The sequence below is a fragment of the Marinobacter sp. genome, assembly GCF_048259445.1.
Taxonomy (GTDB): domain Bacteria; phylum Pseudomonadota; class Gammaproteobacteria; order Pseudomonadales; family Oleiphilaceae; genus Marinobacter.
Map to the genome: position 1 here is coordinate 57,672 of NZ_JBLXHQ010000016.1, position 45,837 is coordinate 103,508.

The 45,837-nt window shown below is 53.6% G+C and carries 46 protein-coding genes and 1 pseudogene (1 of these 47 cut by a window edge); 22 read left to right on the forward strand and 25 right to left on the reverse strand.

What is annotated here, in order from left to right; all coding sequences use genetic code 11:
• Both ACN0RL_RS12575 and ACN0RL_RS12580 read left to right on the forward strand, forming a co-directional pair.
• Nucleotides 1-352 carry the 3' end of a response regulator gene (locus ACN0RL_RS12575; RefSeq protein ID WP_417517272.1) on the forward strand. Its footprint begins 2,084 nt before the window's first position, so only the last 352 of its 2,436 coding nucleotides appear in the window; the start codon falls outside the window, past its left edge; its stop codon occupies nucleotides 350-352.
• 35 nt (nucleotides 353-387) lie between these two features.
• Nucleotides 388-999 carry a YqaA family protein gene (locus ACN0RL_RS12580; RefSeq protein WP_417517274.1) on the forward strand — a complete coding sequence of 204 codons (612 nt, stop codon included), beginning with the start codon at nucleotides 388-390 and terminating at the stop codon, nucleotides 997-999.
• 63 nt (nucleotides 1,000-1,062) lie between these two features.
• On the opposite strand, the gene ACN0RL_RS12585 is transcribed toward ACN0RL_RS12580, so the two are convergent.
• Both ACN0RL_RS12585 and ACN0RL_RS12590 read right to left on the reverse strand, forming a co-directional pair.
• Nucleotides 1,063-2,316, reverse strand: coding sequence for a TsoY family (seleno)protein (locus ACN0RL_RS12585; RefSeq protein ID WP_417517276.1), 1,254 nt, complete (start codon nucleotides 2,314-2,316; stop codon nucleotides 1,063-1,065).
• 231 nt (nucleotides 2,317-2,547) lie between these two features.
• On the reverse strand, nucleotides 2,548-4,350 hold the full coding sequence (locus ACN0RL_RS12590) for a flavin-containing monooxygenase (RefSeq protein WP_417517361.1): 1,803 nt from the start codon (nucleotides 4,348-4,350) through the stop codon (nucleotides 2,548-2,550).
• Nucleotides 4,351-4,727: 377 nt separating this feature from the next.
• On the opposite strand from ACN0RL_RS12590, the gene ACN0RL_RS12595 reads away from it, so the two are divergent.
• Complete coding sequence (locus ACN0RL_RS12595) at nucleotides 4,728-6,701, forward strand: sigma-54-dependent Fis family transcriptional regulator (protein ID WP_417517363.1); 1,974 nt, start codon at nucleotides 4,728-4,730, stop codon at nucleotides 6,699-6,701.
• A 28-nt stretch (nucleotides 6,702-6,729) separates the two neighbouring features.
• On the opposite strand, the gene ACN0RL_RS12600 is transcribed toward ACN0RL_RS12595, so the two are convergent.
• Complete coding sequence (locus ACN0RL_RS12600) at nucleotides 6,730-7,737, reverse strand: zinc-dependent alcohol dehydrogenase family protein (protein WP_417517278.1); 1,008 nt, start codon at nucleotides 7,735-7,737, stop codon at nucleotides 6,730-6,732.
• A gap of 316 nt (nucleotides 7,738-8,053) precedes the next feature.
• On the opposite strand from ACN0RL_RS12600, the gene ACN0RL_RS12605 reads away from it, so the two are divergent.
• Nucleotides 8,054-8,377, forward strand: a complete 324-nt coding sequence (locus tag ACN0RL_RS12605) for a hypothetical protein (protein ID WP_417517280.1) — start codon at nucleotides 8,054-8,056, stop codon at nucleotides 8,375-8,377.
• Here the strand turns inward: ACN0RL_RS12605 and ACN0RL_RS12610 are convergent.
• Nucleotides 8,365-9,012: a DsbA family oxidoreductase gene (locus ACN0RL_RS12610; RefSeq protein WP_417517282.1), complete on the reverse strand. Its 648-nt coding sequence runs from the start codon at nucleotides 9,010-9,012 to the stop codon at nucleotides 8,365-8,367. The two genes, ACN0RL_RS12605 and ACN0RL_RS12610, sit on opposite strands and share 13 nt — an antisense overlap.
• The gene (locus ACN0RL_RS12615; RefSeq protein ID WP_417517284.1) at nucleotides 9,009-10,022 is read right to left on the reverse strand and encodes a CobW family GTP-binding protein; all 1,014 of its coding nucleotides are present in this window, start codon (nucleotides 10,020-10,022) and stop codon (nucleotides 9,009-9,011) included. The genes ACN0RL_RS12610 and ACN0RL_RS12615 overlap by 4 nt, the downstream gene beginning before the upstream one ends.
• Nucleotides 10,023-10,173: 151 nt before the next feature.
• Between ACN0RL_RS12615 and ACN0RL_RS12620 the strand changes: the two genes are divergently transcribed.
• On the forward strand, nucleotides 10,174-10,671 hold the full coding sequence (locus ACN0RL_RS12620) for a DUF2780 domain-containing protein (RefSeq protein ID WP_417517286.1): 498 nt from the start codon (nucleotides 10,174-10,176) through the stop codon (nucleotides 10,669-10,671).
• 20 nt (nucleotides 10,672-10,691) lie between these two features.
• Here the strand turns inward: ACN0RL_RS12620 and ACN0RL_RS12625 are convergent, their stop codons facing one another.
• From ACN0RL_RS12625 to ACN0RL_RS12645, 5 genes are all read right to left on the reverse strand, one after another.
• The gene (locus ACN0RL_RS12625) at nucleotides 10,692-13,526 is read right to left on the reverse strand and encodes an EAL domain-containing protein (protein ID WP_417517288.1); all 2,835 of its coding nucleotides are present in this window, start codon (nucleotides 13,524-13,526) and stop codon (nucleotides 10,692-10,694) included.
• Between the two features lie 18 nt (nucleotides 13,527-13,544).
• Nucleotides 13,545-14,801, reverse strand: coding sequence for a hypothetical protein (locus tag ACN0RL_RS12630; RefSeq protein WP_417517290.1), 1,257 nt, complete (start codon nucleotides 14,799-14,801; stop codon nucleotides 13,545-13,547).
• Nucleotides 14,798-15,247: a substrate-binding domain-containing protein gene (locus ACN0RL_RS12635; RefSeq protein ID WP_417517292.1), complete on the reverse strand. Its 450-nt coding sequence runs from the start codon at nucleotides 15,245-15,247 to the stop codon at nucleotides 14,798-14,800. Before ACN0RL_RS12635 ends, ACN0RL_RS12630 begins: the two co-directional genes overlap by 4 nt.
• Nucleotides 15,248-15,410: 163 nt before the next feature.
• Complete coding sequence (locus tag ACN0RL_RS12640; protein WP_417517294.1) at nucleotides 15,411-15,866, reverse strand: CopD family protein; 456 nt, start codon at nucleotides 15,864-15,866, stop codon at nucleotides 15,411-15,413.
• A gap of 47 nt (nucleotides 15,867-15,913) precedes the next feature.
• Nucleotides 15,914-16,348 (reverse strand): SRPBCC family protein, encoded by a 435-nt coding sequence (locus tag ACN0RL_RS12645; RefSeq protein WP_417517296.1) that lies wholly within the window; start codon nucleotides 16,346-16,348, stop codon nucleotides 15,914-15,916.
• 219 nt (nucleotides 16,349-16,567) lie between these two features.
• On the opposite strand from ACN0RL_RS12645, the gene ACN0RL_RS12650 reads away from it, so the two are divergent.
• From ACN0RL_RS12650 to ACN0RL_RS12660, 3 genes are all read left to right on the forward strand, one after another.
• Nucleotides 16,568-19,756 (forward strand): EAL domain-containing protein, encoded by a 3,189-nt coding sequence (locus tag ACN0RL_RS12650; RefSeq protein ID WP_417517298.1) that lies wholly within the window; start codon nucleotides 16,568-16,570, stop codon nucleotides 19,754-19,756.
• Between the two features lie 2 nt (nucleotides 19,757-19,758).
• Entirely contained in the window at nucleotides 19,759-20,652 is an 894-nt protein-coding gene (locus tag ACN0RL_RS12655; RefSeq protein WP_417517300.1) for a patatin-like phospholipase family protein, read from the forward strand.
• A gap of 91 nt (nucleotides 20,653-20,743) precedes the next feature.
• Nucleotides 20,744-21,412 carry a glutathione S-transferase family protein gene (locus ACN0RL_RS12660; protein ID WP_417517302.1) on the forward strand — a complete coding sequence of 223 codons (669 nt, stop codon included), beginning with the start codon at nucleotides 20,744-20,746 and terminating at the stop codon, nucleotides 21,410-21,412.
• 24 nt (nucleotides 21,413-21,436) lie between these two features.
• Here the strand turns inward: ACN0RL_RS12660 and ACN0RL_RS12665 are convergent, their stop codons facing one another.
• Both ACN0RL_RS12665 and ACN0RL_RS12670 read right to left on the reverse strand, forming a co-directional pair.
• Nucleotides 21,437-22,042 carry a M15 family metallopeptidase gene (locus ACN0RL_RS12665; protein WP_417517304.1) on the reverse strand — a complete coding sequence of 202 codons (606 nt, stop codon included), beginning with the start codon at nucleotides 22,040-22,042 and terminating at the stop codon, nucleotides 21,437-21,439.
• Between the two features lie 102 nt (nucleotides 22,043-22,144).
• Entirely contained in the window at nucleotides 22,145-22,600 is a 456-nt protein-coding gene (locus ACN0RL_RS12670) for a GatB/YqeY domain-containing protein (RefSeq protein WP_417517306.1), read from the reverse strand.
• Between the two features lie 88 nt (nucleotides 22,601-22,688).
• Here ACN0RL_RS12670 and ACN0RL_RS12675 point away from each other — a divergent pair, with 88 nt between their 5' ends.
• A complete protein-coding gene (locus ACN0RL_RS12675) occupies nucleotides 22,689-23,306 on the forward strand; it encodes an NUDIX hydrolase (protein WP_417517308.1) in 618 nt (205 codons plus the stop codon).
• A gap of 10 nt (nucleotides 23,307-23,316) precedes the next feature.
• On the opposite strand, the gene ACN0RL_RS12680 is transcribed toward ACN0RL_RS12675, so the two are convergent.
• From ACN0RL_RS12680 to ACN0RL_RS12695, 4 genes are all read right to left on the reverse strand, one after another.
• A complete protein-coding gene (locus ACN0RL_RS12680; protein ID WP_417517310.1) occupies nucleotides 23,317-25,098 on the reverse strand; it encodes a DEAD/DEAH box helicase family protein in 1,782 nt (593 codons plus the stop codon).
• A 21-nt stretch (nucleotides 25,099-25,119) separates the two neighbouring features.
• Nucleotides 25,120-25,617, reverse strand: a complete 498-nt coding sequence (locus ACN0RL_RS12685; RefSeq protein WP_417517312.1) for a PaaI family thioesterase — start codon at nucleotides 25,615-25,617, stop codon at nucleotides 25,120-25,122.
• 216 nt (nucleotides 25,618-25,833) lie between these two features.
• Nucleotides 25,834-27,144, reverse strand: a complete 1,311-nt coding sequence (locus tag ACN0RL_RS12690; RefSeq protein ID WP_417517314.1) for a ferric reductase-like transmembrane domain-containing protein — start codon at nucleotides 27,142-27,144, stop codon at nucleotides 25,834-25,836.
• Between the two features lie 76 nt (nucleotides 27,145-27,220).
• Complete coding sequence (locus ACN0RL_RS12695) at nucleotides 27,221-28,168, reverse strand: DUF4124 domain-containing protein (protein ID WP_417517316.1); 948 nt, start codon at nucleotides 28,166-28,168, stop codon at nucleotides 27,221-27,223.
• Between the two features lie 227 nt (nucleotides 28,169-28,395).
• Between ACN0RL_RS12695 and ACN0RL_RS12700 the strand changes: the two genes are divergently transcribed.
• Together ACN0RL_RS12700 and ACN0RL_RS12705 are read left to right on the forward strand one after the other, a co-directional pair.
• Entirely contained in the window at nucleotides 28,396-30,111 is a 1,716-nt protein-coding gene (locus ACN0RL_RS12700) for a carboxylesterase/lipase family protein (protein WP_417517318.1), read from the forward strand.
• A gap of 106 nt (nucleotides 30,112-30,217) precedes the next feature.
• Nucleotides 30,218-30,751, forward strand: a complete 534-nt coding sequence (locus ACN0RL_RS12705; RefSeq protein ID WP_417517320.1) for a CIA30 family protein — start codon at nucleotides 30,218-30,220, stop codon at nucleotides 30,749-30,751.
• A 41-nt stretch (nucleotides 30,752-30,792) separates the two neighbouring features.
• On the opposite strand, the gene ACN0RL_RS12710 is transcribed toward ACN0RL_RS12705, so the two are convergent.
• The gene (locus ACN0RL_RS12710) at nucleotides 30,793-31,272 is read right to left on the reverse strand and encodes an FKBP-type peptidyl-prolyl cis-trans isomerase (protein ID WP_417517322.1); all 480 of its coding nucleotides are present in this window, start codon (nucleotides 31,270-31,272) and stop codon (nucleotides 30,793-30,795) included.
• A gap of 232 nt (nucleotides 31,273-31,504) precedes the next feature.
• Between ACN0RL_RS12710 and ACN0RL_RS12715 the strand changes: the two genes are divergently transcribed.
• Nucleotides 31,505-31,795 (forward strand): hypothetical protein, encoded by a 291-nt coding sequence (locus ACN0RL_RS12715; protein WP_417517324.1) that lies wholly within the window; start codon nucleotides 31,505-31,507, stop codon nucleotides 31,793-31,795.
• A gap of 187 nt (nucleotides 31,796-31,982) precedes the next feature.
• Here the strand turns inward: ACN0RL_RS12715 and ACN0RL_RS12720 are convergent, their stop codons facing one another.
• Nucleotides 31,983-32,315: a rhodanese-like domain-containing protein gene (locus tag ACN0RL_RS12720; RefSeq protein ID WP_417517326.1), complete on the reverse strand. Its 333-nt coding sequence runs from the start codon at nucleotides 32,313-32,315 to the stop codon at nucleotides 31,983-31,985.
• A gap of 262 nt (nucleotides 32,316-32,577) precedes the next feature.
• Between ACN0RL_RS12720 and ACN0RL_RS12725 the strand changes: the two genes are divergently transcribed.
• A complete protein-coding gene (locus ACN0RL_RS12725) occupies nucleotides 32,578-32,745 on the forward strand; it encodes a hypothetical protein (protein WP_417517328.1) in 168 nt (55 codons plus the stop codon).
• A 21-nt stretch (nucleotides 32,746-32,766) separates the two neighbouring features.
• Here ACN0RL_RS12725 and ACN0RL_RS12730 read toward each other — a convergent pair whose 3' ends face one another.
• Nucleotides 32,767-33,057 (reverse strand): hypothetical protein, encoded by a 291-nt coding sequence (locus ACN0RL_RS12730; protein ID WP_417517329.1) that lies wholly within the window; start codon nucleotides 33,055-33,057, stop codon nucleotides 32,767-32,769.
• 94 nt (nucleotides 33,058-33,151) lie between these two features.
• Here ACN0RL_RS12730 and ACN0RL_RS12735 point away from each other — a divergent pair, with 94 nt between their 5' ends.
• Nucleotides 33,152-33,955 (forward strand): DUF3750 domain-containing protein, encoded by an 804-nt coding sequence (locus ACN0RL_RS12735; protein WP_417517331.1) that lies wholly within the window; start codon nucleotides 33,152-33,154, stop codon nucleotides 33,953-33,955.
• Here ACN0RL_RS12735 and thpR read toward each other — a convergent pair.
• Nucleotides 33,941-34,480 carry an RNA 2',3'-cyclic phosphodiesterase gene (thpR, locus tag ACN0RL_RS12740; protein ID WP_417517333.1) on the reverse strand — a complete coding sequence of 180 codons (540 nt, stop codon included), beginning with the start codon at nucleotides 34,478-34,480 and terminating at the stop codon, nucleotides 33,941-33,943. The two genes, ACN0RL_RS12735 and thpR, sit on opposite strands and share 15 nt — an antisense overlap.
• A gap of 33 nt (nucleotides 34,481-34,513) precedes the next feature.
• On the opposite strand from thpR, the gene ACN0RL_RS12745 reads away from it, so the two are divergent.
• Together ACN0RL_RS12745 and ACN0RL_RS12750 are read left to right on the forward strand one after the other, a co-directional pair.
• Complete coding sequence (locus ACN0RL_RS12745; protein ID WP_417517335.1) at nucleotides 34,514-34,849, forward strand: thioredoxin family protein; 336 nt, start codon at nucleotides 34,514-34,516, stop codon at nucleotides 34,847-34,849.
• Nucleotides 34,850-34,925: 76 nt separating this feature from the next.
• On the forward strand, nucleotides 34,926-36,035 hold the full coding sequence (locus ACN0RL_RS12750; RefSeq protein WP_417517337.1) for an ADP-ribosylglycohydrolase family protein: 1,110 nt from the start codon (nucleotides 34,926-34,928) through the stop codon (nucleotides 36,033-36,035).
• An 83-nt stretch (nucleotides 36,036-36,118) separates the two neighbouring features.
• Here ACN0RL_RS12750 and ACN0RL_RS12755 read toward each other — a convergent pair whose 3' ends face one another.
• On the reverse strand, nucleotides 36,119-37,633 hold the full coding sequence (locus ACN0RL_RS12755; RefSeq protein ID WP_417517339.1) for a catalase: 1,515 nt from the start codon (nucleotides 37,631-37,633) through the stop codon (nucleotides 36,119-36,121).
• A 12-nt stretch (nucleotides 37,634-37,645) separates the two neighbouring features.
• Entirely contained in the window at nucleotides 37,646-38,536 is an 891-nt protein-coding gene (locus ACN0RL_RS12760; protein WP_417517341.1) for a dienelactone hydrolase family protein, read from the reverse strand.
• 292 nt (nucleotides 38,537-38,828) lie between these two features.
• Here ACN0RL_RS12760 and ACN0RL_RS12765 point away from each other — a divergent pair, with 292 nt between their 5' ends.
• The 4 genes from ACN0RL_RS12765 (at nucleotide 38,829) to ACN0RL_RS12780 (ending at nucleotide 41,847) form a co-directional block, all read left to right on the forward strand.
• Nucleotides 38,829-39,281: an META domain-containing protein gene (locus ACN0RL_RS12765; protein WP_417517343.1), complete on the forward strand. Its 453-nt coding sequence runs from the start codon at nucleotides 38,829-38,831 to the stop codon at nucleotides 39,279-39,281.
• A gap of 13 nt (nucleotides 39,282-39,294) precedes the next feature.
• A complete protein-coding gene (gene ltaE, locus ACN0RL_RS12770) occupies nucleotides 39,295-40,305 on the forward strand; it encodes a low-specificity L-threonine aldolase (RefSeq protein ID WP_417517345.1) in 1,011 nt (336 codons plus the stop codon).
• A gap of 66 nt (nucleotides 40,306-40,371) precedes the next feature.
• Entirely contained in the window at nucleotides 40,372-41,139 is a 768-nt protein-coding gene (locus ACN0RL_RS12775) for an SDR family oxidoreductase (protein WP_417517347.1), read from the forward strand.
• 108 nt (nucleotides 41,140-41,247) lie between these two features.
• Nucleotides 41,248-41,847, forward strand: coding sequence for an ADP-ribosylglycohydrolase family protein (locus ACN0RL_RS12780; protein ID WP_417517349.1), 600 nt, complete (start codon nucleotides 41,248-41,250; stop codon nucleotides 41,845-41,847).
• A 36-nt stretch (nucleotides 41,848-41,883) separates the two neighbouring features.
• Here ACN0RL_RS12780 and ACN0RL_RS12785 read toward each other — a convergent pair whose 3' ends face one another.
• Both ACN0RL_RS12785 and ACN0RL_RS12790 read right to left on the reverse strand, forming a co-directional pair.
• Nucleotides 41,884-42,444, reverse strand: coding sequence for a hypothetical protein (locus tag ACN0RL_RS12785; RefSeq protein WP_417517351.1), 561 nt, complete (start codon nucleotides 42,442-42,444; stop codon nucleotides 41,884-41,886).
• Nucleotides 42,445-42,523: 79 nt separating this feature from the next.
• Nucleotides 42,524-43,786: a dicarboxylate/amino acid:cation symporter gene (locus ACN0RL_RS12790; protein ID WP_417517353.1), complete on the reverse strand. Its 1,263-nt coding sequence runs from the start codon at nucleotides 43,784-43,786 to the stop codon at nucleotides 42,524-42,526.
• A 395-nt stretch (nucleotides 43,787-44,181) separates the two neighbouring features.
• Here ACN0RL_RS12790 and ACN0RL_RS12795 point away from each other — a divergent pair, with 395 nt between their 5' ends.
• Nucleotides 44,182-44,673 (forward strand): MOSC domain-containing protein, encoded by a 492-nt coding sequence (locus ACN0RL_RS12795; protein ID WP_417517355.1) that lies wholly within the window; start codon nucleotides 44,182-44,184, stop codon nucleotides 44,671-44,673.
• 89 nt (nucleotides 44,674-44,762) lie between these two features.
• Here ACN0RL_RS12795 and ACN0RL_RS12800 read toward each other — a convergent pair whose 3' ends face one another.
• The gene (locus ACN0RL_RS12800; RefSeq protein WP_417517357.1) at nucleotides 44,763-44,996 is read right to left on the reverse strand and encodes a hypothetical protein; all 234 of its coding nucleotides are present in this window, start codon (nucleotides 44,994-44,996) and stop codon (nucleotides 44,763-44,765) included.
• 498 nt (nucleotides 44,997-45,494) lie between these two features.
• On the opposite strand from ACN0RL_RS12800, the pseudogene ACN0RL_RS12805 reads away from it, so the two are divergent.
• A pseudogene (locus ACN0RL_RS12805) lies at nucleotides 45,495-45,837 on the forward strand (arginine N-succinyltransferase); the annotation flags it as partial.

The following is a 45,837-nucleotide window of genomic DNA, read 5'->3' on the forward strand; positions in this document are numbered from 1 at the left end:
AATGAAAGATGTAGCCGGCGCTAAAAAGATAGCGCGAATGGTTCAGAACATGGACTGCGGGCTGATCATTGAACACATAGATACGTCGGTCGCCTCTGTCGACCTGATAAAAGAACTGGATTCGGTGGATGTTGTGAAACTGGCGCCGGCACTCGGCGCGGTTGCTCAACAAACCCCAGCTCTGGAGCAGCTTTTGAATCAACTGAAAGCCACGCGTAATCTCAACCGGAGGATCGTGATCACCGGCGTAGAAGACGCTAAAGCACTGTCCTGGTTCTGGGAGCGCGGCATTCGCAACTTTCAGGGGTACTTTATCCAGGAACCCAAGGGGGCCATGAGTTACGAGCTATAGTCTTCAGCCAGCAAGATAATATTTCAGGAGAAACGATGACAGATGGACCTTCACGCCCTCAAAGGGGACTGGCTCGCATAAAACAACTGACGATCCGGCTCATATACTCCCGTCACGCTTTCTGGGGTTTGGGGGTTGCGTCTTTTCTTGAGTCCATCCTCATACCGATTCCTTTAGAGGCACTGCTCATCCCTTTGATGCAGGCCCGTCGCAGCCAGATTTTCCTTCTCAGCACTATTGCCCTGCTCGGTTGCCTGGTGGGTGCCAGTGTCGGCTACTTTGTCGGCTATTTCGTGTTTGATGCGATCGGCCAGCAGCTCGTGGAGATGGTTTCTACGCCCGAACAGTTTGAACAGGTGCGCAGGCGCATGGAGGAAGACGGCTTCTGGTTTATTCTGAGCGTGGGCGTTATTCCGGTTCCTTTCCAGATTGCCATGCTGGCCGCAGGTGCCACCAGCTATTCGTTCTTCCTGTTCATGCTCGCATCGGCCTTATCCCGGGCGCTTCGATACTATGGTCTGGGGCTGCTGGTTCTGATTACAGGCAATCGGGCCCAGGCTATTTTCGAACGTCACAAAGTATCTGCTGCAATCGTGATTACAGTCGTTGTACTCATAATCTGGGGCTGGTCTGTACTGAGCGGGTGACGCCCCATCACATATGGCCGCCACAAACGGGAGCGGCGGCCTGACGCTTGATCCGAATTTGCACTATCGGGGCAAAAGGTGGCTGATTTCGTCGGCTTGCCAGCTTTGGATGTTCCCCCGAATGATCATGCGATAAACCAGTGCCGCCACAACAAACAGATTGACGAGCAGCAAAAGCGCTTCAACGCCAACGATACCGTAAAGAAGCGGGCTCTGAGAGCTCAAAAGGCCTGTTTTCAGGGCTGTCGTGGTAAACAGGGCTGTGATCACGTAACTGGATACCAGCATGCACACCAGCCCGAGAGAGAAAATCAGGGGGCGCTGTTCCTGGAACAGATGCCTGAAAAATCCATTCCGCCATAGTGCGAGCAGAACCAGCAACGCCATGGTGACTGTTCCCGCAGCACCCCAGGTAATCAGGTTCTTGGTCGCCAGATCGAATTCGGCGAAGTGATGGCCATAATTCAGGTAATTTCGAACCATCGCTATCATCAAAACATTGAACGTGGTTATCGCGGTACCAAAATTCATCACCTGCGCCCAGATTTTCTCTTGAGAGGTTCGGTCATTCAGGCTTGCGCGTGAGGACAGTAAGGCCATAAAGTCGCCCCGAAAGACTCTGAAGTAACTCAGGAATACCCCGGCGGAGAGAACCACAAACACCAGAGAAACCACCAGGGAAGTCGCAGTCAGTGCGGTGTGCTCGCCCAGAGCGCCCGGGCCAGCAATGTTCAGCGCCATGAACCCGAGCGAGAAAGGCACAACCATCGACGCCTGATTCGCGCTACTGCCAGAGGCCTCTTTCAGCCGTGCCCTGGCCTTCAGGTACCAGACGAAAAGCGTCAGGGCCAATGCCGCAACAGCCAGGTCGTACGCAAGCCAGAACGGCCAGATTATGTCGTCCGCCTGATTGTTCAGCCCGAAGAAAATAACGGCTGCAAAGGACGATACGTTGCCATACATTCCGAGAGAAAGAGGTATACCAAACCATCCTGCGGTTTCCATCGGGTCCTGGTCAGAGAGGTTATGGCCACCCGCTCTGAGAAATTGCACCGAACGCAGAATAAAATAGGGAATCAGTAAGCTGCCAAAGATAAAAAGAAACCAGAAACTGTACCAGGTCAGCAACAGCCCTAAATGAACCAATCCCTCTGAGGCCAGAAGGTGAGCGTTATACTGATCCACTGATGGAAGGAAGTGCCCTTTATGTGGGACAAAAATGTTCAGAACAAAAACCAGCATGATACTGGTACCCATCAATCCCAACGGCAGGAGCCAATGGCGGGGATGCCATTTTCGTTGTGCCAGGCCATTCATATCACTACCTCTTGAATCCAGATAAAGAACAAATCTGGATACTATGATTCGCCCATAAGAGGAAAATGAGAAGCGCTGAAGGTGCGGCTTTCTGCCGCACAGATTCCCGGAGCCATGACCTTACGTTGCTCGTAACGAGGCTGAAAGCCGATCAGCCCAAAGACCAGACTATGCAAAAGGCGGGTTTGTAGCTCAAATAGAGAAGGCTGGCGTTAGCCAGCCTTCTCCAATTCAGGACAGGTGGTGCACGCTTTCCATGCCATACACCGGCGTATCGAGCCCCTCTTTCCGGGCTTTCAGCTGAAGTGCCAGATACAGGGAATAATGGCGTGACTGGTGCAAGTTGCCACCGTGGAACCAGAGCGCTTCCTGTTGAGTAGGCTTCCACATGTTCCGCAACTCCCCTTCCCAGGGGCCCGGATCTTTCGTGGTGTCGGACCCCATGCCCCAACATTTACCAACCTTGTCAGCGACCTCCTGAGAGATAATCCGGGCCGCCCAACCATTCATCGAGCCGAAGCCGGTGGCATAGACGATCAGATCTGCCGGTAGCTCCGTGCCATCCGTCAGCGTCACAGAGCGAGGGTTAATACGCTCAATACTGACGCCGCTCTTGAGCTTGATTTCCCCTTGAGCGACCAACTCTGATGCACCCACATCAATGTAATAGCCAGACCCGCGGCGCAGGTATTTCATGAATAGCCCAGAGCCGTCGTCACCGAAATCAAGCAGGAAACCAGCACGTTCGAGGCGATTGTAAAAGTCTGCATCCTGCTCCGCGACCTGCTCGTAAACCGGAATGTGCATGTCCGGCATCACCTTGAAGGGCACAGACGCGAAGGTAAGGTCGGCCTTTTCTGTGGTCACGCCATTTTGTATAGCCTCCTCGGAATACAGAGGGCCCAGCACCAGATCCATCAGGGTGTCGGATTTGATGATGTGGGTCGAAGAACGCTGAACCATGGTGACATCGGCGTCGTTCTCCCAAAGTGCGGCGCAGATGTCGTGAGAAGAATTGTTGCCGCCCAACACCACACATTTCTTGCCTTTGTAAGCCTCACCACCCGGGTGTTTACTGGAATGATGCTGTTCGCCTTCAAAGCTGTCCATGCCCGGAATGTCAGGAATATTGGGAATGCCAGACATGCCAGTGGCAAGAACAAGTTGCTGGGGACGAAGGGTGACTTTCTCACCGTCCCGAACCACGTCAACAACCCATTCCTTGCTGGCTTCGTCGTAACGGGCCCCCGTGCATTCCGTCGAGCTCCAGTAATTCAGCTCCATGATTTTGGTGTACATTTCCAGCCAGTCACCGACCTTGTCCTTTGGTGCAAACACCGGCCAGTGGTCCGGGAACGGCAGGTACGGCATGTGGTCGTACCAGACCGGATCGTGCAGGCATAGCGACTTGTAGCGGTTACGCCAGGAGTCGCCTGCCTTGGGGTTGCGTTCGATAACAATGGTTGGCACATCCAATTGCCTGAGGCGAGCCGCCAGGCCAATGCCACCCTGTCCACCACCGATAATCACGCAATAGGGTTGGCGGCTGTAGCCTAGTTCCCGCTCTTCGTCCTGCTTTGCCTCAAGCCAGGTTTTCCGGGATTTGGTCGCGCCATGTTGAGCACCCTTTGGCCGCAGAAACTTTTTCTTCTCCGGGAACTCTTTCAGTTCCTGCATGGTCGTCAACAGAGTCCAGGCAGCGCCATCGCGCAATCGAATATGGCCTTTACCCAGAGCATCTTTTGTTTCGAAGGTGATCCAGGCTTCAGTGACACCGTCCTGCTCAGTTGCGTCTTCTGCAACTCTCCAGTTACAAGGACAGGTACGCTCTGAGGTCTGCTCCAGCATGTCACGAATGCTGTCCTGCCCCTCCATCGTTTTTATGTTCCAGGTCATCGCAATGAGGTCGCGCCAGAAGCCGTCTTTTTCAAAAAGCTGGGCCGCACGGCCAGGGTCATCCGATTGCAGAACTTCGTTGAAGCCGTCGAGCCACTGCTGAACTCGCTCAGTGGGGGTGATCTGTGTTCCAGTCATCATGATTCTCCAGATTTGCATTGTTTTTGTTGGCTGGGGGCCATCGGCGCCCAGTGCAGGAATGAATCTTCCAGTAGCAACTGAGCAGGTGGTGTGCCAGCTTTGGTTTGAGACGCTCATTCAACATTCAATATATTGAAATGGTTAAGCTTTCGAATTTCATAGCTCGAGTTGAGGTTGCTATGAACAGCCTCTGAAGAAGGGTTTGTACTTTACGGTTGTAATGCCCGGTCGTTCGCTTCGTTACAGGTGTAATGGTAAATCAGGCACTAAAGAAGGGTGTTGGTATCGGCCTGCCCGGTATAGGGTGTGAAGACGACGACGCAGTATCTCTCGTGGATGACAAAAACAATATCAGAGCGATGCAGGAGCTTGGCATGATGATGCAGCAGGCGCAGCGGCGCCATATAGACGCGATTCTGAGTTACGCTGATAACCACCCTGCTTCGGTTTTTTCACCGGAGTCGGAGCTGATCGGGCGTTCCTGGAAACGATGTATCAACGACTACGGGCTGGATCCGAGCCAGCCACGTCGCGCTCGCATCGTGACTCAGCAAACCCTGAGGGAGCACCAGGATTCGGTTGACGAATTTCTTAATGTGGCCAGAGCCGGTGTGGATCAACTCTACACGCATATTGCCAACCTGGGGTATGTGCTGCTCCTGACGGACCATCGCGGCATCACTGTGCAGTTTCTCGGTGAACGCCGATTCGACCAACGCTTGCAAAAAGCCGGGCTGTATCTGGGCGCCGATTGGAGCGAGCAGTACGCAGGCACCTGCGCCGTGGGCACCTGTATTGAGGAAAAGCAGGCTCTTACGTGTCACCGGATTGATCATTTCGATGCAACTCACATCAGCCTGACCTGCACCTCAGCCCCCATTCTTGATCCGCTGGGCAATCTCCTGGCGGTGCTGGATATCTCGGCTCTGGACTCCCCCGACCCTCACAGCAGCCAGACATTCGCGTTGCACCTCACCCAGCTCTATGCCCGTATGATCGAGGATGCCTACTTCCTCCGTCGCTATCGCAATCAGATGATTTTTCGTTGCGACGCGTCCCGCGAGTTTGTTCAGGTCAACGGCCAGTATCTGTTTGCCATTGATGATGACGGATGCGTGGAAGCCGCTAATACGGCTGGCCGTTCACTCATGCAAAGCCCAGGGCTCGACACCGGCACCGAGCCTTGCATGAGCGATCGACCCAGCCTTACCAGCCTGTTCGAGTGTGAGTTGAGGGATATATGGAGCATTCCTTACGATCATGATGACCAGGTAAAAGCCTTTCGCCATTGCACCACTGGCAATACGTTTTTTGCATCGCTGGTGCAGCCCAAAACCAAGCCTCCCGCATCAGTACCTACCGAGCTGCCCACCCCCGAGGAGCCAGTGGTTCAACTGGACGCACTGGCAGCAGACGATCCAATCATGCGGCGCACGCTTGGCCTGGCCAAGCGTCTTCGGAACCGGGACGTCGGTTTGCTGATTCTGGGTGAAACCGGCACCGGCAAGGAAGTTCTCGCCAAAGCCATACATGCCTCCAGCCATCGTTCCCGGCATGCATTTGTCGCGGTAAACTGCGCGGCCATTCCCGAATCACTGATTGAAAGCGAGCTCTTCGGCTATGTGGCGGGAGCGTTTACCGGTGCGCGTGCTAAGGGTGTGAGAGGCCTGATTCAACAGGCGGATGGTGGCACCTTATTTCTCGACGAGATTGGCGATATGCCATTACAACTGCAGACCCGACTGCTGCGGGTTCTGGCGGAAGGTGAAATTCTTCCGGTTGGCGCTGACAGCCCGGTCAAGGTGAATTGTCGGGTGATTGCAGCCACGCATCAGGACCTGACTCAACTGATTGAACGTGGTGATTTCCGGGCCGATCTTTATTATCGGTTAAACGGTGCAACCCTGCGCTTGCCATCCCTGGGCGAACGGGCCGACCGTCAGCATGTCATTAATCGCGTACTCACGAACCTGGTTCAGCAAAACAACCTTCCGGATGTCCGAATCCGGGCCGATGCCATGAGCGCTCTCCTTGCCTACAGCTGGCCGGGTAATATTCGCCAACTCGTAAACGCACTGGCGTTTGCCGAGGCCACCTGTGACAACGGCCAGATCACAGTCAACGATCTGCCGGAAGAGTGCCTGAATAGTCACACGGCTGCCGCTCACTGCCAAAATCCAGGGCAAGATGATAAAAGCGACGGGAGTAATCCATTACTGGCACGCCTGAAAGAATACCGCTGGAACGTATCCGAGGTCGCACGATGCTACGGCGTATCACGCCCGACCATCTATCGCTGGATGCAACATCAAGCGATAGAGCCGCCCAGATTTCTGGGTAAGCGATGACTTTACGCCGTCACAGAGGGGCAGGCGCTCAAAACTCCAGGCAGATCTTGCCAAAGTGCGCGCCTGACTCTTCATAGCGGAATGCATCTGCAATGTCGTCCAGGGTGAACGAGCGGTCAATGACCGGGTGCATGCCGTTAGCCTCGATGGCGCGAATCATTTCCTGCTGCTGCACCCTGCTACCCACGATCAGCCCTTGCATGCGCGCCTGCTTGGACAACAGCTTCAGGGTGGGCACGTCACCCGCAACACCCGTAAGAATACCAATCAGTGATATATGGCCGCCGATACTCACGGCATCGATGGATTCCGGCAGTGTGCCAGGGCCACCCACTTCAATTACATGATCTGCGCCCTGACCGTCGGTCAGCTCCAGTACACGCTGGCCCCAGGCTGGTGTGGTTTTGTAGTTGATGGTCTCGTCGGCACCTAACGTTTTCAGGCGCTCAAGCTTTGCATCGGATGACGAGGTAGCGATCACCCGGGCGCCCATCATTTTGGCAAATTGCACCGCAAAAATAGAAACGCCACCGGTTCCCAGAGTAAGTACCGTATCGCCCGCTTTCAGATTGCCGTTAACCACCAGTGCACGCCATGCGGTAAGCCCGGCGGTGGTGAGGGTGGCAGCCTCTGCGTGGCTATAGCCCTTAGGTGCATGCGTAAAGCCTTGGGCTGAACCAACCACCTGTTCCCGAGCGTAGCCGTCTACGCCGTCACCCGGCGTGGTGCTGAAGTTATCAATTGGTGCCGGCCCGTCGATCCAGTGAGGAAAGAAGGTGGAGACCACATGATCACCCACCGAAAACTCGCTAACACCTGAACCAACGGCCTCTACCACACCGGCACCATCAGACATTGGAATGCGATTGTTCTCGGTTGGGAGAGCACCCACAACCACTGCGTAGTCGTGAAAGTTCAGGGAGTTGGCGTGAATCCGTACCCGGATTTCGCCCTGTCCGGGTTCGCCGGGCGCGCGGCCCTCGGTTACGCTGAGCTGGTCCAGCCCGAATGGCTGGGATACTGTTGCGAACTTCATTTGCTGGCCTCTATTTGTCAGTGGCATGGAAGATGCCGGTCATTTAGGCCGGAAGCGAAATCGTTACTGTCATCGCCTCAGTTTTGGCGAACTGTCCCCACGGCACAATGCTACTTGAGTGCCGTTATTGCAGTCACAGAGAGCTATCCAAAAGGGGTGTTTGGCACCCGGTTCGAGGTGCTCCCTCAAGGGTTACACATCCAGAGCCTACTTCGCCAAATTGAAAAGGCGCCCATGAACTTTCCAAAGGAAACCTTTGTTGGGCTAACATGGCCAGTGTTTCTCAGTAATTCACCCTCAGATTGAACAGGTTAAAATGTCCGAAGATCCCCTCAAGGCCCTGTCCGACATGGCCAGTGACGCCCATGCCCGTATTCAAGCGGCCCATGAGCACATCAACCCGGTGGTGGAAGTCCGCAGGGGTATGCGTGATGCAGGTATCCCCGCAGACGTGATGACCATAGACTGCCTGCGCACCCGCCGTCGGATCACACTTATCCTGCACGACGAAAAACCAGGCGTGTTGCTCTATCAGTTTGTAACCATTGAGGACGAAGTCGGGGAAGACTTCAAAGAGATAGCGCTATCCGATGTAAACACGAGCACGCTGTTTGGCTGGATACAGGATTATTTTGGCTGAGTGCCAATCTCCTGCAACGCCTGCACAAGGGTGTCGGGCTCCTGGGCTCCGGCAATAAGGTACTTGTTGTTAATGATAAATGCAGGCACCGCCGTAACCCCTGCCTTCTGGTAGTTGGCTTCATCTTCCCGCACCACACGGGCGTATCGATCCGAGCCCAGTACTTCCCTGGCCTTGGCGGTATCCATTCCCACAGTTTCAACGCACTGGACAAGAACATCGTGGTCTGAGACGTTCTCGCCCCTGCCAAAATAGGCCTCAAACAGCGCCTGCTTCATGCCGGTCTGCTGGCCTTGCTCGCCGGCCCATTTGACCAACCGATGAGCATCGAAGGTATTGCAGGTTAATCGCTCCTGCAATTTCTCGAAGTTGATACCGAGATCCTTCGCAATCACCATCATCTGGTTCTGGGTTGCGCGCGCCTCTTCCTCGCTCTTCCCGTATTTTCGAGCCAGGGCTGGCAAAATCGGCTCGCCCTCCCCGCTGTGGTCCGGGTTCAGTTCGAACGCATGCCATTCAATGGTGAATTCATACTCGCCAGCCAACTGCGCCATTGCGCGTTCCAGGCGAGCATAGCCAATGGCGCACCAGGGGCAAGCGATGTCGGAAACGATATCAATGTGCATCTTGTTCATGCTGGGTAGATCCTCGAATTTGAACAGGCAATCACGGCTTCTTCCAGATACTCAAGTGCGCGCTTGTCGGAACTGATACATTCAAGTCGGCTATCTGGACTGCTCTCCAGCCTGGTTTCTGAGAGTACGTTATCCGCCTTGTCGTAGGCAATGACCCCTTGGTCGGTTTTAAAAACACCTTTGATCCGTTCAGCCTCTGCACCAGAAAGAAGCGTGTGCAGCCGGTTTGCATCAAACACCCATTCAGCGTTAAAAACCCAGCCCTGGCTGTGAAACCCCTCACTTTCTTTACCTGAACCAAGAAAGCTATCAGTTGGAGTATCGGCTCTCTTTACAAAGGAAAGGGGCTGACTTAGTTCCGTATGGCACCCGGGGAGAGGGTGATCGCCGGCAGGCGCATCCAGCCAGCCGAGCTCCAGCTCCCCCCAGCTTACACAGAAAACTGATTTTTTTCGGGTGCTCAATCTCTTATCAAGATAATTCAATAGTGCCGGAAAATCCTCAGGCTGATACTGCTCCGCTTTGTTGGCGACGATAACGTCTGCCACACTCAGCTGCTGGTTAAAGGTTGCGTGGTTTACGTACCGGGCATCTTGAATTTTTCGGGCATCAACCAGGGTAATCGTCGCGCGCAGATCCAGTATTTCCCGATAGTGCTCTGAGCCCAACGTCGCCAGTACCTCCTCGGGGTGACCAAGACCCGTAGGCTCAATCAGCAGCCGATCCGGTTGGGCGCGGGCGATCAGCATATTCAGCGCAACCTGCATCGGCAGGCCAGCGGCGCAACACATGCAGCCACCAGGTACCTCGCGAATGAAGACACCCCGCTGCCCGGTTTCATGCCCTGCGAGTACACTGCCGTCGATACCCACTTCGCCGAATTCATTGACCAGCACCGCCCAGCGCTCTGCTTCAGGCTTATGCTTTAACAATTGTAAAATGGAAGTGGTTTTTCCAACACCCAGAAAACCGGTGATGACGTTGGTTTGAATTGGCTTGGAGACTGGCATTTAAAAAGACATTCCCGTGCTCTGTTTTCGTGACTTCAGTACTTTATAACATAACACTTTGATATCGGCGTCTCGGTTTCCCGCACTTTTATTTTAACCAAAGCTCCCAATATATTAGACGTACTTTGGCCCCACCCCGCAGGACGTGATAATGAACGCTATTCTCAAAAAATTTCTCTTCGTCTCAAGCATCTATCTTCTGGCCCCAAGCGCAGGCGCTTTCAGCCTCGATGGCGCCTTGTCCAGCGGAACACAAGCACTCTCCTCGGCAACAGAAGTCAGCGGTGAAGCCCAGCAACTGATGGGTCAGCTTGAAAATCAGCTCGGCGTTACCGAGGCTCAAGCAGTCGGTGGCACAGGAGCGCTGCTGCAGCTGGCGAAAAGTGAGCTTGGCGCCAACACCATGAGCGCTCTCACCAGCCAGGCTTCGGGCCTCTCCAGCCTGCTAGGCGGAGGAAACAGCCTGACTGAAAGCATGCTCTCCAATATTTCATCCATGAGCGGGGTGGAGTCTGCCTTCTCTGCATTGGGCATGGACAGTTCCATGATTCAGCAGTTCGTGCCAATCGTGATGAATTTCCTGGGAGACCAGGGAGTTGGTTCTTCCCTTCTAGGCCAGTTACAGGGCCTGTGGATGCCTGCCAGCTAAACTGCAGCATATCCAGCCACTCAATAGCCTCTCGCTGGCGCCTTCATCAACACCGGTGATGGTTTGCCAATATGGTAGCCCTGGGCGAAATCAACGCCCAGCTGCCGTAATTTAACCAGCGTCACTTCGTCTTCGACAAATTCCGCAATCGTCTGCATCCCGAATGCGTTGACCATGTTGGTGAGGCTTTCAACAAACACCTGATTATCCGGACTCTTCTCAAGGTCCAGAATGTATGAGCCATCGAGTTTAACGTAGCTCAGAGGCAGCTTCTTGAGATAACTGAATGATGAGAAGCCCACGCCAAAGTCGTCCAGAGCAATCATGACCCCCGTGGCGTTGATTTCTTCCAGATTAGACAGAACCATCTGGAAGTTTTCTATGTAGGCGGTTTCTGTCAGTTCCAGAATCAGCTGGCCAGGGTTTATTTGATATTTGTGAATCAGGTCAGTCAATATCTCCGGCAGATCTGCCGACTGCAGCGTGGGCGCCGACACGTTGACAGCAAAACACATGGCGCCCCCCTCAGCATTTTCAGCGGCCAATCTCCGGATAGCGCGCTCCAGCACCCAGGTATCGACCAACCGAATCAGGCCCATACGTTCTGCTGCAGGGATGAATTCACTGGGAAAAACCGGGGCGCCAGAACTGTCCTTCAACCTCAGCAGGACCTCGTGGTGACTGATTCGGTTCTCCTCGAGAAACAGAATAGGCTGAAAATGCAGCTCGAACAGGCCGTCTTCGGCCAAGGCGCGTTTTAATAGCGACGTCAGATCATGGTCCCGGCGTAACCCCTCCAGATTATTGTTTTTCGGGTCAAAAATTTGCCATTGGTTGACGCCTTTTTTCTTGGCCTGATACATCGCCATGTCTGCATGCACCACCAGTTCCTGCTCGGTGGTACCGTGCTCTGGAATCAAGGCGGCACCGATACTGACGCTGTACTCGGTAGTCCGACCCTCGGTCGGAATTAGAATCTCGCCGTTGAGTTGAGCAGAGAGTTTGGCGAGCACAGTCTGGAGCTGAGCCTGGGCGATGCCTGGCAGGATAATGGTAAATTCGTCTCCTGCCAGCCGGCTGATGGAGTCGCTCGCTCGCACACTTGCGGTCAGTGAATTGGCGATCTGTATCAACACACTGTCGCCAACCGCATGGCCATAAAGGTCGTTAATCTGCTTGAACCGGTTGATATCGATAAAGACGATGGCGCCCGCGGTCCCGGCTTCGAGAGCGTTTGCTAAATCGTGCTGAAAAGCCCGACGGTTTCCTATGCACGTTAAAGGATCGTGATTTGCCAGCCATTCCAGTGCTTGCTCGTCCCGTTTACGCTGAGTCAGATCGACGCCCGTAGCGAGGACAACGGACTGTCCGTTTTCATTTTCGACCAGAGAACAGGTCCAGTCTGCGAAAACGGTGTGTCCCTGATCGTTCGTGAACTTGGCATCGAATTGAATAGCATCACACTTGCCATTTTGCAGGAGCGCAATTTTGCTCCTGTAATCCGCATAGACAGCATCTGATTTGAAAATCTCCTGAAAACTTGTCAGCGGCCGGCTGAACTCCCTTTCAAATCTCGTGTTCGTAGTCAGAATACGGCCATCTATGGTGTGGGTCGCAATAAACAGATGCGAACTGTCAATCAAGCGCTCAAGGAAAGCTCGAGAGCGGGAAATGATGGCAATCTGGTTTTTTAGAGAATGGTTTTTCTGCTCAACTTCCGTATGCAGAGTGTCCAGCTCCTGGGTGACAAAACGGGTACTTTTCTCAAGCAGGGTGAGTTCGTCACTGAGATAGCCCCGATGCCCGTGTATTTTCTTCTGTGCCTGCTCATATTCATGCTTTGGCAGCAAGTTTAGCGCCTCAACAACTGCGATCAGGCGTCGCAGTGGGCTCAGTATCAGCATGACAAGAAAGACTTCGGCAATGACCAGCGCCAGCACCCCGATCAACAGGCTGGTTTTTACAGAATTGACGAGGTTGTTGTATTGCCGGGTTTCGTCAATGATCGCTACGAAGTGCGGCGCAGTGCCCATAGTTTTGAAGCGAGTCAGGTCAAGCGTATTGAAAAGAAGTCTTCGTGACTCATGATCAAAGGCCTGGTCACTACCAAGGATGCCGAACGGTGCTATTGCTTCAACTGCTTTGAGCTGCCTAAAGGTGTTCGAAAAGTTACTTGCCGCCCACACTCGTTTGTTCCAATTGCCAAGCGAGCGTTCGTTCCCGGTATCAGTACTGTCTGCGTCCAGGCCGTCGAGAATGATTGCCAGCTCGTCTGTGGATATCTGTTGAAAATGCTGGATTACGTCGGCAATGTTCTGGCCTATCACCATCACGGCTTCGGAGCCATTTTGCAGAACAAAGGGCTCGATGACGAACTGGGAGCAGCCAAAACCGCAGTAAAGGAAAGATTGGGGCGTTCCTGGATCTCTCCCTTGCACAAGCTGGTCAATTGCCTGGCTCAAGCCGGCCGGATCACGAAAAAAAACCAGATTCATTGCTGAACCCAGTCGATTTCCCTGTGCCGAATAGACCGCAAGGTAATCGATTCCGGTATTGAGATTGAGTTTGAACCACTCGCTCTGGAGGAAGCGATTCATTTCCGCCTGCTGGTCACTCTTATCGGCCGCCTGAATGCGCGGAGTTTCAGCGATAAGCTGGGCAAGCTGAGACAGGCGGAGGGCGTTTTCCTCCAACTGCCGGTTAATTACGCGCTCTTGTTGCAGGTGTAGATCTGCTACCCGGTTTTCATAGTGCTCAAGCGTTTTGAAAACTTGCTGGGCGACCCAGGTCGCAGTAATGACAACCAATACCAGACTGAGAAATGCGACCGCCTTCCATTTGATGCTGACGAACATCACTGTGTGCCCGCGCCGCTAGAATTGAAATGTCAGAGATACGACATAATAGTTCCAGTATTTACTGATGCTATCGTTTTCCATGCCGCTGTAGCTGGGCAGCCAGGCTGTGCCCTCGTTGAAGCTGGCCTGACCGGTGACTGTCCATCGAGGATAGAACATCCACTTTCCACCCAGGCTCCAGCCCTTACCAAATCCTCGGTAAGGGTTGTTAGCCGGTAACAGATCACTACCGGAGCGATCATCCTTATCGAGATAGAGCTCTTCGTAACGGGCGAACCATGAAGTGGTAAGCGTAGGCAACCACTCAACCTGCAGGTAATAGGCTTGGGTAGTAGTGTTTTTCTCGGTATCCATTCCAGCGAGCTGGAGCTCGAGATCACTGAACAGGTTCATGTACTCTGCCGTGATAACCCAGTCATGGTAGCTGTACTGAACTGACAGAATGGCAAACAGAGCATCAATGCTGGTCCCGGTGACGTAATTTTGCGGGTTCACGCCAATATCTCCCATGCCTGCAGTAAACAGTGCCATTTGGGCATCTGAAACACTCATGGGGTTATCCAGATCTATATCCGCATCCACCAGGCTGAAACCAAGCTTCAGATTTCTCTGGGCTGCCGGTACAAAATTCAGGTTCAGGCCAATAAGTGGCACATCCTCGAACTCTCCCTCGGAGATTGGCAGCCCATAGAGGTAATATTCGAGCTTCTCACCGTCGAGACCCCTCTCCCCCGCGAAAAGCTCCCAGCTCAGCTGGTTATCCTGAAGCATCAGGGAGCCGTAGAGGTTGATACCATCAGTAGACAGAATGGTATCCCGCAGAGAGTCAAAATAGATTGAATCGGGCACATTGAAGCCAGGCCGGGCAGAGGGTATGTCTCGAATGGCATTATAAAAGCCCACATTGTTCTTTACGCGGCCGAGGCGAATCCCGGCGGTCGAACCCATATCACTGTGGAAAAGGTAATCGGCGAGCAGGAAATCAATCCGTAAATCACCGTCATCGCTTTCATCTCGTTGCCGGCTGATGATTTGCCCTGCCAGGCGAAACTCAGGAGATACTTCGGTAAAACCGGTGATGCCAAGTTCACGGAACTTGAACGAACCATCCAGGGAATCGGTACCTGCGTATGGATTATCCGGACTGTACAGGTACCCCTGGCTCACGAACCCATGGAGCTCAGACGAGCTTCCCAGCTCAACTGCGCTTGCAGGTGCCATTATCGCTGCGACTGTGACGCCCAGAACAATCGAGGAGAACTTGCTCATCATTCTTTATCTCCCAGGGTCACGATGTTTCCAGTTGGATAGTCTGCGGAGGTATACCCGATTGCACCTGGCGTGCTTTGAATCATTTCAACCATCTCAGCCTGAGAATTAACAACAGCTGGCGCTTTGCCTGTTCCTGTGAAAAGCATCCGGTTCCAGATGCGATCGAGTTGGTGGGCTTGAATGTGCAGCCGGTTGACGACGAACTCCCGGTGAAGCTCATTCTCGCTTGGTAGAGTAAACACCTGGATAGCCAGGCCGTTCGGCCACTTTCGGATTTGCATAGCAAAAATCTGGCTCAGGTAGGCTGAGTCCAGCTCGGTGATATCTGCATCGTCGTTGAGTATGACTTTCGGGGCCGAAAGCAGCGGTTGGGCAAAAGAGCACACTACGGCGAATGCTAGCGCTCTAAACCCTGCTCTCAAGTAACCGCTATTAGCTCTATCCATAAAACCCGTTCGTTTCTATGTGTACTTGAGAGGGCGAGATTAAAAAACAGCTTTAGCAAAGACTCTTTTGCGATGCATGTTAACTGAATTCATGACCGAAAGTTAATATTTAATGTTTCGAATTGTCAGGCGCTCCCAATGCCCTGATCTGTGCTTGACGGGTTTAGAGATACCGCCCTCCTGCTCCGATTGCCACCACGATCAGCCCGAGAATCAGGTTGGTGCCCACCAGTTTGCGAATCTGTCCGACCTGGCGCCCGCCTTCCTGAGGGTCCTGATTCGCAACGGCCTGTTTCAGCCTGCGAAAGGGGGCAAAATAGACGTGGGAATAAAGCACAACCATCAAAATTCCCAACCCCTGCATAACATGGATATGCCAGCCGGCACCTGCCATGCCACCAAAAGCACTGAAGAGCATCCAGTAACCGGTCACCAGCAACAGGGCCACGGCCACCCATACCCACCGGAAAAACCTGGAAAGCGTGTGATACCAGAGTGAGCCCCGCTGAGATGCATCAATTACCTCAACTACCGCAGGCCGCATGGCCATGTAGGCGAAAAACATGCCACCAACCCAGATAACGGCAGAAAGTACGTGCAGTGCAATAGCCAAACCCATAAAGCGACTCCCGGATAAGAAACGTTTGATGTAATACCAGCTGGCAACTAAAGCCGTTCGATGGCTTTGAGCAGAGCGTTAAAGGCTTTCGTAAAACTGCGCTCAGCGAGCCTGTCCAGTGTCCGACCAAGCAATGGAACCTTTATGCGGCCCTCGGATATCCAGATCACTCTGGTTCGCTCACCATCAGGCTGCAAAATAATTTCACCCCTGGTATGCAGAATAGAGAGCGGACTCGATTTCTCAATGCAATAGTGCATTCTGGTCGGCCTCTCGAACTGCGTAATACGTTCGGTTAGTTCAAGTGGTCCTGCCCCGATGATTCGCAGCGCCCCGGTGCCATTTTTTTCTTCTTCTCCTTGTTCAACCAAAACGGACTTATCAACACCCGGAAACCGATCGTAGCGGGCATGGTCGGAAATGGCTTCAAAAACAGAATCTATGTCTTTAGTCAGCGTACGCTCTACATGAATATTAAACATGTTGGATCCTCGAGTTCGAACAGCATAATGATCGTTTAACCCGCCGGCTGTCTAATCTGATTGCAGCCCAGCTCTGGCTGCAGCAATCAAAAAACGGCTGCTCCACATCGAGATGCGAATACACCAACGCACCCCCGTAATCTGCTTGAAATTCACCTGAAAAGAATGAACACTCTAGCGACAGACAACGATAAATCTCGGGCCACAGCGAGCAGCACCTTGACCATATCTTCTGATAGTGAGGCCGGCCGGAATAAAAGGCACCCGGATACTTCAGGCTCGGCCCGAGGTGCATCACCGAATGCACGGGTTGACAGGCTGACCCAGATATACCGGGCACTCAGCGGAATCAATCAAGCTATTATTCGCATGGGCGACGAGAAAGAGCTTTTTCCTCTCGTCTGCCAGCTTGCTGTTGAATTCGGCGGCGTCAGCATGGCCTGGATCGGCGTTGCTGATCCGGAATCAGAACGAATTGTCCCCGTAGAAAGTTTCGGCGTCGGTACGGATTATCTGACGAACATCCAGATCTCAATGGCGCACGACAAGCCAGAGGGCCGAGGGCCAACGGCAACGGCTTATCGCAACAACTGCGCCGTCGTTTCCAATGACTGGGAAAACGATCCTCTTACAGCCCCCTGGCAAGAAAAGGCAAGCCGTTTTCACTGGGGTAGCAGCGGCTGCTTCCCTATCCAGCGGCATGGCCAACCTTATGCAGTCTTGTCGGTGTATCACTGCGCGGAAGAATATTTCGACAGTGAAACAACCGAGCTGCTCGATGAAATGACCCGCGACATCACATTCGCCCTCGACAACTTTGACCGGGAAAAAGAACGCCGTGACGCCCTGGATGCGCTGCGAGCCAGCGAACAACATTTCCGGGCCTATTTCGAGCGTTCAATGTTTGGCATGGCAGCCACCAGCGCGGATAAAGGCTGGATAGAGGTAAACCAGGCACTTTGCGACATGCTGGGTTACACGGCCGAAGAAATCATGGCCACGACATGGGCTGAGCTGACCCACCCTGACGACCTGGAGTCCAACACGGCTTTATATGAACAGTTGATTGACGGCTCCATTGATGAAGTGTCCGTTGAAAAGCGGTTTGTCCAGAAGTCCCATAACATCATCGATGCTCACCTGGCCGTGCGTGCCGTTCGTAATACTGATGGCAGTCTTGCGTATACGGTATCGCTGATTGAAGACATTTCACTCAGGAAGATGGCGGAACGACGAGAGCAAATGCGACAGCACACTCTGGAAAGAGTCGCCAGAGGCGGCTCTCTGAAGGAGATCATGTTGCAGGTCATCGAGTCAGCGGAATCGATTTATCCCAAGTCCATGTGCTCAATTCTCCTATTAGATGACGAAGGACAGCACCTTTTAAGCGGCGCCGCTCCCAGCTTGCCTGACTTTTATAACGAAGCTGTTAACGGCGTGAAGATTGGCATGAATGTCGGTTCTTGCGGAACTGCTGCTTTCACAGGAAAGCGAACAATTGTCGAGGACATCGCAACCCATCCTTATTGGGAGAACTATAAAGAGCTTGCCGCCAGAGCAAGCTTTGGCTCTTGCTGGTCTGAGCCCATCCACTCTTCATCAGGTAAAGTATTAGGTACTTTTGCCATTTATCGCAAAGAACCAGGATTACCAGATGAACAGGAGATCGCCCTGATAGAGAGCGCAACCAATCTGGTTGGTATCGCCATCGAGAGGACCCACGCAGAAGAAGAGCTCCATCTTGCCTCATCCATCTATATCAACAGCGCAGAAGCCGTGCTGGTAACCGATGCCCAAAACAAAATCATTGCGCTCAACCCGGCCTTTACCAAAATAACCGGATACACTCTCGACGACCTCAGGGGCAAAGACCCATCCCTCCTTCACTCGGGCCGTCAAACCGTCGATTTCTTCAAAGCTATTTGGGAAGACGTAACTCAACAGGGTTTTTGGCAGGGCGAGGTCTGGAGCCGTCGTAATACAGGCGAAGCCTTTCCGGCATGGCTCACCATCAATGTTATTCGCAACGAGAAAGGTGATATCCAGCGCCATATTGTTATGGGGTCTGATATCACGAACAAGGTTCGCTCAGACGAACTGATCTGGCGCCAGGCAAACTACGACTTCCTGACCGACTTGCCAAACCGTTACATGTTTCAGGATCGTCTGGAACAGGAAATTCGGAAATCGTTACGCGATGGCTCATTGCTGGCACTCTTATTTATTGATCTCGACCACTTCAAGGATGTTAACGATACCCTCGGACACCCTGTGGGTGACCAGCTGCTGATAAAGGCCGCGGAGCGCATTGCCAGTTGTGTCAGGGACTCCGATACCGTAGCCCGAATGAGCGGTGACGAGTTCACCGTTATTCTGCCCAGGCTTGCAAATACAAGCGACGGAGAAAAGGTGGGCGAACAAATCATAAGTGCGCTCGCAGAACCATATTCCATCAATGATGAAACCATCTATATCCAGGCCAGCATCGGCATAACCTTTTGCCCGGACGACGCTTCAGAGGTTGATCAGTTGGTCAGTAACGCCGACCAGGCCATGTACGCGTCTAAAGCAGCAGGCCGGAACCGCCTCAGTTATTTTACCCAGGCCCTGCATGACAGGGCCCAGAGTCGACTGAAACTGTTAAATGATATGCGCTCGGCGGCTGAAAACCGGCAGTTCGAGCTCCACTTCCAGCCCATAATAGATCTATACACCGGACGCGTCGGCAAAGCAGAGGCACTGATACGCTGGAATCACCCGGAACGCGGAATGATCAGCCCGGCTGAGTTTATTCCTCTGGCTGAAGAGACAGGCTTGATTGTTGGTATCGGCGACTGGGTGTTCCGGGAGGCTGCCGCCAAGGCAAAACGCTGGAGTGAGTTGTTCAATAACGGATTACAGGTGTCAGTGAACATGTCGCCTGTGCAGTTTCAGAGCGAAGCGCTGAGCATAACGGACTGGCTGACTTACCTGCGAACGCTCGGGCTGGAGACAAACCATCTGAGCGTAGAGATCACCGAGGGTTTGCTACTGAATGCAAGCAAGGGCGTAACAGACAAGCTTCTCCATTTCCGTGACGCCGGAATCCAGGTCGCGATTGATGATTTCGGAGTGGGCTATTCAGCGCTGTCTTATCTCAGGCGATTCGATATCGACTACCTCAAGATTGATCAGTCTTTCATCCAGAATCTCGACAATGAGCAGAACGACCTGGTGCTTTCCGAGGCCATTGTCATCATGGCCCACAAACTTGGCCTGAAAGTTACCGCAGAAGGGGTCGAAACCGAGACGCAACGCCGCCTGTTACTGGACATCGGATGTGATTACGGCCAGGGGTACTTGTTCTCCCGCCCCCTGCCCGCTTCTGAGTTCGAAGAATTTATCGCGAAATCCACAGGAACGGAGTGAGCATGAAGCTCAACCCATTTAATACCCGCATCGGCCTGGCTCTGGGGGGCGGTGCCGCCAAGGGCATTGCCCATATAGGCGTTCTGAAGGCATTCGAGGAAGAGCAAATCCCGATTCATTGTATTTCGGGTACAAGCGTGGGGGCACTGGTCGCCAGCTATTACGCCTTCGGCCGTCCGGCAGAGTCCATACTTTCCATCGGCTCGACACTGAACCTGTCCAAGATCCTCAACTTTACCCTGGAGCGTGGCGGCCTGTTCAGTACGCATGCCATTCACGAAATGATCCAAAGAGACCTCGGAGACTGTCGAATCGAGGATGCAGGCATTCCCCTGGCTATTTGCACAACGGACATCGAAACCGGCAAACAGCTGATATTCACAGAAGGCAATCTGGCGGAGGCTGTCTGTGCATCCATGGCTGTACCGGGCCTGTTTGTACCTGTCGAGGTAAATGGCCGCACTCTGGTCGACGGCGGGCTCGTTGAAAATGTACCGATATCGCCACTGGAGAAAATGGGTGCAGGTATTATCGTGGCCGTTGATCTGAGCCACGTCAGCCAGTACCCGAAGCCGGAAGATACATTTGATGTAATCAGCAATGCCATCAACATTGCTATCGATTTCAATACCCGCAATCAGCTGAAAAAGGCAGACATTGTAGTGCCGTTGGACTTAAGCGGTTACAGCCTCACCAACAACGCCAAGTGTGTGCAGGAACTGTACATGGAAGGCTATCACCCCATGAAAAAAAAGATTCACCGCGTGCTCTGGTACAAGCGTGCAAATGTCATTATGTATCTTTTTAAAGGCGCCAGGAAATTGCTGCCCCTGAAGGTGCCCGAGATTATCAAAGATCTTAAAAACCACGCCTTGGCTATCCGTAATCGAAGCTAACGACGCAAATCACCACGGTGGTGAACCAAAACGCCATTTGCAGCCTACTCTGTTAACCTGCCCACTCTTTTGATGCGAACGGAGTTTTTGCATGATCACAGTCCATCACCTTAATAATTCTCGCTCACAACGCATTCTCTGGATGCTGGAAGAGCTGGGAGTGCCTTACGAAATCAAGCATTACGAGCGTGATCAAAAAACCATGCTGGCGCCTGCAAGCCTCAAAAAAATTCACCCGCTGGGCAAATCACCAGTGATCACCGACGGCGATCTGGTCGTGGCGGAGTCTGGCGCCATTATCGAATACCTTGCCCGCACCTATGGCAAAGACACCATGCTGCCAGAGGGCGGCGGCCAGGCGTGGCTCGATTACACTTACTGGCTGCATTACGCAGAAGGCTCTCTGATGCCTCCACTGGTGATGCGCCTGGTATTTGAAAAGGTCAAAACCAGCCCGATGCCGTTTTTTATCAAGCCAGTGGCAAAAGGCATTTCAGATAAAACCAATGAGATTTTCATCGGCCCGATGATCAAAACGCACCTGGATTTTGTCGAATCTCACCTTGCGAAAAACACCTGGTTCCTCGGGGATAACCTCAGTGCCGCGGATATTCAGATGAGCTTTCCGCTGGAAGCCTCGGTTGCACGGGGCATCGTCGGCAAAGCCCGGCCTCATATCACTGCGTGGGTAAAACGAGTACACGCCAGGCCCGCCTATCAAACTGCCCTTGAGAAGGGCGGGGAATATGATTTTGCCTGAGCACCACCAAGCCCTGTCCGAGGATCAGACCACGTAGGCCTCACCCTGCTCAAAGCGCGCACGCACCCAGGCAATCCGGGTGTAGGCCGTTGCCAGTTGATAGTGTGGTGAGTCCTTGAATGAACGCCAACTGCCACCCCACACCAGAGGCCCTGCGGCGTATTCAGCAACTGCATCGTAATCACTCTCGCTGGTTGAGTAGGAGCCGTCTTCTCTGAAAATGCCTATATCCCAGGCAATGCCAAAGTTATGATTGCTCTGCCCTCCCCGCGCTCGCGTGACGATCGGGCCCGGATTGCCATAGCGTCCCTGGCGAAACAGTTGGTTCTGCTCGTGATAAGTTCGGGTTCCGGAGATGATTTTTACGTTCACACCCCGGCTCAATGCCCGAGCCATGAACTGACGGGCCTCCCGCTGCGCCCGCACAGAAAGGGAAGCAATCTTCTGCTCTGTGCGCCGGTCAAACGTGCCAAGCCCATGCTTCAGCTTGTCGTATTCATTATCGAAGGCAGCGGAGGCCGCCTCCGAGATCGGACCCCATAATCCGTCCAGCGCGCCGCGATAGAAGCCTTCTGACTTCAGAAGGCGCTGAAAAAAGAGCACATCCTCGCCAAACAATCTGTCGCTCATCCTGAACCTCCCGGGTGATCACTGTTGGTAGCAATGCCCGACCTCGAATTACCACTTTCCCTGGGCTCTACAACTTCAGAATAGATCATTTTTCATGTGGGGTTAGCCCGCCAGCGCAGCCCGCACCTTCTTTCCGAGATGGCCCATATCTACCCGGCCAAGTACCTTTGGTCGCAACTCGTTCATCACACGCCCCATGTCCTGCATTCCCTGGGCGTCGGTTGCGCTGATTGCCTCACGGATCAGGCCGTCCAGATCATCTTCGGTGAGAGCGGCAGGCATGAATTCCTCAACAATCACCATCTCCGCCCGCTCTTTGTCGCCCAGTTCTTCGCGACCGGCCGCATCGTATTGGCTGGCAGAATCGCGGCGCTGCTTGAGCATTTTGTCCAGCACCTTCAGAACGTCCTCGTCATTCAGTTCGCGACGCTCATCAATCTCGATCTGTTTGATCGCGGCCTGAGCCATACGCAAGGTGACAAGACGGAGTTTATCCTTTTTGCGCATTGCGTCTTTTACAGCGTTACTCAGTTGTTCCTTTAGTGATAATTCGGTCATTATTAGCCTCCGGTTCTGGGGATTAAGGTAACTGATTTCATATTGATAAAGATGCCAGGTTTAACGAAAAACTTGCGCTGGTTCAATCATGAACAACAAAGGACAAGGCTCTGTGATACCCAAACGCTGGAAGCTCAACATTCGCCCCCGTGAGCTACCTTTCCGACGCAGCCTTGCCCGAGCATCTGTAGCTTTAATATACCGAAAGTCGGAAGACGCCGGAATGGAGTTGCTGTTTATCCAGCGGGCCCGCAAGGAAGGAGACCCGTGGTCCGGCGACATGGCCTTTCCCGGAGGACGCATGCAGCCGGAGGATGCCACACCCCGGGCTGCTGCCGTGCGGGAGACGCTGGAAGAAACCGGTGTCGACCTGGAAAGCAATGGACACTTTCAGGCCAGGCTGTCCGACTTGCTCACTCGCCAACACAGCCGCTGGCGCCCGATGGTGGTCACTCCTTATGTATACGAGTGGCGGGGACCGCAAACAGTATCGCCGAACCACGAAGTCGAGAAGATGGTATGGATTCCAGTAGACTACCTCGCAGCCCAAGAGAACCAGGGCGAAATTCTCTGGCACACCCGTCTCGGCACATTGAAACTCCCCTGTTGCCGATATCAAGACTACTGCATATGGGGGCTGAGCTACAGCATGCTGCAGGAGCTCCTGGCACTTGAAGACAAACTGCAGGCTTTACCGGGCAAATAGAAATCAACGTTCAGTACGCCTTACGATAGCTACCCTGATAATCCAAGATCCGCTCCTGAACCTGCCAGTAGTGCTTCTGCTTGCGGGCAATCACAAAGTCCGGCGCAGGCATCAAGGTTTGCACCTCAAGCACCTCTTCAATCTTGCTAAACTCGCGCGGAGCCTGACTATTCGCGATGCGCCGCCCAAATAGCCTATTGAAAACCTCGCGCTGTGCCGGCTTGCTGAAATCAAACGACTCGCTGAGCTCTTCTCCATCTTCACCGTGATAGGTGATTTTCAGTTTGCTGCCACTGCTGCTCAAAGTAATACCAGCGCAACGAATCACCATGGCATCTTTCAATTTCAGGGCGTCTCGTAGCTGATCATCCGGGTCGATAATGGTTTTTTTACACTGATGGCAATTACGAGCCGCGATATCATTCTCACCACCGCAGTGTGGGCACTCCTTGAAACGAAAACGGTAATCGCACTGTTCAGGGCGTCCATTCCGCGCTGCTGGCCCACCTTCTTCAGCAAGCCCTGACAGCCCCTGACAACGGCGACCGTAGTGCTCGATAACATGGCCTTCACTGTCTGTTTTGCCCCAGAAGATATTGGCAAAACCGCAGCCCGGGCAGAATACCTGCACCGGCTCGCTGTCGGGATCCGGCTTCTTCTCTCCCACTTCCGGGTGGTACAGGTTTACATGGTTGCCCGCGTAATCAATCACCAGGCAATTCTGTTTACCTTCATCCAGGCGAAGGCCGCGCCCTACGATCTGCTGATACAGGCTAACCGACTGGGTCGGGCGAAGAATGGCGATAAAATCCACGTGGGGCGCATCAAAGCCCGTGGTGAGCACGGAGACATTCACCAGATACTTTAACTGCTGCTGTTTAAACCGCTGAATCAGCAGATCCCGTTCATTCTGATCGGTAGCGCCGGTAATCAAGGCTGTTTGCTGTTCCGGCAGATAGCCGGTGATCTCCCTTGCGTGATCCACCGTTGCCGCAAAGATCATCACAGCTTTGCGCTCTTCCGCCAGCTCCATCACCTGCTCGGTAATGGCCCGGGTTACGCGCTGGTGTTTGCTCAGCAGCCGGTTAACGTCTTGTTCTGCATATTCGCCAAAGCGGTTTCGGGGCAGCGCGGAGAAATCGTATTGCGCCACAGCTGCGTCTACCAACTCAGGTTTGGTGAGATACCCCCGGTTAATCATATAGCTCAGGGGCAGTTCGTAGATGCAGTGCTGGAAGGGCTTGTTCTGTTCGTCGCCATCATCACTATGGCCACGTACAAAGCCCCGATAGTGATAGCGATAAATCCAGCCCATGGCCAGCCGGTAGGGCGTGGCGGTTAGCCCGAGAACTTTAAGAGAATCATTCTGCTGCCCCAGCAGCTCAATGATTCTCTGATACTGGCTGGTATCATCACCGCTGACCCGGTGACACTCGTCGACAATAACCAACGAGTATTCATCCCGGAACTGATCCAGATTCGCCGATACAGACTGCACACTGGCAAAGGTGACCTGATGCCGGTTTTCCTTACGTTTTAGCCCAGCAGAGAAGATGCCACCCGTTAACCCATAACTCTCGTATTTGGCGTGATTCTGCTCAACAAGCTCTTTTACATGGGTCAGCACCAGAATTTTACGCCGGGCAAGGCGGGCCAACTCGGCAATTACCAGGCTTTTACCCGCACCGGTTGGCAACACAATAACGGCAGAATCATCTGATTTGCGAAAATGTCTCAAGGTGGCATCAACAGCTTCCTGCTGATAAGGCCGCAGCTTGAAAGGAGCATTCATTGTTAACTGCCCGCCATTTCTCTACGCGCGACCGTGGGCCTGCGAACGAAGCTCCTCAGTGTCAATCCGAACGAAAATCGAATCTGCTACCACCGTAAGCACGTCACCGGCCCAGATCTCACAGATCACCCGGCTCTTGCGGCCTACCTCGCCCTCTACTCTGGCTTTGAGTGTCAGTTCCACACCCATTGGCGTCGGCTTGATGTAGGTAAGATTGAGCTTGCCGGTAACGCAATCAATACGTGGCAGACTGCCCGGCTCACGACCCTCAGCACGATAATGATAGGCTATGGCGGTCCAGTTGGAATGACAGTCCGCAAGCATGGCAAGCAAACCGCCGTAAACCAGTTCCGGCCAACCGTGGAATTTCGGATCCGGAGTGTGGGTACACACCACGTGAACGCCGTCGTCGTGCCAATAACTCTTCAGTTGCAGGCCCTCAGGATGGGCACTTCCGCAACCGAAGCAAACACCATCCGGGGCTGCCAGGTCCTGCAAGGCAGTGGAAACATTGGTCATAATCAAAGACTCCTTCAGAAAATCATTTGCCAGAGCGTAAAAACCGCAGGCGGAGCAGCATAATACCTAAAAAACAGCACAGCGGCGCTGCGCGGATTTCTCTTCATGAACAAGACTTAGCGCAATACGAAAACGAGAAGGGTCATGCATATCGTGATGTTCAGCACCCAGATGGTCAAAGAAACCCGCTGTCGCTGGCTCAACCGCTTGATCGGGTTAGTCATAGTAGAACCGCTCCGACAGGATACGGTGAGAGGGTACGCCCCTGTTAATCAGGTGCTCTTCAACGCTATCCATCATGATCGACGGGCCGCACATCACAAAGACCCATTCGCCAAACTCTACCTCTGAAAACACCTGATCTATCAATGCTCCATCTATGAAGCCTGTCTCTCCGTGCCAGGTGTCTGGCGGTTCTGACAGCGCGAAGACTGCGCCGTCAATGCCCAATTCCTCGCGATAGGCAATCTGATCGATAATCCGATTACCGTAGATCAACTTCACCTTGCGCGAATCGCTGGTCAAGCGCATTTGCCTGAGTATGCCCAGCAGCGGAGCAAGGCCTACGCCACCTGCAATGAGTGCAACCCCGGGTTCAACGCGACTGTCGACAGAAAGATTGCCATAAGGACCGTCAATATAGGCGACTGTTCCAGCTTTTATCTGGCCAACTGTTCGCGTGAAATCACCAAGCTCTTTGATCATGAAGGATAGTTCCGGCCCGGCTGCCGGCGCAGAACAAATGGAAAACGGGTTTTCTTTCATCGAGAAGGCACTGTGCCCCACATTCAACCAGGCGAATTGCCCGGCTTTATAATCGAGGCCAGAATGACCACCTGGCCTCACGGTCACTTCCCATTGCTTTGGCGTTAATTGGACGACGGAGGCTACGCGCCAGGGGCGTGCTTTCTTTAGCAGGGGCACCAGAAGGTAAACGATCAGTAGTGACCCCACCGCCACTCCCGTCATTGCCAGCCACACCCACGTCATCACAGGCTGCGATCCGTAACGCCCGGCGTAAACGGTGTGATGCAAAAGAAGAACCGCGATCAACAACGCGCCGACGCCATGTAAAAGGCGCCATGTCTCGTATCTGTAGCCCAGTTGGGTGCGCCCGATTGCCAGAAGAACAAGGCCTGGAAGAAGCAGATAAGCGGCAATGCCTGTCGACAGAGCATAAAAATCGGTGGTGAGCGTCAATTGGCGTGTGGGGTCCCATGGGCGTTGGCCACCTGACGGCGTACCCTGGTAAAGAAACGGATGCAGCAGAGCAAAGACCAGAGCCGTGCGAGCCATGATCTGGTGAAACCGCATGGTCACATCCATTCCTACGCCATTTGAAATGGCCTTGAAACGGCCAGACAGAATGAACTCCATGAGGATCATCGAGAAGGCAAGAATGCCAAGGCCAGACGCCAATTCCTGGTGCAGCTGACGTGGCGGCCCTCCGACCCACGCGGACAGGATCAGCGGCAATGTAACAGAAACAAGATAAGCAACGATCAGAAACAGCGGTTTCATCGGCATGGTCTTTTTCGCTTCCTCTGACCATGCAATCTAGTCGTCTTCGGAGCCCTTGGCAACGAGGTCGCCACAACCCTGGCTACAGCCGAATGACCCCGTCACCCTGTTTTAGCAACCAATGCCTCCAGTCCAAACCCAACATATTTACCCCGCCAATGTAATTGTCATCCACCAGATAATACGAGAGCGTGCGATCACCCCGGTTAAAGTTGTGCATCAGCCGCACCACAAAGTTACGGCTGGTGGGTTTGGAGAGCAGAAAATAAAGGAACTGGCCAGACTGAGCCCTCAGGCTCCCCTGCCCGGATATTTCCGAATGTCGCCACTTATCACTGGGTAGTTTCAAAAGTTGGTCGATGTCAGTTAAGCGGCCCTGTTCACGAGCCTGGGCGACAATCCAACGGTTTTCCGGGTGACGTTCGAAGTACAGGCCCGATTCGTCGCGCTCGAGCATCTCCATCTGCTCGGCAAGCCCTTCATCTAGCCAGGCAGGCGCATAAGGAACGATGGTATCAACAACTGCATGACTCACCTCGTGCTTGATCGTTTTAAAAGTGAGGTTCCTGTTCTCCCGAATATAGACGACGATCTGATGTTCGGAGGGTATATACAGGCCATATGACGCAACCGACATGCCTCTGTCACTGCGAATCAGGTAGTTCCGGTATTCCGCCCTGTCCTTGAAAATCAGAATATTGACGGGCACCGTCCTGAACATATCAAAGGACATCACACGATCAAAAAACTCGTAGACATTGTTCACACCGTCAACAATCTGCTGGTGTTCCTCGTCACTCAGCTCAACATCTTCGGCTTGAATATCGATATCAAAACGCGACCATTTCGACGCGCCTGGCTTCACGCTGACAACTTCCTGCTCAACGGCATGGTCCTGCCGATCGCTGAAATGAACCTTTCCGTCTTCATCAACCCATTTGTAAATCTTCGCATGACTTGAGGTTGCAATGATCATGAAGAACGACAACACACAGAATGAATTTACGGCTTTCCTTAACCCTTTAAACACTGCGATTTTCCCGACGGAGAGATGAAGTAGTTATTAAGGCAGATAAAACAGTACAGCGAAAGAGCGGCCAGACTCACTTCGCCGTTTCCATTTTTGACTTTTCTCCCCTACGAGCTAATCTTCCTGATGAGTTTCAGCGTACAAGTGTACGCTGCAAATTGTCGAGCTGATTTGGCTCCTGGTTCCAGCACAACGAAAATAACAATGAACTACCTGGAGATTACTTTATGCGTGTTTATGCACCTCGAATGCAGAGGGCTTTCCGCCTTCTGATTTTGTCGCTTTTTGTTGTCCCATTGTCGGCCTGTAACGACTCGTCTTCAGATTCAAACGACCAGACAGAGGGGCCAAGCAACCCGACACAGGTTACAACCTCTGAAGGCACCGTGACTGGCCAGCTGGTCAGCGACAACAACGGTGCCGACATAAAGCAGTGGCTTGGCGTTCCTTATGCCCAGTCTACGGCGGGAGCGAACCGCTTTCGCGCACCTCAGAGCCTGGAACCCAGGACAGACGAACTGCAAGCGACACAGTTTGGTGATGCATGCCCCCAAACGCTTTCGCAATCTCCTTTCGCAATCCAGAATTCGAATCCAGGGACGAACATCTCGGAAGATTGCCTGAGCCTCAATATCTACGCGCCTGCTGAGGGGGATAATCACCCGGTGGTCGTCTGGATTCACGGCGGCAGCCTGGATACAGGTGCCGGCCTTCAGTCCAGCGGAAATCCGGACAGATTGGTACAACAAGGCATTGTCGTAGTAGCCATCAACTATCGCCTCGGGTTACTGGGCTATCTGGCACACCCGGCACTCACAGCAACTTCGCAAACCTCTGAGGCGGGCTCGGGGAACTATGGTTTGATGGACCAGATCAAGGCGCTGGAATGGCTGCAGGCCAACATCGCGGAGTTTGGGGGTGACCCGGACAACGTCACCCTGGTAGGTGAATCTGCAGGCGGCTTCAGCATCAAGGGATTAATGGCCGCTGATGGTCGTACCGATGGATTGTTCAAGCGAGTAATTGTTCAGAGTGGCCCATCCTTTTTTCAGGAAACGCTTACCGACGCTGAACAGCGCGGTGCCGGCTTTATGGCCAGCCTTTGCCCAGCAGATTCATCGCCTGAAGCAGCGGAGTGCCTGCGTAACCTGACACTTGAGCAACTCCTTACGTTGCAGGCCGGAACCCCTGAATTCAGCTCTGAAATCATCCTCCGCCCGGGGGTTCTTGAGCAAAACGTAGCAGCCGCCCTCGCGAGCGGACAGTTCACGGCAGACGAGGTACTGGAAGGCTCAAACCTGGATGAGTGGCGGTTGTTTGTTGCTGCAGAACAGTTTGTGAGTAATCGCCCGCCCCTCGAACAACTGCTTGCAGGCAGCACTCCGGCTTACAGAGGAGAATTGATCCGGCGGTATGGCGGTGTCACTGAGGCCAATGCCGACGCAGTGGTAGGTCTTTACCCACTGAGTGATTATGACAACGCCGACATCGCTGTATCTGCGGTGGGCACTGATTCCATCTTTGCCTGCCCGGGCTTTGGCAATATCGCTGCAGCTGCACAGCACGTTCCGGTGTTCGCTTATGAATTTGCAGACCGCAACGCTCCGCTACCTTCGCCGTTATTCGCCGCTGTTCAGCCTGTACTGGGTGCTGCGCATGCCACTGAAATTCAGTATGTATTTGCATCGCAAGCCGCTCTGGGTGAGCAGTTTTCTACAGACTCGGCTTCTCTTGCCGAGGCGATGGTAGGTTACTGGGCGGCGTTTGCCCGAACTGGCGACCCCACCCCCAGTGATGGCACTCTGCCCGCCTGGATGGCTTTTGTTAACCAAGGCTATCAATCATTACAGGCTCCAGCAGAGAACATCGGTCCCTTTGCTGTGTCCCCTGGTGACCAGACCTTTAACGAAGCTCGTAACTGTAGTCTCTGGTTAGGTCGTTGAAGTCGTTTACGTAGTGAGTAAAGACTGTTAAAGGCCCGGTGCGCGCTGAGCACCGGGCCACTACCTTCGAGGGTTTCCGGATGATTGCCAGGAGCGCTTCAAGCTTATGAACGAAAACCTCAAAACCCAAGGCCCCGCGGTCCGCGAGGAGCAACTGGTCGATGTGTATCTGGCCCGCCTGGACGCGCCCTCGCCATGGGCCGTAATCAGCGACCAGGTTATGGGTGGTGTTTCCAGTGCTGAATTGCGGCAGAGCGAGCGCCATGGCTCACCCTGCACCTGTTTGACGGGCCGAACCAGCCTCGATAACAACGGCGGGTTCGTGCAGATGAAATTTGAGGTCGAGCCGGATTGTATGCGCAAAGACTACCGGGGGCTGTTCATCGAGCTATGCGGTGCGGCACACGACTACAACCTGCACGTAAAAACAAATCAGCTGGCCAGACCCTGGCAATCCTTTCGCTGCACTTTGCCGGTAGAGCCCGAATGGACCCGCTTCATCGTGCCTTATGAGCAACTGCGCGCGCACCGCACCGATGCTGAGCTACAACCTGCGGGTATCCGAAGCGTTGCCGTGGTTGCCATTGGCACAGCATTCGATGTCGATGTCTGCGTGCGGCGGTTCGGATTTTTTCTTTAAAACCGGAGGCTGATTCGCAGGGTTCAGCTGCCAATTATCCTTCAATGATGCCCACCCGGCCCATGCGCGTGGCCGTGCGCAATCTCTTCCGGTTCGGCAGCGCGGACTTCGATGATTTCGACATTAAAGGTCAGTGTTTTACCGGCCATCGGATGATTCGTATCAACGTCGGCAAACTTCAGGCCGACCTTAACTACCATCACATGACGAGGCCCCTGCTCAGTTTTCACCTGGGCGATCATGCCCGGTTTCCAGCGTTTGGCACCCATCAAATGTTTGACCGGCACGCGCTGCACGGCATCCGCCTTGCGTGGGCCATAGGCTTTGTCTGGAGTTATGGTGACACTGAACGTATCGCCGGCCTCGCGACCTTCCAGAGCCTCTTCCAGGCCTCGGATAATGCCTCCGTGGCCATGCAAATAGGCGTTCGGCTCGCCGCCGCGGGAGTTTTCAACGACATTGCCTTGCTCATCACTGACGCTGTAGTGGAACAAGACCACTTGATTCTTTTCGATTGGCATAGAGTTCTCTTCGATGGTTCGAGGTTCGACATTTTGAAACCGCCCTGCTCTCGGCCGGCCCGGAGTTGATAAGCCCAGCATCCTAAGCTTAACTTAAACGGTAATCTGGAAGTCTATATTTCGTGGCGACTCAGTCTTCTTATCGACACAACGTCATTGGGAGAAGCTGCGATAAAGCAGCTCAGACGGGACGTTTTGTCCGCCTGAAACATCGTATTCAAAGGAGGATTCTATGAAAAAGCTCCATGCATTCGCGTTTTATGCCTTGATCACACCGGCCATAGCCCTTGGTTCGGCTGCTTTGCTCGCCGAAGAGGGCGGCAGTGCGAATAAGGATTTAGGGGAGCAGGATATGGGCCACGATGCTAAACCCGGGAATAAGAACTCTGAGCTTCATCAGGGGTCCACCAAGTCCAAATACAATGCAGCTGACACAACTGGCAGAACTGACAAAACCAACAAAACTGACTCGAAAAAGGGCGACCAGTCTGGCAAGAAGAAAAAGGATGATCAGGACAAGTGACTTGATCAGGTCTGAGTTCAAAACCAATCGTGACGGAGGCGTGGGTGTGTCGAACTGATCAAACCGGCAGTTCGATGATGTCGTCCACCACTCCGTCAGAGGTTGCTGATAAAAGGGTTCATTGCCTGCCGATGGTATCCGGAGACCTATCCGCCGCTAATGATTGGCAGGCCGTCAGAAGGCGCACCTAAAGGTCACGCGCCTTTCGCGCATCGGCAATACTGCCCTTATTTTTCACATTGGTATAGCCCGCACGCTCAAGGGCAGACTTCGCGATACCGGATCTGTTGCCGCTGCGGCAATACAGATTAATCTCCGCATCTTTATCCGGAAACTGCCCAGTAACCTGCGCAACTATGCTGGCATGGGGAATGAGTAGATCACCATCAATGTGATTCTGCCGATGCTCTGCTTCCGTGCGGACATCAATCCACACTGGCTTCGATTGCGCTAACATCGGTGCGAGCATCAGTGTTAAAAACACGAAAATCAGGTTCATTGAGGAAAATCTTCTCATCATCACTTTCATCCTCTCAGTTGGGCTGTGGTTGCAGATTTATACGATTGGATTCTAAAGAGGACCTCTTCGTATGGAGACCGCAGGCAAAACATAAACTTGCTCAGAGTAACCCGTTACAGCGTACCAAAGCGTGGTCGCTTTCCAGCAGTCTGACCCGACGCGAGCTTCGTAATGTAATATGGGTGCATGAAAGTCAGACATGCTCAGTACTCACATTAATACTTGTTAGCTCCGTCGAAAGTAAAGTGAGAAGGGTCGGTTTATGAATTACGAACACGCAATTGTAAAATTGAACGGTGAAGTAGCCACCCTGCTCTGCAACGGCTGCGGCATCACTATCGCAGAGGGCACCAAGCACGAGGACCGTGAGCACTACTGCACGATGTGCATGAGCGGCAATTGCAAAGCAAAATTCAAAAAGGGAAACTAAATCGCGCCTGGTCTCTGAACGTCAGCTTTCATTTAGAGTGGAAGTGCCGTCGATCTCAATCACTGTTTTTGCATCCGCCCGCTCAATGATTTTCAGGAGGGTAGACTGAATCGTTTCATCTTCCCGGGCATCACCCCCACTCACGAACGTTTGCTTCTGGGGATCCGCGCCTTCTTCCTCAGTAAATGAAATGACAACCTCGGTGGCTGAACCCGGCTCTTTACCAAAGTACTCCAGCGAAACTAGCGGATAGCCATGAAAGCCTTTTTTAACCTGCTTTGCGATACGCTTTTTCGCTTTATCCACATTCATAATAGGGCCTGTCGCTGCGCTTGTTATCTGAGTGCCACATGAACACCCAGTAGATACTATTCTCCAATTCTATGCAGTTTGAGGTACTCCTGAAATGATTAAACCCCTTATATGGCTCATCAGAACCACAGTATTTTTGCTGGTTCTGCTGGCAGGCCCCGCACTGATTGCGGCCTGCAGCAGCCAGTCTGGCCAGAGCTGGCGTGACGCCGATCGCTCCAGCGCAGGCATTGCGCCACTGCCCGACCAGGCGGAAGAAGCCATTGTGCAGGTTTATGGTGCCCGAGCTTATAATTGGCGCGGCAATTTTGCGGTCCATACCTGGATTGCGACCAAGGGGCGCGGGGCATCCACCTACGAGGTTCATGATGTCACTGGCTGGGGCTATAAGCCGGTGCGATCCCGCCCCGGTGAGCCGGATACCGCCTGGTATGGCAACCCGCCGATGTTGCTGGCCGATCTCCGCGGTGAGAGAGCGGAGGCCGCCATCATCAACATCCGGGCAGCTATAGACGTTTACCCCTTCGCGAATGAATACAAAGCCTGGCCCGGGCCCAACAGCAATACCTTCGTAGCCTGGGTAATCCGGCAGGTACCCGAGCTGGATGTTGCACTACCCAACATTGCCATCGGAAAAGACTATCTCGCTGACGGAGTACTTGCGAAAACTCCCAGCGGTTCGGGCTACCAGTTCTCCCTCAATGGTTATTTCGGTCTTATGGCGAGTATCCGGGAAGGTGTTGAACTGAACATCCTCGGCCTCAATCTTGGCATCGACCCTCTGGCTTTGGCCGTAAAATTGCCCGGAATCGGGCACATTGGCCTGCGCGACCCCTGGATGGATCGCTCGACGTGGCACAAAGCCCCGGTTATGGAGCAGGTTTCAGAGGCCAATTGACGGAAAGCGTTTAATCACTGTGTATACCGAACCACCGGAGCCTTGTTTGCTCTCAAAGACTACAAATTGGTCCACCTGAAACGACCCGAAAGCCGTTTCCCCATATTCGGCCAGCAAGCCCTCAACCGAACCGGGCTGGCGCGTGAATCTGGACAGGGTGATATGGGGGCGGAATGCCCGACTCGCCGTTGTTAATCCGAGGCTCTCCATTTGGCCTTTAATCGCGTTATGGAGGCTAGCAACGGGAGCCACCGGCTGGACGCTCGCCCAGAGATTTCGGGGAGCGCAAGCCTGTCCGAAACAACCCAGGCCCAAAACACTCAGCTCAAAAGGGGCTTGGGGAATATGGCGGGCAGCCTCGCACACCGCCGTTAGACGTTCTTCTTCCACGTCGCCAAGGAACGACAAGGTGAGGTGCATCTGCTCAACACTTTGCCATTTTGCACCGGGCACCTCTGCCCTCACCTCCAACAAGCGGGTTTTAATCTGAGCGGGAATTTCCAGGCCGAAGAATAGTCTGGGCATAATTGGGAGCATCCAGAAAAGGGGAGCAAAGTTGTGAAAACTGTTTGTTCAGAAGACGCATTATCGGAATTACTGAAAACAAATCCCGCTGTGCTGATCCTTTTTGGCGGCCCCCACTGCGGCGTATGCCAGGCAATCAAGCCTCAGCTTGAAAAGCTTGCCAGAGAAGAATTCCCGAAGCTGGTAACAGCCTACATTGATTGCCAGGAAAGCAGCGGTAAATTGTGCGCAGTTCGCGGTATATTTTCTCTTCCGGTCGTACAGCTCTGGTTTCAAGGCCAGCGATTCGCAGAGTTTGCCAGGGCTTTTTCCATCGGAGAGGTCCGTACCGCGCTGGAAAGGCCCTATCACTATCTCAATACTGGCTGAACTGCCTCACCACCAGAACCGCAGCTAGCCCACGGTCGTATTTACGGGAATGCCAGCCAACGCCGGGAGCTATCCAGTGCAAAATAACCTCAGTGCCGCAGACCGTGTCCGCAACAGCCTGAAAACCCAGTTCATTGCCGATGCCCTGGCCATGCCCGTGCACTGGTTCTACAACCAGATGGATATCGAAAAGGCCTTTCCCGGAGGCATTCAGCGGTTCGAAGCCGCGCCGGAGTTCCACCCCTCTTCCATTATGTCGCTGCATTCCACCAGCAGCGGTGGTCGCCGTGCCCGTCACAGCGACAAACCGGAGTCGCAAATTGTGGGAGACGTTATCCTCAAAGGCCGCGAGCAATTCTGGAATGTGCCAAACGTTCATTATCATCACGGCATGACCGCGGGCGAGAACACATTGAATGCCCACTGCAACCGCGTTCTGATGCGTTGCCTCGCAGAAGATAATGGGCACTACCGTGCACAGACTTTCCTGCCCGCCTACATCGGCTTCATGACGTCAGATCCCCCTGCGCATCCCGATACCTATGCCGAATCCTACCATCGGGGATTCTTCGCCAATCTTGTGAAAGGCCTGCCGCCCGAGCAGTGCGCCATGAAGACCCACGACACGGCGTCTGTCGGCGGCCTGATAACGATTGCCCCGCTGGTGTTTTCAGAGCGACTCCGAGGTACGGAGGTGGCCGACATCCAGGCTCTTTGCCGGGAACATCTGGCACTAACGCACCCGGATGAAAGCTTGATGCAGGTCTGTGACCGCTATGTAAACCTTCTATGCGGCCTGATGGAAGGGCCAGACGAAGAAGGTATCAAGGCGCTGCTGTCGGAAGCCGGCAAGGGCGCAGCGGGCCTGGATGTCGCGGCATTGGTAAAACGAAACCTCCCGGACAACCAGGTGGTGGGCCGAATGTATTCACCAGCATGCTACATCTCGGACTCCTGGCCGGTTGTTCTGTACCTGGCCTACAAATACCGCAATGATCCGTGGTTAGCGCTGCGGGTAAACACCAATCTGGGCGGCGATAACGTTCATCGTGGCATGGTACTTGGAGCGCTATTGGGACTGATCAGTGATGACGTGGCCACCCGCTGGTTTAGTCAGTTGGTGGACTATGAGGCGATTAGCTGGGAGGCTGACGCGCTGACTATTGCGGAGACCGGTGGCGAGTAGTCAATTTGCGATCTCGTCGGAAATAGACGGACGCGCAATAAAAACCCTCACTCCTTTTGAGCGTTTCTATTACGCGGCCGATATTACTCTGCCAATTCAGGGTTGGGAGACAGTTCTTCTGGCGACTTGACCGACATGCCCAGGGCCTTGGCAACCCCTTCACCATAAGCCCGGTCGCAACGGGTGCAGTTATCGATGTGACGCTGCTTAATGAAATCCGGAGCGTCCCCCATGTTTCGCCCCGTATTTTCAAAAAGAACCTGCTGTTGCGCAGGTGACATCAGTTGAAAAAGTTTGCGCGGCTGGCTGTAATAATCGTCATCATCCTCGCGGAAATCGAACATGGCCGCATCCCCGTCAATCTTGAGTGGCGGCTCTGCATATTCGGGCTGATCTCTCCATTGACCGAAGCTGTTAGGCTGATAATGCGGAAGGCTGCCGTAATTGCCGTCCACCCGGCCAAGACCATCGCGGTGGTTGCTCATGACCGGACATTTGGCAGCATTCACCGGTACCTGTTGATAATTCACACCCAGGCGGTACCGCTGAGAATCGGGGTAATTGATGAGCCGCGACTGAAGCATCTTGTCCGGGGAGACGCTGATGCCAGGCACGAGATTAGACGGCGAGAAGGCCGCCTGCTCAACATCCATAGGATAGTTTTCCGGATTCCGGTTCAGCTCAAACTCGCCTACCTCGATGAGCGGGTAATCCGCCTTATACCAAACCTTGGTCAGGTCGAATGGATGCACGTGATAGGTTTCTGCGTCGGCTTCGGGCATCACTTGCACATACATTTTCCAACGCGGGAAGTCGCCACGCTCGATCGCGTCGAAAAGATCCCGCTGATTACTTTCGCGGTCATTAGCGACAACTGCCGCAGCCTCGGCGTCGGTCAGATTCTCGATGCCCTGCTGCGTTTTGAAGTGGAACTTCACCCAGTAGCGCTCGCCTGCGTCGTTCCAGAAGCTGTAGGTATGGCTGCTGAAACCATGCATATTCCGGAAGCTCTTGGGTATGCCACGATCGGACATCACCACAGTCACCTGGTGCAGAGCTTCGGGCAAAAGCGTCCAGAAATCCCAGTTGTTCGTCGGCGAACGCATATTGGTTTTCGGATCACGTTTTACAGCTTTATTAAGGTCCGGGAATTTCTTGGCGTCCCGCAAGAAGAACACAGGGGTGTTGTTGCCCACCATGTCCCAGTTGCCTTCTTCGGTATAGAACTTGAGCGCGAAGCCGCGAATATCACGCTCGGCATCGGCCGCGCCCCGCTCCCCTGCCACCGTGCTGAAGCGGGCGAACATTTCGGTCTTCTTCCCTACTTCACTGAAAATCCTGGCGCGTGTGTAGCGGGTGATATCATTGGTTACGGTAAACGTGCCGAACGCGCCAGACCCCTTGGCGTGCATGCGACGCTCCGGGATGACCTCGCGCACGAAATTGGCGAGTTTTTCGTTGAGCCAGACATCCTGAGCCAGCACGGGGCCACGCTTGCCAGCGGTCATCGAATTCTGATTGTCGACAACCGGGGCACCAAAGGCGGTTGTCAGGTGCGATACGGGGCACTTGCCTTTTTTCGAGCTTTCATCGGTCATGATCGTTCCCTCTTAACTTAATTTTTCATTAAAAAACTCAATGGTACGTTGCCATGCAAGCTCTGCATTCGCTTCATCATATCGAGCTGTCGAGTCATTATGAAAGCCATGGTGAGCACCTTCATACATGTGCATTATGTATTCCACATTATTCGCTTTTAAGTCCTGCTCGTACTCGGGCCATGTATCGTTAACGCGTTTATCCAGTTCACCTAGTTGTATCATGAGCGGTGCTTTAATATTTTTGCGTAAGTTTGCGCTTGCAGGCGTACCATAAAACGGCACGCCAGCGCTAAGTAGGTCTGGATCAACCGCAGCCAGGTAATTGACAATATAACCACCAAAACAAAAACCAACAGCGCCTAACTTACCGTTGCTGTCAGGGTGCGACTTTAAAAAGTGTGCGGCGGCTACAAAATCATTCTGGATTTTTGCTTGATCCATCGTTTTTTGCATTGCACGGCCTTCATCATCGTTACCCGGGTAGCCGCCTAAAGGAAATAACGCATCAGGTGCAAATGCTATAAAACCGACTTTAGCGAGTCGTCTTGCCACATCCTCAACATACGGGTTCAAACCCCGATTTTCATGTACAACCAACACAACAGGAAGCTTAGTGGCCAAATCTCTGGGCACAACGAGATAACCTCTGCCTTTGCCGTGTCCATCAGGCGAGTCAAATTCTTCGTACGTTGCTTTTATGTCTTCATCGTTAAACGATACCTGCTCTGCGAGGGCATAATCAGGTAATAAAGCAGAGGTTAATACACTGAGAGAAAAGCCAAGAACAGCCAACCCGCTAAGCTTTCGCATAAAAGTACGCCGATCAATTAAACCATGTGCATATTCGTCATACCAATCGAATGCTTCTTGAGGGATATGATCTGACTTTGGCGTATTCATAACTAATCCTCGGTTTTGAAACAATTGCTGACTTTATACCATAGCGTAACAACACCAAACTGGCAGTTTTCATACTTTCTATTGGGTGATTCAGCGCGGCAGCGCCCGCAAGTTTCCTGGTCGTAGTTGTAGTACCTGAAGCGGAGCACTGACTGGCACTTCGTGCTGAAAACGGGATCGAAAGCAGGCCTGCACCGATATTGGCGTATGACGGTTTGGCAAGAATCCAGCATAAGCTTGGCCAACGAGATAATATGAAGCCATCAAGCTCATCCAGAGACAGGGCAATCTGATGAAATTAAACAGACTTATAGCCGTTAGTGCGGTCAGCTCCGTGATTTTTCTAGGCGCCTGCGCAAATACACCAGAGGCCACCAATGACGATGTAACAATGGAAAATCTCATAAATGGCGGCGAGTGGATTGTTGAGGACATTGGCGGCAAAGGCATTATCGACAGCTCGCGTGTCAGCATCGTGTTCATGGAAGGCAACAAGGTAGGAGGTAGCTCATCCTGTAATCGTTATAGCGGCGAATACCAACTCAATGGATCCAGATTTACCGTTGGCGATAATATGGCATCTACCCGAATGGCCTGTGCACCGGGGCTGATGGACCAGGAAGAATCTTTTTTGAGGCTGCTTATGAATGTGAACCAGGCGCGCTTTGGGGATCACGGCGAATTGCTGTTGAGCACCCCGGAAGGAGAGACTATCCGCGCTTTCCAGTCGTCACCCAAGCCGTAGCAAAGACGCCCTCATGATCGATTTTCGCAGTGATACCGTGACCCGCCCTACCGCTGAAATGCGCGAAGCCATGGCCAATGCCGAGGTGGGCGACGATGTTTACGGTGACGACCCAACCGTTAACAGCTTGCAGGCCTTCGCTGCCGAACGGCTGGGCTTTGAATCAGCGTTGTTTACCGCCACCGGCACCCAGGCCAACCTGTTGGCGATCATGAGCCATTGTGGCCGGGGCGATGAATACCTTTGCGGACAGTCGGCACATAATTACCGTTACGAAGGCGGTGGCGCCGCCGTGCTTGGAAGCGTTCAACCGCAACCCATCGAAAACGAGCCCGACGGCAGCATCAACCTCGTGAAAGCGAAAGCCGCCATCAAGGCCGACGACTTCCACTTCGCTTCTACCCGCCTGCTCTCACTGGAAAACACCATTGGTGGCAAAGTGTTGTTACTGGACTACCAGCGCCAGGCCCGCGCCTTTTGCGACGATCACAATCTGTTGCTGCACCTGGACGGTGCCCGGGTGTTCAATGCAGCGGTGAAATCCAACTGTGATGTCACCGAGATAACCAGACACTACGATTCAGTCAGTGTCTGCCTCTCGAAAGGACTGGGAGCGCCTGTTGGTTCGCTGCTGCTGGGCTCAAAAGCCTTTATCGAGCGGGCAACACGGCTGCGTAAAATGGTGGGTGGTGGCATGCGTCAGGCCGGCATACTGGCCGCTGCCGGTCGGATTGCTCTGGAAAACGGGCCACAGCGGCTGTTTGAAGATCACGAAAACGCCGAATACCTGAGCGCCGGACTGGCCGGAATCCCGCAGCTGGAGATCAACCCCGCCAGCACCCAGACCAACATCGTCTACGCTCACTGCCGCTCCGGCAGAGCCACGCAACTGCGCGACTATCTGTCTGACCAGGGCATCCTGATCACGGCGGGAGACCCCATTCGTTTCGTGACACATCTGGATGTGAACCGCCAGGATGTCGACCGGTTGCTGGATGCTATCCGGCGGTTCTATCAATCGTGAGAAACAGGTCTACCTAGCTATACTCCCAGAGCCACCTCCAATTCCTGATCGAAAGGAGCTGAACGAATGGCAAAGCAATCCCCAGTCATACTCATAACAGGCGGCGCCCAGGGCATCGGTAAAGGTATTGCCGCCCATTTCCTGGACAAGGGCTGGCGAGTGGTCATCTGCGATCAGAATTCAGAAGCCATCAGTGCCTGCAGACAGGATTTCCGCGATCCGGACAACCTGCTGCTGATCACAATGGACGTATCCCGCGAGCCCGAAGTAACCTCCGCCGTGGAGGAGGCCGCACGATGGGGCGAGGGGCTGGACGTTCTGGTCAATAATGCGGGCCTCGCAGATCCAGACACCGGCCCCATAGAGCTGCTTGAACTGGATCAGTGGCAGCGGCGAATCGACGTCAATCTGACCGGCGCCTTTTTAATGGCAAAGCACACTGTGCCGCACCTGCGCCAACGCCGGGGCAGCATCGTCAACATGGCCTCTACCCGGGCCTTGCAGTCTGAGCCACATAGCGAGGCGTATGCGGCAAGCAAGGGTGGCCTGATCGCCCTGACCCACGCTCTGGCTATGAGCCTGGGGCCCGATGTGCGGGCCAACAGCATCAGCCCGGGCTGGATAGATGTCAGTGCCTGGCAGGCTCATGCGCCCTCTGAACCACAATCTCTGTCTACCTCTGATCACGAGCAACACCCCAGTGGGCGTGTAGGCAAACCCGAGGACGTGGCGGCTATGGTGGCCTACCTGGTATCGCCGGAGGCCCGCTTTGTGACCGGCCAGAACTTCGTGATCGACGGCGGCATGACCCGCAAGATGATATACGAGGACTAGCTTTGATCTGAGCGGGAATCTCCAGTCCGAAGCGTACCTCGACACCAGAACCACAACCAGCCTGCGATCGTATCTACCGGAACGCCAGCCAACGCCGGGAGCTTTCCAGTGCAAAATAACCTCAGTACCGCAGACCGTGTCCGCAACAGCCTGAAAACCCAATTCATTGCCGATGCTCTGGCTATGCCCGTGCACTGGTTCTACAACCAGATGGATATCGAAAAGGCCTTTCCCGGAGGCATTCAACGGTTCGAGGCCGCGCCAGAATTCCACCCTTCCTCCATTATGTCGCTGCATTCCACGAGCAGCGGTGGTCGCCGTGCCGGTCACAGCCACAAAACGGCGTCGCAAATTGTGGGGGACGTTATCCTCAAAGGCCGCGCGCAATTCTGGAATGTGCTGAACGTTCACTATCATCAGGGTATGACCGCGGGCGAGAACACGTTGAATGCCCACTGCAGCCGCGTTTTGATGCGGTGCCTCGCAGACGATAAAGGGCACTACCGTGCACAGACCTTCCTGCCCGCCTACATCGGCTTTATGACCGCAGATCCCCCGGCGCATTCAGACACCTATGCCGAGTCCTACCATCGCGGATTCTTCGCCAATCTTGCGCAAGGCCTGCCGTCCGAGCACTGCGCCATGAAGACCCACGACACGGCGTCCATCGGCGGCCTGGTGGAAGGGCCTGACGTGGCCACTCGCTGATCACATCTCAACGGGCGGTCCTGCATTCTTCAAAGATTACTCATCTAACCCAATTTTTTTCCGAATGCGCTTAGCCCATGATGGCCTTTGTATTTTGTAGCTATATATACTTTCTGGAACAATGATGTTCGAGTTGGCTAATACAAGCGCGTCGAAAAAAGCTCGTCGATCAAACCCACGATAATTCCCGTACATCAGTTGCTTCTTCTCCCCATTTTTGAGCACTATCAAGTTTGAAATAAATTCTTGCGTTGTATCACTTACTTGCTTTAATTCCGTAATGTCAGAAACTTTGACCTGCCAACTCACATCACCGAAGGTAGGGTCAGAATAGAACAAAGTGGTTGGCGTGACACAAACCCTGATTTGCTTATTTTCAAACCAGAACCACAGTGCCAGTCCAAGCAAAATAGCTTCAACAACCCAAATAGCGATATCAAGAACGTCAAGAAGTTGGGTTAGCGCACTTTTATCACTCGTTAAATCAGGGAGATATTTGTGTGCTGCCATATATAGGAGGAAAGCCACTCCAGCATTGAAAATGAGCAACAATGCTGAAGAACGTTGCTTCCTGGTAAAAATGAAGTAAGTTGCCATTTTTCTCCTTCGTGAAAATATATCACATGCGCGCCAGGGCCTTTTTCTAGAAAATTGCCCGTTGGTTCGGCTTTGATTTTCAGGACAGCACCTTCTCCGACACCGAAGACCTTTCCAGCACCGCCTCATCTTTCTGCTCGGAACGGGCAATCACGGAGGTACACGCCAGATCCCCGGTTACATTCATGGCTGTCGCCCCCATACCCACAAGGGCATCAATGGACACCAACAGAGCCACAGTTTCAATGGGTAGACCCACCTGAGCAAACACAGTAGCAATCATGACGATGCCCGCGCCCGGCACACCAGCAGTGCCTATGGAAGCCAAGGTGCCGATCAGAATAATTTCCAGCATAGTGACAACGTCCAGAGGCACCCCCACCACATTGGCTGCAAAGGCTGCAGAGATGGCAATACGGATACCCGCCCCATCCATATTGATGGTGGCCCCTAACGGCAGGCTGAAACCATAGATACTCTGGGGAACACCCAAACGCCGTGCTGCGTTCAGGGTCAGGGGCAGAGTCCCGGAGCTGCTCTGGGTGGCAAAGGCGGTAGCAACCGGAGCCCGGGCCTCACGAATAAAGTCCACCAGACTCACGCCATTGAGGCGCATAAGAACCGCGTAGACCACCAGCTGCACCGCCAGGGCGAGATACAACACCATGGCCATATCGCCCAGGGCCAGTATCGTGGCTATGCCCTGCTCACCTGCGGTACTGGCCACAATCGCAAACACGCCAATCGGCACATATTGGAGAACCCCGGCCATCACCTTCATCGTGACTTCGTTCAGGCCGGACACTACCTCATACACCCTGGCGCCGGCTTCCCCGTGAGTATCTGACTCGCGCAGTTTCAGCAGAGCAATGCCAAACACAATCGCGGTAAAAATAATCCCGAGTAGATTCGGCTTGGCAAACGCCTCAACAATATTGGCGGGAACAATATTCAGAAGCACCTGGACAAAGCCCGGATTCTCCGGCACCTCAACGCTGGCCGAAGGCGACAACTCCAGGCCGATGCCGGGTTCGAATATTGAAGCTACTACCAGCCCCACCGTGATGGCCAGAGCCGAGGTCAGCACATAGAAGCCCAGCAGTTTCCGGCCGACGCGGCCCATACTGGAAAGATTGGCCTGATTGATCCCCACCATCAGGGTAAACAGGACAATCGGCACGATCAGAAACTTCAACAACCTGAGCAGCAATTCACCTAACGGGTCAAGCCATTCGGCCACTACCGGTCCGCCCACCAGGCCCACAACCAAACCAAGAACAAGCGCGATACCTATGCGCAGCACCAGAGAAGTCTTCAGATAAACATCAAGTAAAGCTTTCATGGGGGCTCCCGTTACACCCTGACTCGTTAATGAGCAAGCGTTCAAATACGTCAGGGGCGGGGATTCTGGTCAGTACCGGCCTATGGGTAAACCGGTATTCCCACGTACGTTACTCACAAAAGCTGTGGATAAAGTTGTTGGCGACCGGAGGTTAAACGGCCGGAAACCATGTGCCACAGGGCTTCGGGGAAACTGATGCAAAAATGGCCTATACATTGAGGCTATATGAATATAGAAAATCCGTCTCAGCAGGAACATGAAGGAAAGCGTTCAACCACTGTGCACACAGAACCAGCGGTGCCCTGCGGGCTTAGATCTGAGCCGGAGTTTCCAATCCGAAGAAGAGTCTGCGCATAATTTGGAGCAGTTACCTTACCCTGATCGAGAGGAGCGCCATGCCCGAAGCCACCCCACTTCAAACCCTGCTAGACACCCTACCCCAACTCGGTCGTGTCGAATGGATTGGGATCCGCCCCACCCGCGGCGAAGCCATGCAAGCGCTCAACCGAGTAGCGGTTACCCCAGGCAAAGGCCTTGAGGGTGATCGATTCAAAGGCCGGGAAACGAGCAAGCGGCAAGTGACCCTGATCCAGCAAGAGCACCTGACGGCCATGGCATCGTGCCTGCATCGCGACGCCATCGGGCCAGAAGTGTTCCGGCGCAACATCGTGATCTCCGGCCTGAACCTTCTGGCCCTGAAAGGCAAAACCTTCCAGATCGGCGGCGTGGTACTGGAATACACCGGCCTATGCCACCCCTGCAGCAAGATGGAAATTAGCCTGGGCCCAGGTGGCTATAACGCCATGCGCGGGCATGGCGGGATCACAACACGAGTCGTTGAAGGAGGCGAGTTGGCGCTTGGTGATGTGGTGAAGGCCTGCTTGTGAGCTAGCAAAGAAGACCCGCAAGTACCCTAGTATGTTTCGGTAACCCCCCCATTTTTAACCGCCCTTTCGCGTAGAGAGTTAAGCTGCCCTTACTGCGTGGCCTGATCAACCTTTTCCGCCTGCTTGGCCGCCTCATCCTCCATAAACTTCTTCATGTCGTCTTCAAACTTCGGCACATCGCCCGGGTTCGTCGGAACCTTTGGCGGCTTGTTGGCCCCCATTTCCGCGGCCTGTTCACCGTTGGCTTCCTTACCCTTGTTCAGTTGCTGAGTCACCAACAGACCAACAACCAATACAGCGGCGAGCAAAAGGATCAGTTTCATAAGGGTTTCTCATTCAGTGGTTACCGATCAGATTAGCTCAATCGGTACGCATCTCACGCATGCGCATCGGCATGGCATCGATCCGGCGGACGCCCTTGCCTGATTTGAAACCAGACCTGTCCCGCCTTTGAGCGCTCACGACCTGCCAGCCAAAAACCATAACAACAAGCCAGAAACAACGACAAAAAGCACTGCAAAATGGACAGTCAGGTTCTTCCGGATAGTTGGGGCGGGCTTAGCGTTGAAACTGTAATAATCCTCACCAAACAGCCCAATGCCGCAGCCCTCACAGTAGTTTTTCGAGTAAGAGACACGGAGCTCAGATGGTTCAAACTTTTTCCGACAGCTGTAACAACTGGGCTTAATCACTTCAGGCTCCGATTCGTCTGATGGGTTGGATGGGTTGTGTGGGATTATTGAGCGGGTGTGAGCATACTAGGGTATTGTTCGAAAGACCGCGTCAAAACGTTTTCAGAGGGCAACCAGGTATCATTGGAAATGAATAAAACGATCGAGGATAAAACAGCATCAGCGGCGCCGCCCGCAAAGAAGGGCTTCAGTGGCTTGCATGTCTTTGGCATTGTGCTGCTCACCATCGTTGCCACCGTCGGCGCCGGTTACTGGTGGTTAAGCCACTATGTGTTTCCTGAGAACTTCGAACCCGTAACCCTGAATGCCAGTGAACAGGATTCACTCAACAACAAACTGAGTAGTCTGGGCATTGATACCCAAGGCGGCGAAACCGGCCGCCCGTTGCAGCCGGTACCCTACAGTGAAGAAGGCGCCAGCCGGGAGGTACGTTTCAGCGAGCGGGAACTCAACGGCATGCTGGCCAATAACA

Bases quoted from the DNA above. Each gene is read 5' to 3' on its own strand.
- ACN0RL_RS12580 (WP_417517274.1), top strand. From the start codon at position 388: ATGACAGATGGACCTTCACGCCCTCAAAGGGGACTGGCTCGCATAAAA.
- ACN0RL_RS12585 (WP_417517276.1), bottom strand. From the start codon at position 2,316: ATGAATGGCCTGGCACAACGAAAATGGCATCCCCGCCATTGGCTCCTG.
- ACN0RL_RS12590 (WP_417517361.1), bottom strand. From the start codon at position 4,350: ATGACTGGAACACAGATCACCCCCACTGAGCGAGTTCAGCAGTGGCTC.
- ACN0RL_RS12595 (WP_417517363.1), top strand. From the start codon at position 4,728: ATGATGATGCAGCAGGCGCAGCGGCGCCATATAGACGCGATTCTGAGT.
- ACN0RL_RS12600 (WP_417517278.1), bottom strand. From the start codon at position 7,737: ATGAAGTTCGCAACAGTATCCCAGCCATTCGGGCTGGACCAGCTCAGC.
- ACN0RL_RS12605 (WP_417517280.1), top strand. From the start codon at position 8,054: ATGTCCGAAGATCCCCTCAAGGCCCTGTCCGACATGGCCAGTGACGCC.
- ACN0RL_RS12610 (WP_417517282.1), bottom strand. From the start codon at position 9,012: ATGAACAAGATGCACATTGATATCGTTTCCGACATCGCTTGCCCCTGG.
- ACN0RL_RS12615 (WP_417517284.1), bottom strand. From the start codon at position 10,022: ATGCCAGTCTCCAAGCCAATTCAAACCAACGTCATCACCGGTTTTCTG.
- ACN0RL_RS12620 (WP_417517286.1), top strand. From the start codon at position 10,174: ATGAACGCTATTCTCAAAAAATTTCTCTTCGTCTCAAGCATCTATCTT.
- ACN0RL_RS12625 (WP_417517288.1), bottom strand. From the start codon at position 13,526: ATGTTCGTCAGCATCAAATGGAAGGCGGTCGCATTTCTCAGTCTGGTA.
- ACN0RL_RS12630 (WP_417517290.1), bottom strand. From the start codon at position 14,801: ATGATGAGCAAGTTCTCCTCGATTGTTCTGGGCGTCACAGTCGCAGCG.
- ACN0RL_RS12635 (WP_417517292.1), bottom strand. From the start codon at position 15,247: ATGGATAGAGCTAATAGCGGTTACTTGAGAGCAGGGTTTAGAGCGCTA.
- ACN0RL_RS12640 (WP_417517294.1), bottom strand. From the start codon at position 15,866: ATGGGTTTGGCTATTGCACTGCACGTACTTTCTGCCGTTATCTGGGTT.
- ACN0RL_RS12645 (WP_417517296.1), bottom strand. From the start codon at position 16,348: ATGTTTAATATTCATGTAGAGCGTACGCTGACTAAAGACATAGATTCT.
- ACN0RL_RS12655 (WP_417517300.1), top strand. From the start codon at position 19,759: ATGAAGCTCAACCCATTTAATACCCGCATCGGCCTGGCTCTGGGGGGC.
- ACN0RL_RS12660 (WP_417517302.1), top strand. From the start codon at position 20,744: ATGATCACAGTCCATCACCTTAATAATTCTCGCTCACAACGCATTCTC.
- ACN0RL_RS12665 (WP_417517304.1), bottom strand. From the start codon at position 22,042: ATGAGCGACAGATTGTTTGGCGAGGATGTGCTCTTTTTTCAGCGCCTT.
- ACN0RL_RS12670 (WP_417517306.1), bottom strand. From the start codon at position 22,600: ATGACCGAATTATCACTAAAGGAACAACTGAGTAACGCTGTAAAAGAC.
- ACN0RL_RS12675 (WP_417517308.1), top strand. From the start codon at position 22,689: ATGAACAACAAAGGACAAGGCTCTGTGATACCCAAACGCTGGAAGCTC.
- ACN0RL_RS12680 (WP_417517310.1), bottom strand. From the start codon at position 25,098: ATGAATGCTCCTTTCAAGCTGCGGCCTTATCAGCAGGAAGCTGTTGAT.
- ACN0RL_RS12685 (WP_417517312.1), bottom strand. From the start codon at position 25,617: ATGACCAATGTTTCCACTGCCTTGCAGGACCTGGCAGCCCCGGATGGT.
- ACN0RL_RS12690 (WP_417517314.1), bottom strand. From the start codon at position 27,144: ATGCCGATGAAACCGCTGTTTCTGATCGTTGCTTATCTTGTTTCTGTT.
- ACN0RL_RS12700 (WP_417517318.1), top strand. From the start codon at position 28,396: ATGCGTGTTTATGCACCTCGAATGCAGAGGGCTTTCCGCCTTCTGATT.
- ACN0RL_RS12705 (WP_417517320.1), top strand. From the start codon at position 30,218: ATGAACGAAAACCTCAAAACCCAAGGCCCCGCGGTCCGCGAGGAGCAA.
- ACN0RL_RS12710 (WP_417517322.1), bottom strand. From the start codon at position 31,272: ATGCCAATCGAAAAGAATCAAGTGGTCTTGTTCCACTACAGCGTCAGT.
- ACN0RL_RS12715 (WP_417517324.1), top strand. From the start codon at position 31,505: ATGAAAAAGCTCCATGCATTCGCGTTTTATGCCTTGATCACACCGGCC.
- ACN0RL_RS12720 (WP_417517326.1), bottom strand. From the start codon at position 32,315: ATGATGAGAAGATTTTCCTCAATGAACCTGATTTTCGTGTTTTTAACA.
- ACN0RL_RS12725 (WP_417517328.1), top strand. From the start codon at position 32,578: ATGAATTACGAACACGCAATTGTAAAATTGAACGGTGAAGTAGCCACC.
- ACN0RL_RS12730 (WP_417517329.1), bottom strand. From the start codon at position 33,057: ATGAATGTGGATAAAGCGAAAAAGCGTATCGCAAAGCAGGTTAAAAAA.
- ACN0RL_RS12735 (WP_417517331.1), top strand. From the start codon at position 33,152: ATGATTAAACCCCTTATATGGCTCATCAGAACCACAGTATTTTTGCTG.
- thpR (WP_417517333.1), bottom strand. From the start codon at position 34,480: ATGCCCAGACTATTCTTCGGCCTGGAAATTCCCGCTCAGATTAAAACC.
- ACN0RL_RS12755 (WP_417517339.1), bottom strand. From the start codon at position 37,633: ATGACCGATGAAAGCTCGAAAAAAGGCAAGTGCCCCGTATCGCACCTG.
- ACN0RL_RS12760 (WP_417517341.1), bottom strand. From the start codon at position 38,536: ATGAATACGCCAAAGTCAGATCATATCCCTCAAGAAGCATTCGATTGG.
- ACN0RL_RS12765 (WP_417517343.1), top strand. From the start codon at position 38,829: ATGAAATTAAACAGACTTATAGCCGTTAGTGCGGTCAGCTCCGTGATT.
- ltaE (WP_417517345.1), top strand. From the start codon at position 39,295: ATGATCGATTTTCGCAGTGATACCGTGACCCGCCCTACCGCTGAAATG.
- ACN0RL_RS12775 (WP_417517347.1), top strand. From the start codon at position 40,372: ATGGCAAAGCAATCCCCAGTCATACTCATAACAGGCGGCGCCCAGGGC.
- ACN0RL_RS12785 (WP_417517351.1), bottom strand. From the start codon at position 42,444: ATGGCAACTTACTTCATTTTTACCAGGAAGCAACGTTCTTCAGCATTG.
- ACN0RL_RS12790 (WP_417517353.1), bottom strand. From the start codon at position 43,786: ATGAAAGCTTTACTTGATGTTTATCTGAAGACTTCTCTGGTGCTGCGC.
- ACN0RL_RS12795 (WP_417517355.1), top strand. From the start codon at position 44,182: ATGCCCGAAGCCACCCCACTTCAAACCCTGCTAGACACCCTACCCCAA.
- ACN0RL_RS12800 (WP_417517357.1), bottom strand. From the start codon at position 44,996: ATGAAACTGATCCTTTTGCTCGCCGCTGTATTGGTTGTTGGTCTGTTG.